The sequence below is a fragment of the Vibrio sp. genome (genome assembly GCF_047973365.1).
GTDB lineage: Bacteria > Pseudomonadota > Gammaproteobacteria > Enterobacterales > Vibrionaceae > Vibrio.
In genome coordinates, this window is the sequence record NZ_JBKEBW010000032.1 from 1 (window position 1) to 57,671 (window position 57,671).

The following is a 57,671-nucleotide window of genomic DNA, read 5'->3' on the forward strand; positions in this document are numbered from 1 at the left end:
CAACGCTTCCAGCTTAGCTTCCGCACTAAGAGAATGGCCATCAATTAAAAATGAATTTGAACCATGCATAGTGAAAACATGAGTCCAATAACGAACATGTTTTGTTGGGACAGAATATTTTTCAGCGAGCTCTCGAGGAGTGGAGCCATCAAGATACTTTTTAGCTACTTTGAACTTTAACTCGCGACTGTATTTGGACATAAATAAAAGACCCCCAATAATTGGTTGTCCAACTATTGGGGGTCACTTCACAGAGCATGGGAACGAGGATTTTCTTAACTGATTGGCATTACTCTATGAGTGCCTTTTTGTTATTGAATCTGGCAAAGATAGTTACAGCAATTTCTTCAGACGATACAACTCTTCTAACGCTTGGCGTGGGGTTAAATCGTCAGGATCAATGGCTGCTAATGCATTTTCCACTTCACTCGGTTCTGGGATCAAACTTAACTGGTTGGCGATATCGACTTTGGAGCTTGATTTTGCCAATGGCTGTCCTGTTTGTTGCAAGCTGTGCTGTTCAAGCTGAGTCAGCTTACTGCGCGCATTTTTGATCACCGTTTTAGGTACGCCAGCCAGCCCTGCAACCGCTAAGCCATAAGATTTACTGGCAGCGCCTTCTTGTACTGCGTGCATAAAGGCGATGCTGTCGCCGTGTTCTACCGCATCTAAGTGAACATTCGCCAAATTTGCTATTACATTTGGTAGCTCAGTCAATTCAAAATAGTGAGTTGCAAACAGGGTTAGGGCACCAATCTGTTTTGCTAACCATTCTGCACTTGCCCAAGCCAGTGACAAACCATCATAAGTACTGGTGCCACGGCCGATCTCGTCCATTAACACCAAACTTTTTTCTGTCGCGTTATGCAGAATATTGGCGGTCTCTGTCATCTCAACCATGAAGGTTGAACGTCCAGAAGCAAGGTCGTCTGAAGCGCCGATACGAGTGAAGATTCTATCGAGCAAACCGATTTGTGCCGATTCCGCCGGAACATAGCAACCAATGTGTGCCAGCAGCGCAATCAGAGCTGTTTGCCGCATATAGGTGGATTTACCCCCCATGTTTGGACCTGTGATGATCAGCATTTTGCGCTGAGCATGCAGTTCAATCGGGTTGGCGATAAACGGGTCATTCATTACTTGTTCTACCACAGGATGACGTCCTGACTGGATATGGATCCCCGGAGCTTCCGTTATACTTGGTCGGCAGTAATCCAAACTTTCCGCTCGTTCGGCAAGGTTCTGCAATACGTCTAATTGAGAGAGTGCAGAAGCAAGGTTCTGCATCTGTTCAAGATGAGGCAGCAATAAATCGAACAGTTGATCCCAAAGCTGTTTTTCCAACGCCAGTGCTTTCGATTTTGAATTCAGCACTTTATCTTCGTGCTCTTTAAGCTCTTGAATGATATAGCGCTCTGCATTTTTCAGCGTTTGGCGACGAACATAATGTGGTGGAACAAGATGACTTTGACCACGGCTGACCTGAATAAAGAAACCGTGTACCGCGTTATAGCCCACTTTTAGTGTGTCGATACCGTGACGGTCACGTTCGTCAGCTTCTAATTTTTCCAGATACTCTGTTGCTCCGTTGGCTAAATCACGCCATTGATCGAGCTCGGCATTGTAACCTTCGGCGATAACACCACCATCGCGAATGACCACGGGCGGATTCTCTTTGATGGCTCGTTCTAATAGCTCACACAGTTCATCCATTGGCTGAGTGTAATCACGCAATTTCGCCAGATATGGGTGCACGAGTTCGGCTAATGTATCGCTCAGCTCTGGAAGTTGCTGCATAGCGTTACGCAGGCGAGCTAGATCTCTTGGACGAGCAGAACGCAGCGCCAGACGGGCCAAAATTCGCTCTATATCGCCGATCTGTTTTAATATGGGGTGAACATCGGCAAACAAGCCCTGCTGTTTGATTTCACCAATCGCATCCAGACGTTGATTGAGCGTGTTGCTGCAACGCATAGGTTGGTGGATCCAACGTTTGAGCATACGACTGCCCATTGGTGTTGCGCAGTGATCAAGCACTTCTGCCAATGTGTTGTCTGTACCGCCGGCAAGGTTTTGTGTCAGTTCTAAATTACGGCGGGTAGCTGCATCAAGGATGACGGACTGATCTTGACGATCAAAGGTTAATGAACGGATATGTGGCAGTGCGGTACGCTGGGTATCTTTAACGTATTGAATCAAACAGCCGGCGGCACATAAGCCCAGTTTTGCATTTTCAACCCCAAAGCCAACTAAATCTCGCGTACCAAATTGTTGGTTGAGCTGTTGCTTAGCCGTATCGAGTTCAAATTCCCAAATAGGACGACGGCGGTTAGCTTTGCGGCTTGCCATCAGTTGAACTGGTGAGAAATCTTCAGGGAAAAGCAGCTCTCTTGGAGCGGTTCTTTGTAACTCTGCCGCCATTGCTTCTTCGGTTTCAGGTTCACTCAGTTGGAAACGACCGGAGGTAATATCTAAAGTTGCGTAACCGAATTTGCCATCGTGGTGATAAATTGCAGCGACAAGGTTATCAAGGCGTTCAGAAAGTAGCGCCTCATCAGTGACCGTACCCGGAGTAACAATGCGGACGACTTTACGTTCAACCGGACCTTTGCTGGTGGCAGGATCACCAATCTGCTCACAGATAGCGACCGATTCGCCCAATTGAACCAATTTTGCCAAGTAACCTTCAACCGCGTGAAATGGCACACCCGCCATAGGAATCGGCTCACCGGCCGATGCACCTCGTTTGGTTAAAGAGATATCCAACAACTGTGAAGCACGCTTGGCATCATCGTAGAAAAGCTCATAGAAATCTCCCATACGATAAAACAGCAATATCTCAGAGTTTTCAGCCTTGAGTTTTAAGTACTGCTGCATCATTGGGGTGTGAGCAGAAGCGGCATTTTTTGTGTTCGTAATTGTTTGGCTCATTCTGTTTATTATCAAAGGATTATGAGATTCAGGATTAGTTATCCCATTAAGTCCCGAGATATTCTGATGAATTTCATCCAAGCAAAATCATATTCCTTAAGGAGCATAATGTTACCTAGTGTGATGGGGACAAAATGGCTGACAGCAAGGATAGCAAATCTTCAACTAATAGAGCAATTGAGACTCTGATGGTAAAGCGAAGAATCTTAACTTCCTGACCAAGTTTTATCGAATTATGTAGCAAGCAGCTTGTTGTAAAAATTCCTCGATCTGGTTCCAATAACCGCCATTTTATGACTGAAAATGTAAGATATATTCTAATGTTTAATATTGCATCAGGATTTCAATTAACTTGTTGAATAATAAAAATAACTATGGTTTGTGTTAATTGAGTTGATCATTGCTATTGTTATGCTTGGTATATTATCGGTTACGTTGCCCTCCTCCCACGATTTTTAAATCTATCATCTGATGCTCATTTGGTTGTTGTTAATTAAATATTGGTACCCCCCAGCCAAGCTGGGGTGACTCGCATAGGTTTGACCGTAACAACGGTGTAACTTCTTTGCTCGACCAAAAGTAAATAGGAAACAACCTATGAAGAGTCTGTCTCATACCTGTTGGGATTGTAAATACCATGTGGTTTTTATGAAGTTGATATATGGAGCACTGCGAAAACAGCTAGGCTCAACATTCAATGAGTTACTAAACAAAGCCAAAATACGAACCGTTTGACTGTTTCAAAATGGAATGATTCATTTGTAGAAGCGTTTCATTTTGAAAAGGTATCAAAGGTGTTCCTTAAATAAGTTACCTTGCTTCACAAATCATATTATCTAATTTTATTTTGAATATTTACCTGTGGATTTGTTCAAAAATACTATCTAAAAAAAACGCTATTTCTAATATTTATGGGGTGGGGCCTATAAAATCACTTCTATCCGAAATAATAATGTTAAGTGGTGGAAATAAATTATGAGTACCCAAACATCCCAACATAAAAAAGGGGCTATCGATAAGGCTGTATTTTGGCCTGCTACGATTCTAACCTTATCTATGGCTGTGTTTTTTTTAATAAATCCAAAGTCTAGTGCACTTGTTATGGGCAAATTGCATGCATTTACAACGGGAGAACTCGGTTGGTTCTTTTTGTTGGCTACCTTTGCCGTTGTAATATTCTGTATTTATTTAGCCATCTCTCGTTACGGATGTGTCGTAATGGGAGATAAAGATCATGGTCCCGAATTTTCTACAATGACTTGGTTAGGGATGATATTTACATCCGGAACTGGTGGTAGTGTCCTATATCTTGGCGCAGTAGAATGGATCTGGATTATGCAAGCGCCACCATTTGGTATTGAAGCTGGTAGTGTAGATGCTGCGCGTTGGGCTTCTGCATATGGCATGTTCCATTGGGGACCATCTGCATGGGCTTGGTACATCGCGTGTGCAATACCTATTGCATACTTCTTCTATGTACGTAAACAATCCACATTGAAAATTAGTGAGTTTGCTCGCCCTGTTTTAGGTAATAAAGCAGATGGTATATCAGGTCATTTAGTTAACTTCCTATATATGTTCGGTATGATAGGTGGTGTTATGACATCTTTAGCCTTAGGGACTCCACTTATTTCTAACGCTATTGTGTACGTGATGGGGTGGGAATCAAGTAATGCATTTTTAGATACCTTTGTTATCTTTCTATGGACCTTTATTCCTCTAATTGCTTTGATTATGGGACTGAAGAAAGGTGTGGCTGTTTTAAGTGACTGGAACATTAGAGCTGACGTAGTGATGCTGATAGCACTACTAGTTTGCGGTCCAACAGCGTACATATTAAACCAGTCAGTTGATGGTTTAGGCTTAATGTTACAAAATTTCGTTTATATGAATTTGGCGACAGACGTAATTGGTAATGGTGGATTCCCTCAAGCATGGACCATTTTTTACTTCTCTTGGTGGGTTGTTTATGCATTACCGTTTGGTCTGTTTATTGCGAAAATTTCTAGAGGTAGAACCATACGTGAAATGGTTATGGGGGGGCTGATTGCAGGCTCTCTTGGTTGTATGGTGTTCTACATGATCCTTCCTGGTATGGGCATTAATATGCAGATGACAGGTCAAGTTGATCTAATGACTATTATGAACGAACAAGGACGAGGAGCAGTTGTTTACGCAATGCTAGAGCAAATGCCGTTAGGAGCACTATTTGTGTTTGTATTCGGCCTTATCACTCTTATTTCTTACGTAACGGGTCACTGCGCTGTTGGCTACTCACTAGCTGCTGCAACTCAAGAGGAAATTTCAGAAGACGAAGATCCAGCCCACTGGAACATTGCATTTTGGTTAATTTTGGCTGGTGTGGTTTCTCTCGCGCTTTACTTCATTAATCCAGAAAGTTTGAAGCCTTTACAAACAGTTTCGATTTTAACCGGTTTCCCTTTATGTTTTGTTGTTGCAATTGTGGTGAGGAGTTTCATTAAGCAAATCAATATTGATTTCCCTGAAGGATTTCCTGCACCGGATTCTAAAGGTCGAATTTATTTAGAAACACCAGTTGATAAAGTTGAAGAAGAACAAGTAATTAACCCCACTACAGAATCAATTCCTTCTCAAAGTTAATCTAGAGCAAACATAGATATAAGGCACCTTCTTTAATCGAGAGAAGGTGCTCTTAGGGAGACAAAAGTGAAAATAATTGAACCTCAAAAAGAAATTCCTGTGATTGCAGAAACAGATGTACTTATCGTTGGTGGTGGTCCGGCGGGTTTAACTGCAGCGATTGCTTCTGGTCGCCTTGGCGCTAATACGATGATTATCGAACGTTACGGTTGTTTAGGTGGAATGCTAACTCAAGCTGGTGTTGAAAGTTTTGCTTGGTATCGTCACGAAGGCACCGTCGATTGTGAAGGTATTGGTCGTGAATACGAAGTTCGTGCTCAAGAAGCAGGCTTCGCTCGTAAAGAACCTCAATCAAAAAGTTTGGCGATTGATACTGAGGGTTTCAAAGTAATCGCAGATCGAATGATAGCAGAAGCAAACGTGACTCCTCTTTATCATACGTGGGTTGTTGACGTTCTTAAAGAAGATTGCACGATTAATGGTGTTATTGTTGAAAGTAAGTCTGGTCGTGGCGCAATTCTGGCAAAACGAATTGTGGATTGTACGGGAGATGCAGACATAGTTGCTTTGGCGGGCGCTCCTTTCAATCAGCGAACTACGGACGAATTAATGGGTGTAACGGTGATGTTTCATTGTGCAGGTGTTGACGTTGAGCGTTTTAACCAATTTGTTGTTGAAGAGCTAAAACCAACTTATGCAGACTGGGGTAAGAATTGGACGATTCAAACTACGGGTAAAGAAGATGATATGTTCAGTCCATATATGGAGGACATCTTCACTAAAGCACAAGAAGAAGGTGTGATTCCCGGAGATGCATCAGCGATTGCTGGTACTTGGTCAACGTTCTCTGACGTTGGTGAAGCTCATCAATTAAATATGGTTTATTCGTTTGGTTACGACTGTACTAACGCATGGGATCTTACTAAGGCAGAGATTGAAGGTCGTCAGCAAGCACTTTGGGCAATTGATGCACTTAAGCATTATGTACCAGGTTTCGAGAGAGCTAAACTACGTAATTTTGGTATGACGTTGGGGACTCGTGAGTCACGTTTAATTGTTGGTGATACACATATTGATGATGAATATGTACTGAACCAAGGACGTTGCGATGACTCTATCGGTATTTTCCCTGAATTCATTGACGGTAGTGGTTACTTAATTCTACCCACAACAGGGCGCTACTTCCAGATTCCATATGGTTGCCTTGTACCTCAACAGATAGAAAATTTACTTGTGGCAGGTCGTTCAATTTCTGGTGGCGTCGTTGCTCATACTTCTATGCGTAACATGATGTGCTGTGCTGTAACAGGTGAAGGAGCTGGCACTGCTGCTGCAGAATCATTGAAGCAAGGTGTCAATGTACGTGATGTTGAACTGGAGTCTCTACAAAATACTTTGGTTAAGCAGGGGGTTCGGATTCACTAACTCCCAACCTTTGATGTGATAAGTCTCAGTGGTTCTGGTTTGTAGGAGCATTTGGGGGCTATTTACACTGAAATTTAAAATAAATTTTATCGCCAGACCGTGTGTCTCTTACAGGAATTCGGACACAATGTACTTGTATGGCAATGGGACAAGCCGTTGGCGTAGCGTGTCTATTCTCGTGATGTAAGTGCACAAGACATTGTGGCTTTAACGATGGAGCACGGTGCGGTGAAACCTTTCAACACCAAAATGGCTGATGTCAGCAAACTAGTACCGCCAGATAAACCGGAAATGGCTTAAATCGGAGTTTGTAAGTAAGATGACCCAAATAACAATTCGAATAAACCATATTGAGTATTCCGCTATTTTAAATCATTCAGATACCGCTCAACGTATTTTATCTTCATTACCCATAAAGGGACGAGCAAGGCGTTGGGGGAATGAGGTATATTTTCCCATCCCCTTGCTGATTGATGAATGCATGGATGCGAAAACAGAAGTGGAAATCGGAGACTTAGCTTATTGGCCTCCAGGGCAAGCGTTTTGTATGTTCTTTGGCAACACACCATCTAGTAACAGCAACAAGCCTGTGGCAGCTTCTCCGGTTAACGTATTTGGTTCTTTATTGGATTTACCTAATCAATTATTTGATATTAAAGATAATGCTCAAGTAGAAATATTTTTAGCTTGAGATCATACTTTGACCTAACAGTTTTTATCCCTCTTTTGCCCGCCATATCCTCGGTGGGCTTTTTTTGATAAATAATGAAAAATTTATTTTTTATATCAGAGATTTCGCAGCTAATTCAGGGCAACCAATGGTATGGATGTCCTCACTCCTTAACCGACATTTGAACTAAAATCTTGTTCATCAAGGGGCGAATTGAAGTTGTGATTAAATTGCTAATTTTACAGAGAAGCACGGTATTGTATTAGATGAGGTTAAGACTTCAGCATTTTACCAGACGAGCCCAAATCAATAAATCGGGACAATCATTCAACAAGAGAGTCATCCATATGTTTGGACTACGGTTCAAAAAAGTAGACATCCTACCAATCAGGGTAAGTTAATTTTCAGATCGTGTAGTGTAGCTCCCTTATTTGGAGAGCTATTGTGGAAGACAGCCGATAGACTAGTTAGCGACCGGAACTGATACGTTAGTATCCAGCTTAATGACGAAAAGGCAAGCCAAAGCCTGCCTTGCTCGTAACTTATTGACTAAGTGTGGAGTTTATTTCTGACCAAGCTGGTGAGCAGTCAGAATTGCGGAAAACACATTGTCTGCTGTTACTGGGAATGGCATGTTGTGAATAGTTTCGCCTTCAGCTGTTGCACCTTGCGCTACTTCATATAGCTTCTCGTGGTTCAGTTCTTTTACGCCCATGTCAAATAGGTTAGTCGGTAGACCAACTGAACGGCAGAAATTGAGAACGGTATTGATTTCTTCTATTTCCGCGTTTTCCAATACAAGCTGAACAAGCGTGCCGAATGCCACTTTTTCACCATGATATAGGTGGTGACACTCTTCTAGTTTAGTTAGACCGTTGTGGATAGCGTGAGCACCAGCAAGGCCGCTACTTTCGAAACCGATACCACTTAAGTAAGTGTTTGCTTCAATGATGTTTTCTACTGCTTTTGTACTAACACCATTCTCTACCGCCACTTTCGCTTTAAGTCCATCTTCAAGCAGGGTTTCGTAACATAGTTTAGCTAAAGCTTGAGCTGAGCGAGTTGGTGCGCCGCCTGCCATCGTTGCCTTACCTGAAGTCATGTTTGCACGAGCTTCAAAGTAAGTAGATAGTGCATCACCCATACCAGCAACAAGTAGACGTACTGGTGCTTTAGCTATCACAGCCGTGTCCATTATCACCATGTCCGGGTTACGATGGAACAGTAAATATTCTGCGAACTCACCTTCCGGTGTGTAGATAACGGCTAATGCAGATGTTGGTGCGTCAGTTGATGCGATTGTTGGCACCACGACTACAGGTATTTTTGTGTAGTAAGCAACAGACTTCGCAGTATCAAGTGTTTTACCACCACCAATACCAATGATGACGTCGTTCTTTTGAGTTGCGCAGATATCAGTTAAACGGTCGATCTCTACGCGAGAACATTCGCCATTAAATATATCCATTGCTATAGGCATGTTTTCTTTTGCGAAACTCTTTTTTACTGTCTCTCCAACTAAACCAGTAACAAACTCATCAGCTATAGCTAGTGGGTTTTCACCGAGTGTTTTTACGTAACTTGCGATAGACCCCAAAACGTTTTCACCTTGAACATATTTGCTTGGGCTAATGATGATTTTATCCATGATATTCAGACCTTTTTAATGTAGTTATGTTTTGTTTCAACGTTGAAGCTATCGTAGGTATACAGAGCAAAAAGAAGAAGAAAATCGCCTATTCGATAAGCAAATGTATGACGGCGGTGACAAAGCCGTCGTTTGTATTTTTCTTTGTCAAGGCAGTTCTTGGTACTGATCACTCTAGTGTATGAGAGAGAAAAATTCGTTTCTTTTTGAAACAAAAGCACTATGCGAAATGTTCCAAGCTGGAACCGATATTTTTTGATTGAGCGTACTTTTTTTCCACTTAAAATGACCTCAACCCTGCAAAACGAAGTTTGAATTATAAGAGAACGAAAATATGAAAAAGTTAATCAATAGTGTTGAAGATGTTGTTCAACAGCAAATGGAAGGTCTGGCATATTCTCGCCCAGAACTAAAAGTAAACTACAGTCCTCGCTACATGTGGCATGAAGAATCGCCAGGACAGGTGGCTCTTGTATCTGGCGGAGGTTGTGGGCACGAACCTCTACACGCAGGCTTCATCGGTAAAGGTATGCTTACTGGTGCTTGCCTAGGTGAAGTATTCACTTCACCAACTCCAGACCAAATGTACGAATGCGGTAACCAAGTAAACACAGGTAAAGGTGTTCTATTTTTTATTAAAAATTATACGGGAGATGTACTGAACTTCGAAACTGCTGTTGAACTTCTACACGCGGATGGAATTAAAGTTGGCTCGGTTCTTATTGATGACGATGTTGCGGTAAAAGATAGTTTATACACAGCCGGTCGTCGTGGCGTTGCAGGTACGGTTCTTGTAGAGAAAATCGTTGGTGCAGCAGCAGACAGAGGTTACACGCTTGAGCAATGTGAAGCATTGGCTCGTCGTGTAAATAACAACTGTCGTTCATTCGGCGTTGCGTTAAGTGCATGTGTGGTCCCTGCTGCAGGTAAACCATCTTTTGTTTTAGGAGACGACGAAGTTGAATTCGGTGTAGGCATACATGGTGAGCCAGGTATCGAACGTGTGAAATACACAACAGCAGATAAGCTGGTAGACAAGATGTTCATTGAACTCAAAGATAACTCGACTTATAGCCGTACTCTGCGTAATTGGAACCGAGAGGAAGGTCAATGGGACGAAGTAGAGTTAGCTATTGAAGCGTTTAGTGGGAATCAGGATTATATTGCTATTGTAAATGGTTTGGGTGGCACTCCTGAGTCTGAGCTTTATGGTGTTTATCGTCGTCTAGCGCAAAACTGTGATCAAGAAGGTTTCCGTGTCGTTCGTAACATGGTTGGTAACTATTGTACTTCTTTGGATATGGAAGGTGTTTCTATCACCTTGCTACAAGCAGATAAAGAGATGATCGAACTGTTTGATGCACCAGTCGATACAACTGCAATCAAATGGTAAGACAAGGACTAATACATGAAAATCGAAAAGAATCAAATTATCAACTGGCTTGAGCTTTGTGCGCAATCTTACGCGGAAAATCAAGATTTCCTAACAGATTTAGATCGTGATATTGGTGATGCAGACCATGGATTGAACATGAATCGTGGTTTCAAAAAAGTAGCAGAGATATTACCAAGCGTAGAGAAGCAAAATATCGCGACTATATTGAAAAACACCGGTATGACGTTGCTTTCTAGTGTTGGTGGTGCAAGTGGTCCGCTTTACGGTACTCTATTTATTCGTACGGCGGCCTCTGTTGGGACGCGTGAGCAACTGTCATTCGAAGAGTTGGTCGATGCACTGAGAAGTGGCGTAGATGGCGTTATTTCTCGCGGTAAAGCAGAGCTAGGCGACAAAACCATGTGTGACGTTTGGTTGCCAGTGTTGAACAACATTAAGTCACAGCTTGAAAGTGGTATTAGCCCAGATCATCTGTTGGATGAAATGGTTGTCATTGCAGAGAAGAGCGCTGTTTCGACAATTGAAATGCAAGCAAAGAAAGGTCGTGCAAGTTACTTAGGTGAGCGCAGTGTCGGTCACCAAGACCCGGGGGCGACATCTTCTCTTTTGATGATCAGAGCGTTGCGTCAAGCGGTTACAGGAAACTAAATATGGTCGGGATTGTCGTTGTATCTCACAGCCGATGTCTCGCAGAAGGGGTGGCTGAATTAGCCACCCAAATGACGCAGGGCAAGGTTAATTTAGCGATCGCTGCTGGTGTGGACGATCCAGAAAATCCAATCGGTACAGATGCTATAGCTGTTATGGGGGCGATAGAGCAAGTTTGTGACGAACAGGGTGTTGTGGTGCTTATGGACTTAGGCAGTGCACTGCTGAGTACCGAGATGGCACTTGAATTATTAGATGACGACACACGCAAAAAAGTTGTACTCGTTGCCGCTCCTATTGTAGAAGGTTCGATGGCTGCGTCTGTCGCGGCGGCGGCTGGTTTATCTATAGAAACGGTTGTGGCAGAAGCTTGCTGCGCACTAGATGTAAAACGCGAACACTTGGGTGAAGATATCGAGCAAGCTTTTCAAGTGGAAGTGATAGCTGAAGCTACAGGTGACGAACTGCAATTCCAATGGACAGTGAAGAACCCGCACGGTATTCATGCTCGTCCAGCGGCTGCGATAGTTAGTAAGTTAGCTGGGTTTGTCAGTGACATGTGGCTGCAAAAAGGTGAGCAACGTGTTAGTGCAAAAAGTTTAAATAACATAGCTAAATTGGGTGTTCGTTTTGAAGACAACATTACCTTCTTCGCTCGTGGTAATGATGCCCAAGCAGCTATCGATTCATTTACTGTGCTTGCAGAACAACATTTTGGTGAAGCCGATATTGTTAATGGCTCTGTTGTCTCGGAGTCAACAGATGATGAAGTTATCGTTGTTAGTCGAGAGATTGAGGGCGCAATTGTAGGTTTGAGTGTTAATGATGGTATCGTAACGGCACCAGCTGTCTTGTTTGCACATGAAATGCCAGTGGTACCAGATCGGCCATTTGAATCGTCTGCGGCAGAGATTAATCGTTTTCAAGTTGCTGTTGATACGGTGACGCAGCATTTAACGGTACAAGCAAAACAACCTCATGGTGATATTTTCCAAGCCCACCTTATGATGTTAACTGATCCTGAATTGTTGCAAGATACCGTAGCACAAATAGAGTCGGGCTTTATAGCTGAAGAAGCTTGGATGAATACTGTTAACGCTTTAGCAGAAGATTACCGCAATGCAGAAAGTGAATACATGCGTGAGCGCGAAGCGGATGTCTACGATATTGCTCGACAGCTCATGATTAGTTTGATAGGGAAGAAACAATCTTCGATTCAAATTAATGGGCCTAGCATTCTCCTAGCTCGTGACTTAATGCCTTCAGATGTTGCTGGACTCGATAAGTCTAAAGTGATGGCCATCTGTTTAAGTGAAGGCGGTAAAACGTCGCACAGTGCAATTTTAGCTAGAGCCATGGGCATTCCTGCTATTGTTAAAGCGCAAGGGTGTTTAGAACAAGTGAAAGTTGGTCAAACCATCACTGTAGATGGCTCTAGTGGGGTGTTGTGGATAGAACCACCAGAAGATGTACGAGCTGAACTAGCTCAAAGACGTACCGAATGGCTAGATGCTCAACAATCGGCACTAAATAGCGCTCAAGAGGAAGCCATCACAGCCGATGGTACTTCTATTCAAGTGGTTGCGAATATTGGTGGACTAAAAGATGTTGAATCGGCACTTCGAAATGGTGCGGAAGGTGTCGGTTTGTTTCGTACTGAGTTTTTGTTTCAAACCAGTGATGAACTACCAACTGAAGATGAGCAGTATGCGGTTTATCGTGATATAGCAGCGGCCTTTGGTGATAAGCCGTTGACAATTCGCAGTTTGGATGTTGGAGGTGACAAGCCTCTCGCAGCGTATCCGATGCCTGAAGAAGAAAACCCATTCTTGGGCTTACGCGGGGTACGTTTGTGTTTAGCGCATGAAGAGTTATTTATCAATCAAATTCGAGCGGTATTACGAGCTCATCAAGAACAAAACAATATCCAGTTGATGATTCCTATGATAGCAATGGTGGAAGAGATTCGTCGTGTTAAAGCTTTGCTCGAGCGTGAAGCAAAGAACTTAGGTATTGATAATCTGACTTTGCCAGTAGGTATTATGATTGAAGTGCCTGCAGCAGTATTTAATGCTGATACGTTAGCACAGGAAGTGGACTTTTTCTCAATTGGTACCAACGATCTAACGCAATATGTAATGGCTGCCGATCGTGGTAATACTGCAGTCGCAGAGTTAGTGGACTACTTTGAGCCAGCTATCATTAAAGCGATTGAGTTAACTTGTGCTGCGGGTAATAAAGCGGGTATCTCTGTGAGTATGTGTGGAGAAATGGCGGGCGATACCAAAGCCACAGAATTGCTACTTAAACTCGGTTTGAGAAAGTTCAGTGCTAGCGCAAGCCTGTTACCAGCTTTGAAAGAGCAAGTACGTAAGATTAATCTTGCCGTTAATGTTTAAAACCTGATTTAATAAGTATTAAACCCTCGAGTTGCGAAGCTTTGAGGGTTTGTTTAGTTATTTGTCAGAGATAGTGAAATAGTATATTTATGTTAGTTCAATCTGGTCTGCCAAACCGAACTTATTGATTTTACGCCAAAGGGTTGTGCGACTGATTTTAAGAGCTTTCGCCATTTCTTTCATTTTGCCATCGTAAATGTTCCATGCTTGGATAATAGTTTTCTTCTCTACTTCTTCCAAAGATAATAGCGACTGGTTCTCTGGGTCGTTGACTGCAATTAAGTTGAGTTTAATTTCCTCAGGGATATCGTCGAGTTTGATTAAGTTTGAACTTCGGTTGAGAAGGATACGTTCCATACGGTTTCGTAATTCTGAGTTGTTTCCTTGCCAATTGAAGTTTATTAAAGCGTCCATTACAACCTTTTCAATAGATATGGCGACATTGTGCCGCATCTCATAGTTGTTGATGATTTCTTGGATCATATATTCAATGTCTTCTTTGCGTTTGCGAAGAGGCGAGATATGAAGCTCATTTGAAGAAATTTCATAATATAACTGACGGCTAAAAGAACTTTGTGCAACATACTCACTTATATCAGAGGAGGTGCTGGTAATCAGTTGGAATTTTACAGGAATGAAACGTGGGCTGTCGCTTCGACTCACTAATCCTGTTTTTAATAACTTTAAGATCACAGCTTGTAAATCAGGGCAAAGATATTCAATTTTCTCCAAATAGAGTGTCCCGTTGTGTGCCAATTCAAACTTGGAAGGCATGCCTTGATCTTCATCGTAACCCAGAGTTTCACGAATCATTTGTTCGCTATTCACTGAACGGCAGTTTAGAGTGATAAATGGTCCTTCTTTGTATTCACTTTCGTTATGGATAGCCATTGCAAGGTCGGTTTTGCCAACACCTTCTTCGCCCGTTATCAGAATGGGCGTCTTAGACTTAGTTGCACGTTTGGCCACCGTGATGATGTGTTTCATCTTGCGCGATACCGCTGGCAATGTGTCAAATGTGTAACGAGCACTACCACCAATTTGTTGTTGAGCAAGTTCGCGGATTTTATCAATGGGGTGTATAAAAAGAAGATTGGATCCGTCACTAAGAGGTCTCAAGGTTATAATTGCCTCAATAAATTCTCCGTTGACTTCAATTGTTGTTTGTTTACGACGAATAATGTTGTGCGCTTTAATATTGGACAAAATATTTGGGGGGAAGCGCATTATCGAAAATACATTTTTCTCTATTAGTTTTAGGCTGCTGACGTTGAGTAAGCGTTCAGCTTGGTGGTTGACCATGGTGATACTGTTTTCAGCGTTCCATGCCAAAATACCGTCATCCATACACTCTAAGGTTGCGTTATGTGCACAACTTAAACGGTTCATGGTTTCTTGTTCACATTGGATATGGATGTGCAAGCTTATTTCTTTGGCACATGAAGTAATAATTACCAGATTTTCTTTCCTGTATTCTTCTGCTCGTTTGATTAAACACACAGTGCCACGTAAACGGCCAAAAGTGTCGAAAATTGGTGCAGCACAAGATGCGTAGTTGTGCAGATGACGATTAAAGTGTTCTGCAGCAAATACTTCGCAAGGCATGTGTGTCTCGATACACAAACTTACTGCGTTGGTGCCGATTTTACCTTCGGAGAAAAAACATCCCATTTTGATGCCTAGTTTATTCATTTCTCTCAACATGTCATCATGGCCCACGCTGTTGAGCACACATCCGTTGTCATCGGTGACGAATAGCATTATTTGCTCATTTCTTATTAAGTCATAAGTATCTTCGATAACAGTTGTCGCGCAGTTTATGATACGTTCATTGCGTTTCATTAGAGACGATAAAGTATAGCCTGAGGCTATGTGTGGTTTAGACCAGTTGTACGGGCTACATTGTTTCGTGCAACGCTCCCAAGATTCAAGCACTGGGGAGAGTGAAAACTCAGGTGAAACCCAGTGATGTTTTTGAAAAAACTCCCACTTTTTTTTATTGTCTTCTATCGACGGCATATTTACTCCAGACGAAAGGGTAGTTTCAGCTATTGGATATAGAAACGTCATTTGAGGAAGGTGAACTACGGCGTTCTTCTTATGAGTTTTATCAATAACTTTGGGCGTAATGATATACTGTGTATAAACGTTAGAGTGTGATATCATTCACGACCATTTTTCACTGATTTAATATGAAACACTCCTATGACTTAGGTCAGCTTCTTACCAGATAATAGCTGTGGAAAAACGATCTATATCTCACTCAATCTGTCTAAATTGTAAAAATTATTAACGGTTGAGCTTTTTAAATTGCCGAATGATTTTGTCTGATAAATATGTATTTCCGGAATGATTTATCCAACTAAAATAGTCGTCGACAAACAGAGGAAATTTCCAACTCATTTTCTTGTTTACCGTGATGTCACTATAAGTTATCTCTTCGAAATATACTTGGCGATTTTTTTACCACTCATAGGCGCGTCTTTTTGACACCGCATAGACTTCTTATCTTTAAAACTACCACTTGGTTGTTTAAATCAGGTCTCTTTCAAAAAAAACTGACTTTTAATTAGTTACGTTTCATTTAGGAACGAATTTGTTTGTTCTAGGTGTTTCATTTTGAAGCATTTTTGATTCTTTGCTGGATGCTATTTTTTGCCAAATAATCTTCTTCATCAACACATTATTCTGTTCGTCACCGATACGGTGCGATGTTTTGGAGAAGTATTATGGCTAAGATGAGAGCGATCGAAGCGGCTGTTTTGATCATGAAAAAAGAAGGAGTTGATGTTGCATTTGGTGTTCCTGGTGCCGCGATCAACCCTTTATACGCCGCCCTGAAAAAGCTAGGAGGTATAGATCACGTATTGGCACGTCACGTAGAAGGCGCATCACATATGGCAGAGGGTTATACCCGTGCTAAAGATGGCAACATCGGAGTATGTATTGGTACATCTGGTCCTGCGGGTACAGACATGATTACTGGTCTTTACTCGGCATCGGCAGATTCAACACCAATTCTCACTATTACTGGGCAGGTACCAACTGCAAAGCTGCATAAAGAAGACTTCCAAGGTGTGGATATTGAAGCGATTGCGAAGCCAGTAACTAAGATGTCAGTGACCGTTCGTGAAGCTGGTCAAGTTCCAGGTACTTTCCAAAAAGCGTTTTATGAAATGCGTTCAGGCCGTCCAGGTCCTGTACACATTGATTTACCAATGGATGTGCAAATGGCCGAAATCGAATTTGATATCGATATGTATGAGCCTTTAGAGCCACATAAACCAAAAGCTAATCGAGCTCAAGCAGAGCGAGCGCTGCAAATGCTAAATGCTGCCGAGAAACCTCTTTTAGTTGCTGGTGGAGGCATAATCAACGCAGGAGCGTCAGTACATCTACAAAAGTTTGCAGAGATCACAGGTGTTCCAGTTATCCAAACATTACGTGGTTGGGGGGCAATTTCTGATGATCATGAACTAATGATCGGTCGTATGGGTTGCCAAGCTGGTCACCGATACGGTAACGCCTCGTATTTAGAATCTGATTTTGTATTTGGTATCGGTAACCGCTGGGCAAATCGTCATACAGGTGCAATAGAAACTTACACCAAAGGTCGGAAGTTCATCCATGTAGATATTGAACCAACACAAATTGGTCGTATTTTTGCCCCTGATCTTGGCATTGTGTCTGATGCGCATGAAGCGCTGAAAATATTTGTTGAAGTTGCTCAAGAGATGCAAATTCGTGGTGAACTAAAAGATCGCTCTGCATGGCTAGGTGAGTGTCAGGAACGTAAACGCACTATGTTACGTCGTACAAATTTTGACGATAACCCTATTAAACCTCAACGTATTTACCAAGAAATGAACGAGGTGTTTGGCCCAGAAACGCGTTATGTCGCGACCATCGGTAATGCTCAAATTGCAGCGAATCAATTTTTGCACGTCCATCATCCACGTCACTGGATTAACTCATGCCAAGCAGGCCCCTTAGGCTGGACAATGCCCGCAGCACTGGGTGTGGCGAAGGCAGACCCAACAACACCAGTAGTCGGTGTGTCTGGTGATTACGATTTCCAATTCTTGATGGAGGAATTGGCGGTAGGCGCTCAATTTAAACTGCCTTATATCCACGTTCTAATTAATAACGCGTACCTAGGCTTAATTCGCCAATCCCAACGTGCTTTCGAGATAGACCATTGTGTGCAATTGGATTTTGAAAACATCAATGCACCAGAGGTGAACGGTTATGGTGTTGACCATGTGTCCGTGGTGGAGGGACTTGGCTGTAAAGCTATTCGTGTGTTCAACCCAGAAGATATTCAACCTGCACTACGTAAAGCTCAAGCGTGGATAAAAGAATTCCAAGTTCCAGTTGTCGTTGAAGTCATCACTGAGCGTGTAACCAATATCGCAATGGGGCCTGACATCGACAAAGTGGTCGAATTCGAAGAAACCATCGATTTGGATTAATAGCTAACTTACTCTCCTCCGGATTAACGCGCGGAGGAGAGTATTAACAAAATATTCTTGGAGTGATTTATGCCTAAACTAGCTGCCAACCTTTCTATGTTGTTCACGGAGTACGATTTTATGGATCGCTTTGAAGCGGCATCCAAAGCGGGTTTCCGTGGTGTGGAATATCTTTTCCCATACGATTACGAAGCTCAAGAAATTGCTGCCGAGTTGTACCAGTTTGGTTTAACTCAAGTGTTGTTTAACCTACCGGCAGGGAATTGGGGAAAAGGCGAACGAGGCATTGCTTGTCATCCTGATCGCGTAGAAGAGTTCCGCAAAGGAGTGGATAAAGCTATTCGTTATGCGAAAGCTCTGAACTGTCAACAAGTGAACTGTCTTGTAGGGATTAAACCGGCACATGTTTCTGAAGAAGAAGCGTTCAAAATTGTGGTTGAAAACTTGAAGTTTGCATCAGAAAAGCTCAAAGCGGAAGGTATTCGCTTGGTTATGGAAGCTATTAACACGCAAGACATGCCGGGATTTTTTGTTAACAATACAGAAAAAGCACTACGCATTGTGGCGGAAGTTGGCGAAGACAATCTAGGTTACCAATACGACATTTACCACATGCAAATAATGGAAGGTAATTTGGCTCGAACTCTGAAAGATCATCAAGCAACTATTGCGCATATTCAGCTTGCTGATAACCCTGGTCGTCATGAGCCTGGAAACGGTGAAATCAATTACCCATTCTTACTTAAACATATTGATGACATTGGCTACCAGGGCTGGGTTGGTTGTGAATATGTACCAACAACAACAACAGAAGCCAGTTTAGGCTGGCTAAAAGAATATAACCTAATTAAATAGTACAAAGAATTAAGAATTAAGAATTAAGAATAAAGAATTAAGAATTGGATACAGCAAATGGCAAAAATCGGTTTTATCGGAACGGGTATCATGGGTAAACCAATGGCAAAGAACCTGCAAAACGCAGGTCATACCTTGTATTTCTCTGAGCACTTTGAAGCGGCTCCAGCAGATTTGCTTGGTGATAACGGCTTTGCGGTACCAACACCTGCAGCAGTGGCTGAAGCGTGCGAGTTTATCATAGTGATGGTGCCTGATACACCACAAGTTAACGATGTATTATTTAGTGAAATTGGTGTTGCTCTTGGATTAACAAGAAATAAAATTGTGATTGACATGAGTTCAATTTCGCCTATCGCGACTAAAGAGTTCGCTAACAAAGTGGAAGAGCTAGGTGCATTTTATCTAGACGCACCAGTATCTGGCGGTGAAGTTGGAGCTATTAATGGTACGTTATCTATCATGGTTGGCGGTCATGATGAGATTTTTGAGCGTGCTAAGCCTTTGTTTGACATTATGGGACAAAATATCACTTTGGTTGGTGGCAATGGTGACGGACAAACGTGCAAAGTGGCAAACCAAATTATTGTCGCTTTGAACATAGAAGCGGTTTCTGAAGCGCTTGTATTTGCTTCTAAAGCAGGAGCAAATCCAGCGAAAATTCGTCAAGCTCTGATGGGTGGTTTCGCTTCTTCTAAGATTCTTGAAGTTCACGGCGAACGTATGATTAACGGTATTTTTGATCCTGGTTTCCGTATATCTCTGCATCAAAAAGATTTAAATCTGGCACTTGAAGGTGCTCGTGCACTTAACATCAACTTACCAAACACGGCAACAGCACAAGAGCTTTTCAATACTTGTGCCTCACTGGAAGGTTCAAACTGGGATCACTCTGCGATGATCAAAGCATTGGAGCACATGGCAAATCATTCGATTCGTGACAATAGCTAATAGTCCGGGTGGTATGCGAGCTACAACTAATTAAGGCTAGGCGCTACCTAGCCTTTATAGGATGAATATGATGAAAATAGTTATTGCTCCCGATTCATTTAAAGAGTGCCTTTCTGCTCACGAAGTAGCAGAAACCATTGCTGCAGGGATAAAATCTGTGTTGCCTCATACTGAGTGTGTATGTGTACCTGTAGCTGATGGTGGAGAAGGCACAATGACAACATTGGTAGAGGCAACAAATGGGGTCATTCTATCAAAACAAGTTCGTGATCCTTTAGGTAACATTATTAATGCCAACTATGGAATTTTAGGCGATGGAAGAACTGCAGTAATAGAAATGGCTACTGCATCGGGTATTGAACTGATTCGTCCAGAAGAAAGAAATCCAATGCAGACAACCACATTCGGAACTGGTGAACTTGTACTGGCTGCGTTGGACCATGGTGTGGACAAGATTATTGTCGCTATTGGGGGAAGTGCGACCAATGATGGTGGTGTGGGTATGCTTCAGGCGTTAGGTGTTCAATTACTTGATTCCTCTGGTGAACAAGTTGGCTTTGGCGGAGGGGCACTGAATGATATTGTAAGTATTGATATCAGTACCATGGATCCAAGGTTAACTAAAACTAAATTTGTTGCTGCTTGTGATGTTGATAATCCACTAACTGGTGAAAAGGGAGCATCTGTAATATTCGGGCCACAAAAAGGTGCGACACAAGAGATGGTATTGTTGCTTGACCGCAATATGCAGCATTACGCGAGTTGTATTCGAAATTTCTTACACGTTGACGTGGAGAATGCTAGGGGGGCTGGGGCTGCTGGAGGGGTTGGAGCGGCCTTAATGGCATTCTTACATGCAGATCTGAGACCTGGTATTGATATTGTGTTAGAAACGGTTGAGTTGGAAAAGCATCTATCAAAAGCTTCCTTAGTTATTACTGGTGAAGGAAAAATTGATGGTCAGACGTTACATGGAAAAACTCCTGTAGGTGTCTCTAAGCTTGCTCAAGAAAAGAATATCAAAACTATAGCGATGGCAGGTGTTGTCGGGGATGATATTGATCAGTTGAAGCAAGCCGGGATTGTTGCATGTTTTTCAATTGCACAAGGGCCATGCGAACTGCGAGAGGCTATTGCAAAAGGTAAAGACATGATTTTTACTACATCAAAGCAAGTTGCAGGACTACTCTCATTATTTGTTCAAAAGTAAAATGGTAATAGAATATTTTCTCAGAATTGTCATTATGGTTAATTTTTAAGTTACTTTAAATTAACAATTACTTATCACTAAATTTAAAGTTGTATATTATATTTATTCATGGGGTATTTTTAGTTTGTAAATTAAATTTACTTTAAAAGTTAAGTTAATGTTTGGCTTTTTTTAGATCGTGTTGTAGGTGGAATATATGAAATATGATGATTTAGAAGATGAATTGGAATATGCAAGATACAACTATTGGTCTATGACTTTTGTTTGCTCAGTTTTGTTAGCGTTCGCTATTGATGAATTTCTATTGTTTAAGTTTGATTCTATCATGCTTTTATATATGTGTACTCTTTTTTTTATTGGGTACTTTACATTAAGGCTGTCTGATTGGGTTGAGAGAGTTAAAATAAACATAAGTAATAGACACAAGAGATGAAAATAGTATTTAAATAAAATTTGTAGCTAGCATCTGGTTTATAATGCTTATTTAAAGGTAATAAACTTAATGTTTGGTGTTTATTTTGTAAAATTTAAGTAATTAAGTTTTAAAATATTACTATGTTAATTAAAGGTGAGTGTATGGATATTAAATCTGTCAAAATATACGCCAGTGGTAATGGATACTTGATTTATGAAGAGGTTGGTGAGTTTTTACTCGGGGGTTTAAAAGTTATTATTAATTCTGAAAGTAGTTTGAACTTGAAAATTAATATTAATCAACTGGAACATGAGCTTCAGGTTATCAGTGGGTTGATTTATAATGTAAAGTTGGACTTTTCATATAAAGAGCGATTAGCTAGTATTTTGGTTAGCGCAATGATGGGATGTATAGAACAAGCTAGATTAAGTATCAAAAGTCTAGAGGAAGATATTTTAGCAAAATACAGCCCTGAAGCATGAGTGTGTTTTAACCGAGATTCCGCAGCTAATGTGCTCCTATCGAGGCGATTTGTTTCGTGAACGCATGTTCTCATTGATAGAAACAGCAAAGCTTCAGCAGATCTCAGCTTATAAATGGCTGCGTGAAATTGTCGAGCATCATATGCTCAAAATGGATTATCAGGTGCCAGCGTTCTTAGCATAAACCATTGTCAATAGCTCGTGGGTGAATAGTTACCAAAAGGTTATGTCACGTTAGTCCTACCCAAACGTATTCAATCTATAATCATTAAATCAAGTATCCTCTGGTGGACGCTTACAATTTGCGTGTCCAAATTGAGTTTGAGCCCATTCATGTGTGGGGGCACAATAATCTGATGATTCAATGTGAATGAAAGATCGAATCACCTTACACCTTATAAGTTCAAAAAGTCCCTGAATTTTTTAATCAGGGACTTGTGACTAAGGGGTAGTTACTGTAAGAGGAAAAGTTAAACGAAGGGGTTAAGAAAACAATCCTGAAGATAAATAACGATCGCCGCGATCACAGATGATCGCAACCACCACAGACCCCGGGTTTTTCTTAGCGATTTCAATGGCAGCGAATACTGCGCCACCAGAGCTGACGCCTGCACAGATGCCTTCTTCACGCGCCAGTGCTCTGGCTGTGTTTTCAGCATCTTGTTGAGTAATATCTATCACTTGGTCAACGTCAGCGGCGTTAAAAATGCCCGGTAAATACTCTTGCGGCCAGCGGCGAATACCCGGAATGGCACTGCCTTCTGCAGGTTGCAGACCAACAATATTAATTTCAGGATTCTGGCTTTTGAGGTAGCGAGATACGCCCATAATGGTTCCCGTTGTTCCCATGCTCGAAACAAAGTGAGTGATCTTGCCTTGGCTTTGTTGCCAGATTTCCGGGCCCGTCGAGTGAAAATGAGCATCAGGGTTATCTGGGTTATTGAATTGATCGAGCACTTTACCTTTGCCTTCATTTTGCATTTGCAGTGCAAGATCTCGAGCGCCTTCCATCCCTTGTTCTTTACTCACCAGAATCAGCTCTGCGCCGTAGGCACGCATCGAATCTTTGCGTTCCTGAGTCGAATTATCCGGCATGATAAGAATCATTTTGTAGCCTTTAATCGCCGCCGCCATGGCAAGTGCAATACCTGTATTACCGCTAGTCGCTTCAATAATGGTATCGCCGGGTTGAATGATGCCACGCGCCTGCGCTTGGATAATCATATTCAGAGCGGGACGGTCTTTAACCGAACCAGCAGGGTTGTTTCCTTCCAGTTTGACTAATACGGTGCTTTGGCTACCCGCGGTTAGACGTTGCAGTTTTACCAGCGGCGTTTGGCCTACATAAGCTTCAATGGTTGGAAAGTCAGACACGGTGTTCGCCTTTTTCATAAGTATTTTTAGTAGTGCTATTGTCTAATTCTTCTACATCACTCTACAAGTCTCTATTTGTTCTCAGCATACAATTTATTGTTTGATAATATTCCAAAAGGTTCTATTTATAACCTTTGTTATAATCGTTTTATGCACATACTCTAGTGACAAAGGAAGCCACATTGGCAAGATGATTTTGGAGTATGAACATAATGAAAAAGATGAAGTCAGCACTCGCAACTCTGTTAATTGCGGGATCATTTAACGCAGTCGCCGCAGATCAAACAATCTTGAACTCTTCTTACGATATCGCTCGTGAGTTGTTTGCGGCATATAACCCACTGTTCGCCGAACATTGGCAAGAAAAAACCGGCAAAACGGTAGAGATCAAACAGTCTCATAGTGGTTCATCAGCTCAAGCGCGTGCTATTTTGCAAGGTTTATCGGCGGACGTTGTCACGTTTAACCAGGTGACAGATGTACAAGTACTGCATGACAAGGGCAAACTTATCCCGCAAAACTGGCAAGAGTTGCTACCAAACGCAAGTTCTCCTTATTACTCAACCACCGCTTTCTTGGTGCGTAAAGGTAACCCGAAGAACGTGCAAGATTGGGGTGATCTTGCTCGTGAAGATGTCTCTTCTGTTTTCCCTAACCCGAAAACATCAGGTAACGCGCGTTACACATACTTAGCAGCGCTAGGCTATGCTCAGAAGACGTTTGGTAAAGATAATCAAGCGAAACAGGATGAATTCTTAAAGCAATTTCTGGCAAACGTCGCGGTATTTGATACCGGCGGTCGTGGTGCGACAACTTCATTCGTTGAACGTCAATTGGGCGATGTTCTCATCACGTTCGAATCAGAAGTGAACAATATCCGTAAACAGTACGGTGAAGATAACTACCAAGTGGTTGTGCCAAAAACATCGATTCTTGCAGAATTTCCTGTAGCGGTGGTAGAGCGTAATGTCAAACGTAACGGCACGACGGATGTCGCCACTGAGTATGTTTCATATCTATATAGCGAAGAAGCGCAACGCATGCTGGCTGGCTTTAACTACCGTGTACACAATGAAAGCGTAAAAGCAGAATTTGCTGATCGTTTCCCTGCGGTTGAGCTACTGACGGTAGAACAAATTACTGGTGGTTGGGATGAGGCTATGAAAACTCAATTTGCCAATGGCGCTAAGTTAGATCAACTACAACGTCGTTAATCGATCATTGCCGCCCCTCATTAGAATATGAATGAAAATGGGGCGGCTATCTTTTTTCACTGGTTATATTGAGAGTTTATGAGCGGATCTGTTGTGACATCTCGTACCAAGCCTCATGGTTCACCTAAGAAAACCCGTGTTTTACCAGGATTTGCGATTAGCTTAGGTATCTCATTGTTGTTTGTAAGTTTGATTTTGTTGCTACCCGCAACAGGTCTGGTGATGCAAACCAAGGGCCTGTCTTTTAGTGAATACTGGCAAGTGATTGCTGATCCTCGTGTGGTAGCAAGTTATAAGGTAACGGTGATTTCTGCATTGGTTGCATCACTGTTTAACGGTGCTTTCGGACTTTTATTAGCCTGGGTGTTGGTTCGCTACACCTTTCCGGGTAAACGAATTCTTGATGCTTTAGTTGACCTACCTTTCGCACTACCCACTGCGGTTGCGGGTATTACTCTTGCGACGTTGTACTCAAGCAACGGATGGATTGGGCGTGTGCTTGAAAGCATCGGTGTGAAAGTAGCCTATACCCCTTTGGGTATTATCGTTGCCATGGCGTTTACCAGCATTCCTTTTGTCGTGCGTACCGTTCAACCGGTACTCGAAGAAATTTCCCGTGAGGAAGAAGAGGCGGGCATGACGCTTGGTGCGTCTGATAGCGCAGTCTTTTGGCGTGTCATTATGCCTTCGTTATGGCCCGCGTTGATGGTAGGGGTAGCGCTGTCATTTACTCGCAGCTTAGGCGAGTTTGGTGCGGTGATCTTCATTGCTGGCAACATGCCATACGTCAGTGAAATTACGTCTTTGATGATCTTCGTTCGTCTGCAAGAGTTTGATTTCCCGGCCGCAAGCGCGATTGCTTCGATTGTGTTACTCACTTCATTATCACTTTTGTTAGTGATTAACCTTTGGCAAGGCGCATATTTACGCCGCATTCACGGTCGATAGGGAGTTTATTCGTTATGTCTAGTCAAGGATCAACCTCTAGTCAAAGATCAACAAGTCAAAGACCTTTACGAGTGGGTGAGCAGCTTTGGGTAAAGTGGAGCTTAATCTCTCTGGCGTTATTTTTGGTGGCTGTGCTGCTGCTGATCCCGCTGCTAAGCATTTTCCAACAAGCTTTCGCCAACGGTTTAGATACTTACATCACCAACCTTAGTGAGCCAGATACCTTACATGCAATCGGCCTGACTTTGTTGGTGGCGTTACTGACGGTGCCGATTAACTTAGTGTTTGGTGTGATGCTCGCATGGTCAGTGACTCGCTTTGAGTTTACAGGGCGTAAATTTCTGACCACTTTAATTGATATCCCATTTGCGGTATCGCCGGTTGTTGCAGGTCTGCTTTACCTTTTGCTATACGGCAGCAGCGGTTGGTTAGGAGAATGGTTGTATGAACATGACTTACAAATCATGTTCGCGTGGCCAGGTATTGTGTTGGTGACAGTGTTTGTGACCTGCCCATTTGTTGCCAGAGAGCTCATCCCTTTGATGCAACAACAAGGGCGTAGTGACGAAGAGGCGGCGGTGATTCTCGGTGCCTCTTGGTGGCAACTGTTCCGCCGGGTTACTTTGCCAAACATTAAGTGGGCATTGATTTACGGTGTGATCTTAACCAATGCTCGTGCGGTTGGTGAATTCGGTGCCGTGGCAGTGGTTTCAGGAAATATCCGTGGTGAAACCAACACTTTACCGCTGCATGTCCAACTTCTTTATGAGGATTATCAATCCGAAGCGGCATTCGCAAGCGCATCCCTTTTGGCATTTATCGCTTTATTAACTTTGATTTTGAAAGCCTTTGTTGAATGGCGACAGGAACGAAATCATGTCATTGAACAAGAGCAGCAAGGAACGTTATGAGTATTCGTTTAGACAATATATCGAAGCATTTCGGCAATTTTCAGGCACTTTCGCCCCTCTCCTTGCATATTGAAGATGGTGAAATGATTGGCTTACTTGGACCTTCAGGCTCAGGTAAAACTACCTTGTTACGTATTATCGCCGGTTTGGAAAGTGCTAATTCGGGTTCTATCCATTTCCGCGACCGTGATGTGACCAATGTGCACGTTCGTGACCGTCGTGTCGGTTTTGTTTTCCAAAACTACGCACTTTTCCGTCACATGACGGTGGCAGATAACGTGGCGTTTGGTTTGCAGGTGATGGAACGTTCACAACGTCCTTCTCAAACTGAAATCAATAAGCGCGTACAGCAGTTATTAGAAATTGTTCAGTTAGGGCACCTAGCGAACCGCTACCCAGAGCAGCTTTCTGGCGGGCAAAAGCAGCGTATTGCGCTAGCTCGAGCTTTGGCCACCAAACCGGAAGTCCTGTTGCTGGATGAGCCTTTCGGCGCATTGGACGCTAAAGTTCGTAAAGATTTGCGTCGTTGGTTACGCAGTTTGCACGATGAGTTGAGCTTTACCAGCGTATTCGTCACCCATGATCAGGATGAAGCGTTAGAGTTATCTGATCGCGTGGTGGTGATGAGTAATGGGCGTATTGAGCAGGTCGATTCTCCGGTTGAGCTGTATGCACATCCAAATAGTCGTTTTGTGTTTGATTTCTTTGGCAACGTCAACCAATTCAAAGCGAACTGGCAACAACAACAGTGGCAGAATGGCGACGGGTTTGTGCTGCCGCCATTTAATGAAATGACACAGAAAAATGGTCTGCTTTACGTGCGTAGCCATGAACTGAGTCTCTCGACGAAAGAGAATAGCCAAGCATCACTGCCTTGTGAGGTTGTTTCGATCAATCCGGTGGGGGCAGAGGTCCGTGTGGAACTGTCACCAATGGGTTGGCAAAGCGATGAACTTTGGGAAGCGAAACTTTCTCACCGTGCGTTGAATGAGCGGCCTTTGAAACGAGGCGACCAAGTATTTGCATTGCCTCAAGTGGGTTACTTCTTCGCAGAAAATTCTCATCAGGCGCCTGAAATTATACGCTGGCCGTTCTTGGCGCCGGGCAACCTGATGTTTGAAATTTAGTTTTCTCTTTTTTACGCCTAAATAAAACCTAAAGACAGGAGTGCCAAATGGCACTCTTGTTGTTTCTGTGGTTGGCAATCCGTTGGCTATCAGTTAGCTTTGTCGGATTAATAGTAGGTTATCGGATTAATAGTCGGTTAGGTGTGAGTTATGAATTCAATAGAACAATTAAGCCAACAACTGGGCGAGTTATTGCTTGAACACAAACAGATTTTAGTGACCGCAGAATCCTGTACTGGTGGCGGTGTCGCCAGTGCAATCACTGAAATTGCCGGCAGTTCTGCATGGTTTGATCGGGCTTTTGTTACCTATAGCAATGAAGCAAAACAAGAAATGATTGGCGTTGAAGGGCAAACTCTCGCGGAATTTGGTGCGGTATCTGAACCCGTTGTTATTCAAATGGTGCAAGGAGCTCTGAAAAATTCCAATGCGACTATCGGTGTCTCGATCAGCGGCATTGCTGGCCCTACGGGTGGAAGTGAAGAAAAACCAGTAGGGACAGTGTGCTTTGCTTGGGCAGATAAATCGGGCTGGCTGAAAGTAGAAACTCAGCACTTTGCTGGCGATCGCAGTGCCGTGCGAACCCAAGCCGTGATCCATGCCTTAGAAACAATTAAAGAGTATTTGTCTTAAGTCTCTGACTTTTCGACAAGCAACAACTTTTTTCTACCCAGGGGTGGACACTGTACAAATCAACAGTATAATGAACATCATTCTGACAAAGTAAGTCAAACTCATTTGTAAGCATTCACGTATCACGCGAGTGACAGTCTGGAGAAAGTAATGGACGAGAACAAACAGAAGGCGTTAGCCGCAGCCCTAGGTCAAATTGAAAAGCAATTCGGTAAAGGTTCAATTATGCGCCTTGGTGATAACCGTACTATGGATGTTGAAACCATCTCTACCGGTTCACTTTCCTTAGATATTGCTCTAGGTGCTGGTGGTTTACCAATGGGGCGTATCGTAGAAATCTACGGCCCAGAATCGTCAGGTAAAACAACGCTAACGCTTGAAGTTATTGCTGCTGCACAAAAAGCAGGAAAAACCTGTGCCTTTATTGATGCAGAACACGCTCTAGACCCAATTTATGCTAAGAAACTGGGTGTTAACATTGATGAATTATTGGTTTCTCAGCCTGACACTGGTGAGCAAGCACTTGAAATCTGTGATGCGCTAGCACGCTCTGGCGCAGTAGACGTTATGGTTGTCGACTCGGTTGCTGCTCTAACGCCTAAAGCTGAAATTGAAGGCGAAATGGGCGATAGCCACATGGGTCTGCAAGCACGTATGCTTTCTCAGGCAATGCGTAAGCTAACGGGCAACCTGAAGCAGTCCAACTGTATGTGTATCTTCATCAACCAAATCCGTATGAAGATTGGTGTGATGTTTGGCAACCCAGAAACCACCACCGGTGGTAACGCACTTAAATTCTACGCTTCTGTACGTTTGGACATTCGTCGTACTGGTTCGATTAAAGAAGGCGACGAAGTTGTCGGTAACGAAACGCGCATCAAAGTAGTTAAGAACAAGATTGCAGCACCATTTAAACAAGCCGATACGCAAATTCTTTACGGTCAAGGTTTTAACCGTGAAGGTGAGTTGATTGACCTAGGTGTTAAACACAAACTGGTTGAGAAAGCGGGGGCTTGGTACAGCTACAATGGTGACAAAATTGGTCAGGGCAAAGCGAACGCATGTAAGTTCATGCGTGAAAACCCAGAAGCGGCAGCAACTATCGATACCAAACTGCGTGAAATGTTGTTGAACTCTTCGCTGGAAGCTACTTCATCTTCTGACGATGTTGAACCGTCTGTTGAAGAACAAGAAGAGTTTTAATCACTGCTGGTGTCAATCACCACAGTGATGGAACCACAGTGATAGTGAATTCTGAGCCCTGCTGATTAGCGGGGCTTTTTGTTAGTGTGCCAAGCGCTAACTGTACCGATACGCTTGTAGGCTTTGAACTTAGACCCGATGATATGAACTCAACCCCAAATAAAATGAGCTGCAAAGAGCGCGCACTGTATTTGCTGACACGACGTGATCACGGGGAGTTCGAACTGTGGCAGAAACTCGTATTGAAAGGCTTTGCAGAAGATGAAGTACAACAAGCCGTTAGCTACTGTAAAGAACATGGTTACCTGGATGATCAACGCTTTGCTCGCAGCCAAGTGAGACAACACATTGCTAAAGGCCATGGCGAAAGACGAATTCGTCAGGAGTTGCAACAAAAACGTATTGATAATGAAGCGGTTAATAGTGCGTTAGAGTCAGAAGAGGCCGATTGGTTTGAATTGGCGCGGCTAACCGCTGAAAAGAAATTCAAACAAATCGCCGGTCAACAAGATACAAAAGAGTACGCTAAACAGGTGAGATTCCTTCAGTACCGTGGCTTTAGCTTTGAGCAAATTCAATATGCTCTCAATGTTGATGATAATGCTTAGGCATGCATGCTTTCCTTTCTTCAGAACTTGTCGTCGCTTGGTTCAAATCAATCCTTTACTTAACTTAATGACATTCCGTTAAATTTTAATTCTTGCTCGTCTTTTCTTTAAGAAAACTAGGCGAACTGTTATCCATGCTTTACAATAGCGCAAAATTCTAACTTGAGTATTTCAGGAAGAGCTGCATGTACATGAGCACGGATGAGGTTCGCCGCGCGTTCCTCTCATTCTTTGAAAGTAAAGGTCACCAAATCGTCGATAGTTCGTCTTTGGTGCCTGCTAATGATCCAACCTTGCTGTTCACTAACGCAGGGATGAACCAGTTTAAAGATTGTTTCCTAGGTTTAGAGAAACGAGCATACACTCGCGCGACAACAGCTCAACGCTGTGTTCGCGCCGGTGGTAAACACAATGACTTAGAAAATGTGGGTTTCACCGCGCGTCACCACACATTCTTTGAAATGTTGGGTAACTTCAGCTTTGGTGATTATTTCAAAGAAGATGCCATCAAATTCGCGTGGGAATTTCTGACTGAAGTACTTCAGCTACCCAAAGACCGTCTGCTAGTCACGGTTTACCAGACCGATGATGAAGCATTCGACATCTGGAACAAGCAAGTCGGTATTCCTGCAGATCGCATTATTCGCATTGGCGACAAGCCAGGCGGTAAAGCGTATGAATCAGATAACTTCTGGCAGATGGGCGATACCGGTCCATGTGGTCCATGTACTGAAATTTTCTATGATCACGGCGATCACATCTGGGGCGGTCCTCCGGGTTCACCTGAAGAAGATGGTGACCGTTTCATTGAGATTTGGAACAATGTATTTATGCAGTTTAACCGTCATGCTGATGGCACGATGGAACCATTACCTAAACCGTCTGTAGACACAGGTATGGGTATTGAGCGTATCTCTGCAATTATGCAAAACGTACACTCAAACTACGAGATCGATGTCTTCCAAACGCTCATTAAAGCCGCTGCTGAAGTGACGGGTCACCAAGATCTTTCAAATCAGTCGCTACGCGTTGTTGCTGACCATATCCGTTCATGTGCATTCTTAATCGTCGATGGCGTTATGCCTTCTAACGAAGGCCGTGGTTATGTGCTGCGCCGTATTATTCGTCGCGCAGTTCGTCACGGTAACAAATTGGGTGCACAAGGTTCATTCTTCTACAAACTGGTTTCTGTGCTTGCAGATGTTATGGGCACAGCCGGTGATGAACTTAAGAAGCAACAAGCGGTAGTGGAAAAAGTACTGCGCATTGAAGAAGAAAACTTCAGTCGCACACTTGACCGTGGTATGGCAATTCTCAATGAAGCGCTTGATAGCTTAGAAGGCAAAGAGCTTGACGGCGAAACCGTATTCAAACTGTACGATACTTACGGTTTCCCTGCAGACTTAACCAACGACGTTGCTCGTGAACGTAACTTCACTATCGACGAAGCTGGTTTTGAAACTGCGATGGAAGAGCAGCGTCAACGTGCTCGCGAAGCGGGTCAGTTTGGTACTGATTACAATACATTGATCAAAGTCGATGGCAGCACTGAGTTTTGTGGCTACGGCGCAACAGAAGGTCAAGGCACTATCACCGCAATGTTCGTTGAAGGCAATGAAGTTGATGCGTTGTCTGCAGGCGACAAAGCGATTGTCGTATTAGACGAAACCCCTTTCTATGCTGAGTCTGGCGGTCAATGTGGCGATTCCGGTGTACTAAAACTTGAATCAGGTTTGTTCAAAGTCGAAGACACGCAGAAACTGGGTAACGCATTTGCCCATCATGGTGTGCTTGTTGAAGGTGTATTCGCTAAAGGCGATAAAGTCACCGCATTAGTGGATGCTAAACGCCGTCTGGCAACGTCTCTTAACCACTCTGCGACGCATTTACTGCACGCTGCATTACGTCAGATCTTAGGTGAACACGTAGCTCAGAAAGGCTCTTTAGTGAAACCTGAGGGCTTGCGCTTTGACTTCTCTCACTTAGAAGCGGTCACCGATCAAGAGTTGAAAGAAGTTGAACGTTTGGTTAACGAGCAAGTACGTCGTAACCACGTGATTGAAACTAACATCATGGACATCGATTCAGCGAAGAAAAAAGGTGCAATGGCACTGTTCGGTGAAAAATACGATGTTCAGGTGCGAGTGCTTTCAATGGGCGAGTTCTCAACCGAACTGTGTGGTGGTATCCACGCCTCAAATACCGGTGATATTGGTCTGTTCAAGATCATTTCAGAAGGTGGTATTGCTGCGGGTATCCGTCGTATTGAAGCGGTGACTGGTGAGTCAGCACTTGACGTGATTGATGCTCAAGCTCGTAAATATGAAGAGAAGCTTGTTGAAGCGGCTAATAAAGCAAAAGCGTTAGAAAAAGAAATTCAGAAGCTGAAAGATAAAATGGCAGCAACTGAAAGTGCCAACATTATGGGTAAAGCTCAAGTGATCAATGGCACTAAAGTTCTTATTGCGGGTCTTGAAGGCGCAGACAGCAAGAATCTCAGAACCATGGTTGACGATATTAAGAATCAACTAGGTAGTGGTGTTGTTCTATTGGCCAATGTGGCAGATGACAAAGTCAGCCTTATTGCTGGCGTGACTAACGATCTGACTGGCAAAGTGAAAGCTGGCGACTTAGTGAAAATGGTTGCCGAACAAGTTGGCGGTAAAGGCGGTGGTCGTCCAGACATGGCGCAAGCAGGTGGTAGCGATATTTCTGCTTTGCCTGCGGCGATGCGAACTGTGCAGCCTTGGCTGGAAGAACGCTTATAAATTAATTATCTATCCCCTTCCTACTTGAAGCTGCAGCGGTGTTGGCTACGTTCGTTCACCCCAATCACATAGTTTATCTATGCTCATGGGGATTCACTCACTTGCCGCCTACCTGCAACTTCAAGTAGTTTGGGTATACACCAGTTGCAACATGAAACTGGTGTCGTTTAATTCCATTAACCAAGTGGTGTAGTTGGGTGGAGTTTTCCGCGCAGTTATCTGCTTGGTTTTGTTTTTGTTATTACTAAACGAATTTATCGGTTGGATAGATGAGTTGGTACGTATGAGACTTCGGTCTTGGGAAGGTGAATACTGGTGAACAAGCCCCTTATCGTGCAAAAGTTCGGCGGAACTTCAATGGGTTCAATTGAAACAATCCATACTGTAGCTGAACACATCATAAAGGCGAAAAATGATGGTAATCAAGTTGTTGTAGTGGTATCTGCAATGTCGGGTGAAACCAATCGATTAGTGGCATTAGCCCAACAAATTGATAGCGTACCAACGGCAAGAGAACTTGATGTTTTGCTCTCTGCTGGTGAGCAAGTGTCGATGGCACTGTTAGCAATGACTTTAAATAAATTAGGTTTTGCTGCACGTTCACTAACCGGAGCTCAAGCGAACATTGTGACGGACAATCTGCACAATGACGCGACGATTAAGAACATTGATACTCGAACGATTAACGAGCTACTGGCACAAGATCAAATTGTGATAGTAGCTGGCTTCCAGGGTGTTAATGAGAATGGGGATATCACCACGTTAGGACGCGGTGGCTCAGACACAAGTGCTGTGACACTTGCCGGAGCTCTCAAGGCTGACGAATGCCAAATCTTCACTGATGTAGATGGTGTGTACACTTGTGATCCAAGAGTGGTACCCAATGCTCAGAAATTAGATATTGTTGATTTTCCATCGATGGAAGAGATGGCGCGTAAAGGTGCAAAAGTTTTACATTTACCTTGCGTTCAATACGCTTGGGATAATGCCGTTCCACTTCGTGTTCTGTCTACTTTCGATGTCAATGAAGGTAGCCTGATCAAAGGCGAACTGGGAACTAAACCTGTTTGTTGTATCGCTATTCAAAGAGATATGGCTTTGATTCGAACTGAGCGTGAAGCACTTGCAAGCCTACAGAAACATTGCCAAATGTTAGGTATTGAAGTATGGAGTGTGATCGAGGATACAGAATGGGCAGGAGTAGTTATAAAACTTGATGCTTGTGCTAAGTTGAAGCTGGTGTTCAGCGATAAAATCCGTAATAGTGAACATGTGAGTTTATTAACCACAGTAGGTTTACAAGCCCCGAGCTTAGTTGACCGTTCTTTTGCATTACTGGCTGAACACGATATAAAGATTCATTACATTTCAACGACTTCGCAATCATCAATGCTTATGTTAAGTCCAGAAAGTGTTAATTCAGCAGCTAATATTTTGCATGAAGCTTTTATAACTTCTGACGAACTATTAGATTTTCAACCTAGGCAAGTATCTTTAGGTTAATAAACCGCCATGAGAGTTTACGACAAGATAACTTCTGGTGGATAATAGTATAATTGCAAGATAATTCAGAGATTACTCAAGGAGCAAAGAATGCTAATTTTGACTCGTCGTGTTGGCGAAACTCTAATGATCGGTGATGAAGTCACTGTGACTGTTTTAGGCGTAAAAGGTAACCAAGTACGTATTGGTGTAAATGCGCCGAAAGAAGTATCTGTTCACCGTGAAGAAATTTACATGCGCATTCAAGCTGAAAAGGGCAATGGTAACGTTGCATCTGGCAACTACTAATTCTCAAAAGAGCTGGCTATTCGCCAGCCTTTTTTGTTTTTAAGAGATGCTTTTTTTAATTAAAGTGTAATTTCATAGCGCTTTGATTAAATTGACAACGATTGACTTGGTTTTTGCTATTTTTGCCAAGAAAATGTTTGACATATTTTTGGTAAATCGTAATATGTGCCTCCGCAAGACGGTGAGGTGGCCGAGAGGCCGAAGGCGCTCCCCTGCTAAGGGAGTATACGGTTTGTAGCCGTATCGAGGGTTCGAATCCCTCCCTCACCGCCATTCTTGCCTTGTTTGGGTTAGCAGCCAAACAAAGAACAAAGTGCGTCCTTAGCTCAGCTGGATAGAGTACCTGGCTACGAACCAGGCGGTCGGAGGTTCGAATCCTCCAGGACGCGCCATTATTTATCGTCTAAGATGTTGTTGTTAACAGCAAAAATCTTAGATGTTGGGGGTATGCCCTTATATCAGTCTTAGTTTTTAAGACGAGAATATTAAACACTGCGCGCTCATAGCTCAGCTGGATAGAGTACCTGGCTACGAACCAGGCGGTCGGAGGTTCGAATCCTCCTGAGCGCGCCATTATTGAAGTTGATGATTAATCTCATTGATTCTGCGCGTCCTTAGCTCAGCTGGATAGAGTACCTGGCTACGAACCAGGAGGTCGGAGGTTCGAATCCTCCAGGACGCGCCACTACTGAAAGCCTCGCATATATTGCGGGGCTTTTTCTTGCTTTAAGCTTTCTCAACCACAAATACCCCTTCTTAGTGATTTATACCATCTGGAAAACTTTCTGATCAGTGAATGGGTGTCGATAAGCAAACCCTCCGAGCCATGGATGGCTCGGCGGAGCCCCATGGACGGGCATTCTTATAAAAAAATAAGGGCGTGTTTGTGTTCGACGCTCATTCGCTGTTCCATCGATATTCAATCTGATCGTATTTTCACTTAGGATGGTATGATTTATGAGCGCTAAGTCACTGTTCTGCTTCAAAGCTCGGTAACTTTATCGCTTAGATCTCAAATTTCATTTCAAAACTTCTTTAATCTATTTGTAAATCACAAAATCCTTTGTCAACACCTTCATACCATTCATTGCCAAACAGATTCACATTGGGATCCGGAGTGGTATTACTGGTTTACAGTCGATTTGCGCTGTTTTGTTAGCTATGCCATAAATCTGGCACTCAGTGTGGGTGCTTCTAGAAGAGTGGTCTCAACTAAATTGACAATTTTTGAACAGTCGAGATAATTTCCGCTCACTTGTCTTAGCCAGTGATCTCGGTTTTGGACAATTGTTGTCAGGATGACAAAGAAAGGAAGCAACATGACAAATATTGGAAGCCTGCTAGTAGACGCGGCTACCCTGATGATTACAGGGATGGGCTTCGTTTTTCTATTTCTAACCTTATTGGTTTATCTCGTTCGGTTAATGTCTAAATGGGTACCACAAGAAGTACCCCAACCGATCAGTACACCTAACAAAAATAAAAAAGTACCAGTGAAATCTGCGGCTTTTAACCCACATGCGGTTAGTCCACAGGTTGTAGCAGCTATTTCTGCAGCGGTACATCAACACCGCACCTTAGCTGCTGCCAAAAGTAGTAAATAATTAAAAGGAGTTAATAAGCATGTCTAAACCACTTGCCATAACCGATGTGGTCCTTCGTGATGCCCATCAGTCGTTATTTGCTACGCGTATGCGTATCGAAGATATGTTGCCGATAGCCTCAGAGCTGGACAAAGTTGGTTACTGGTCTCTGGAAACTTGGGGCGGAGCAACATTTGATGCCTGTATTCGCTTTTTAGGGGAAGACCCATGGGAGCGTTTGCGTGAGCTGAAAAAAGCGATGCCTAACACGCCGATGCAAATGCTTTTGCGTGGTCAAAACTTACTCGGTTATCGTCATTATGCGGATGACGTGGTAGAGAAATTCGTTGAACGAGCGCATACCAATGGTATGGATGTTTTTCGTATCTTTGATGCGATGAATGACGTACGCAACTTTGAGAAAGCGGTAAAAGCAACGATTGATGTTGGTGCTCACGCTCAAGGTACACTCTCATACACAACCAGTCCTGTTCACAATGCGAATACCTGGGTTGATCTCGCGAAGCGGTTAGAAGATCTGGGTTGCCATTCTTTGTGTATCAAAGACATGTCTGGCCTACTAAAGCCATATGAAGCTGAAGAGCTGATCACTCGCATTAAAGAATCTTGTAATGTTCCGCTCGCACTTCACTGTCACGCAACCACGGGTTTATCGACAGCGACTGCGGTGAAAGCGGTAGAAGCAGGGATCGATATTCTTGATACTGCCATCTCTTCAATGAGCCAGACTTATGGCCATACGCCAACCGAAACGGTTGTCGCTATGCTGCAAGGTACTGAACGCGATACCAATCTCAAGTTGGAACAAATCGAGCCTATTGCAGCTTACTTCCGTGAGGTACGTAAGAAATATGCGAAGTGGGAAGGTCAACTAAAAGGTGTCGATTCTCGCATTCTGATTGCACAGGTGCCGGGTGGAATGCTGACCAATATGGAAGGTCAATTAAAAGAACAAGGTGCGGCTGACCGCATTGATGAAGTTCTGGAAGAGATCTCTCGCGTGCGTAAAGATCTGGGATATATTCCATTAGTTACGCCGACTTCGCAAATTGTCGGTACCCAAGCGGTTATCAACGTATTAACCGGTGAGCGTTATAAGAGCATCACCAAAGAGACGGCTGGCTTACTAAAAGGCGAATACGGTGCAGCCCCGGCTGAAGTGAATGCTGAACTGCAAGCGCGCGTACTTAATGGGGCTGAAGTGATCACTTGCCGTCCTGCCGATCTGTTAGACAACGAGATGGATCACCTAACAACGGATCTGCTTGAAAAAGCAAAAACAGATGGAATATCACTGGCTGAAGATACGGTTGATGATGTTCTTACCTATGCACTATTCCCTCAGGTTGGTCTCAAGTTCCTGAAAAATCGTCATAATCCCGATGCGTTTGAGCCAGCACCAGGCAAAGAGCCTGTGGCTCCGGTTGTCGCGGCTCCTGCAGCTAAAGCGACAGTTGGCAGTATCGAAACTTACAGCGTGAAAGTTGATGGTCATGTTTATGAAGTGGAAGTTGGACCGCAAGGTCAACTGACTTCAATCACACCAACAAATGCCCAACCGGTGGCAGCACCTGTAGCGGCATCAAGTGATGCCGAAGATGTCTCAGCTCCTCTTGCTGGTACCATTTTCAAAGTGAATGTGGCGGCTGGTGAAGAAGTGGCGGAAGGTGATGTGCTGATTATTCTTGAAGCGATGAAGATGGAAACCGAAGTGAGGGCGGCTCGTGCTGGCTTGGTTCAGGATCTTCATGTTAAAGAAGGTGATGCTGTCGCGGTGGGTTCACCACTGCTGAGCTTAGCGTAAGGGAGTACCATGGACGGATTAATGACCTTATGGCTAGAAACCGGTATAGCTAACTTCGAACTCGGTCAGATCATTATGATTATGGTTGGTTGTTTGCTGCTTTTTCTCGCTATTCGTAAAGGTTTTGAACCCTTGTTACTCCTGCCAATTGGCTTTGGTGCTATTCTGGCGAATATTCCTAATGCAGGTTTCACGGAGCCTGGCGGTTTGCTTTACTACGTTTATCACGTAGGGATTGAATCGGGTATCTTCCCGCTGTTGATCTTTATGGGAGTAGGAGCAATGACGGATTTTGGGGCTTTGATAGCAAACCCTAAAACTCTGTGGTTGGGTGCCGCTGCGCAGTTGGGTATTTTTGCGACCTTGTTTGGCGCGATTTTACTTAACTATGTGCCGGGAATGGAATTCACTATGGCTGATGCTTCATCGATCGCAATTATCGGTGGTGCTGATGGCCCAACTGCGATCTTCTTGGCGAGCAGACTATCACCTGATTTGCTTGGTGCGATTGCCGTTGCAGCCTATAGCTACATGGCGTTGGTTCCAATCATTCAGCCACCAATCATGAAAGCGTTAACCACCCCGGAAGAGCGCCAGATTAAAATGGCTCAGCTTCGTCATGTCGGGAAAACCGAAAAAATCATTTTCCCACTGGTTGTCCTGCTGATGACTATTTTGTTCCTACCGTCAGCGACGCCACTTGTTGGTATGTTCTGTTTAGGAAACTTAATGCGTGAAGCGGGAGTGGTTGAGCGTTTGTCTAAGACTGCACAAAACGAGTTGATCAACATCGTGACTATTTTCTTGGGTCTTGGTGTTGGCTCGAAACTTCAGTCGGATAAATTCTTAAATTTAGAGACGCTGGGTATTTTGGCATTAGGTGCCGTGGCATTCAGTATCGGTACTGCTGGCGGCGTTATTATGGCTAAGGTTCTCAACAAGTTTTCAAAAGAAGATATCAATCCACTGATTGGTGCGGCGGGTGTCTCTGCGGTTCCTATGGCTGCGCGAGTGGTCAATAAAGTGGGATTGCAAGCTAACCCGCAGAACTTTCTATTAATGCATGCGATGGGACCTAACGTAGCTGGCGTGCTTGGCTCGGCGGTTGCTGCCGGTGTGTTACTTGCGCTGGTGGGGTAGGACAGGGTTCATGCTTAATGCTTTAATGGTATGAAACTGTAGTGTTTGCAAATATTGGTATATATTCAAAGGGATGCTGTTAGCATCCCTTTTATTTTGCGCTATAGGGACAGTTGAAATGGAAAATAAGCAAATTGCTATCACTCAGTTTGGTGGGGCGGAAGTTCTTTCAATTTTATCGTCACCGATACCAGAGCCTAAGGCGGGTGAAGTATTAGTGCGTGTTGCTTACTCAGGGATTAATCCTATCGATGTCAAAACACGGGCAGGGTTAGGATGGGCTGCAGCGCAAAATAAAGATAACTTGCCTTGGGTTCCGGGTTACGATATCGCAGGACAAGTGGTGAAAACTGGGCAAGGTGTTTCTCATTTGCAACAAGGAGATAGAGTTGCCGGTTTTATTGGCTTCCCTACTCGAGGCGGTGGCTATAGCCAATATGTTTGTGTTGCTGAAAGGGAACTCAGTGTAGTTCCAGATGCGGTGACGCTCGAGGCTGCTGCTGTTCTTCCGCTTGCCGGTCAAACCGCCGCTCAGGCTTTGAATAAAGCGCAAGTGAAAGAAGGCGATGTGGTACTTATTTTAGCGGGGGCGGGTGGTGTTGGTCATTTAGCGATACAGATAGCATTGGCAGCAAAAGCAGAGGTTTACACCACTTGTAGTGAAAGTAATTTGGATTATTTGGCGACACTTGGCGCCCATGCGATTAACTATCAGTTTGCACCGGTATCACAGCGTATTGAAAAAGTGGATGTGTTAATCGATCTCGTTGGTGGTGATGCGGCATTGGATGCTTTGAAGTGTTTGAACGATAATGCCCGTGTGATTACTGTGCCCACCCTCAGTGCTGAACTGATCTGCGAGAAAGCGAAAATGCTCGGTTTTCAAGCCACGGGTATGTTGGTCGACCCAAATCCTGAGCAATTAGACACTATGTTATACATGGTCAGTGTCGGTTTACTCAAAACGGAAATTCAGCAAATTTACCCCATGGATGAAGTTCAACAAGCTCATCAACAGATAGAAACTGGGCATACTCGAGGCAAAATTCTGCTTGATATGAAATGATCGAGTTTTTTAACTCCCTTTTTCTTCAATTAGCACAGTATTTTTCAGACTCAGCACTGTGGATTCTTTTTTTTGGCGGCTTTTTGAGTGCTACCTTGCTTCCCGGAGGTTCAGAAGCCGCTTTGCTTGCAACTTTGGCGCTGAACCAATATCCCGTATTTTCTGTCATTACCATCGCAACGTTTGGCAATACCCTCGGTGGTCTGGTTAACTATTGGTTAGGACTGTGGTTACCAAATCGAACTCAACAACAAAAGCATGGTCATAAAGCTTTAGTTTGGTTAACCAAGTATGGCTACTGGTCTTTGCTGTTTAGCTGGCTACCTATTATCGGTGATCCTCTTTGTCTGGCTGCAGGTTGGTTAAGAATGAAATTTTTACCTTCATTTGTCATGATTTTGATTGGCAAAGCGTTCCGCTATTCCATTCTAGCCATTGTTTTTTATTTCTAAGCTTTTCTAAGGAGATGTTATGCGGAAAATCTGGGCTGGTGCCTTTTCGTTGATCGCCATTTATGGCTGTAGTACTCAAACCAAACCAGAGACTGAACTCTCCGCACTTCCTCAAGGTGTTCACTTAGTCGAACAAGTTGATGCCGCTGCTGATAAAGTGATGATCCCCTATTCTAAATACCGTTTAGACAATGGGTTAACGGTTATTCTCTCCCCCGACCACTCTGATCCTCTTGTGCATGTGGATGTGACTTATCACGTCGGTTCAGCGCGTGAAGAGGTGGGTAAATCCGGTTTTGCGCACTTTTTTGAACATATGATGTTTCAAGGTTCAAAACACGTCGCAGACCAAGAGCATTTTAAGCTGATCACAGAAGCCGGTGGCTCACTGAATGGTTCCACCAATCGGGATCGCACAAATTACTATGAGACTGTACCTGCCAATCAGTTGGAAAAAGTGCTGTGGTTAGAGTCCGATCGCATGGGCTTTCTGCTTGATGCTGTTTCGCAGCGTAAGTTCGAAATCCAGCGCGATACAGTGAAGAATGAACGTGCACAGAATTATGATAATCGTCCATATGGCCTAATGTGGGAAAAAATCGCGCAAGCGATATACCCAGAAGGGCATCCATACTCTTGGCAGACCATTGGTTATGTGGAAGACCTCGACAAAGTTGATGTCAACGATTTGAAAGCGTTTTTCCTTCGTTGGTATGGGCCTAATAATGCCGTTTTGACCATTGGTGGTGACATTGATGTGGATGAAACTTTAGCATGGGTCAGCAAATACTTTGGCTCGATACCGACGGGGCCAGAAGTTAGCCATGCTAACAAGCAACCAGCACTGTTGCCTGAAAGCCGTTTTGTGACCATGGAAGATCGCATCCAGCAGCCTATGGTCGTTATCGGTTGGCCAACATCCTACCGTGGTGCGGATGATCAAATGTCTTTGGATGTTTTGGCTAGCGTGCTTGGCAGTGGCACCAATAGCTATCTCTACCAAAATTTGGTCAAAACGCAGAAAGCCGTTAGTGCAGGTTCGTTCCATGATTGTTCTGAGTTAGCGTGTAATTTCTATGTTTTCGCTATGGCTCCAACCGGAAGCGAAAGTCAGTTAGCCCCTCTTTATCAAGAACTGATGCGAACCCTGGATGAGTTTAAAACTAAAGGGGCTGAAGCGACGCGATTAGAACAAATTACCGGTATGGCAGAAGCGAACTCTGTCTTTGCCTTGCAAAGTGTGTCTGGAAAAGTATCACAGTTGGCGTCTAATGAAACCTTCTATGGCGAGCCGGACCGTATTCAAGTGCAACTCGAGCAGTTGAGCCGAGTATCACCGAAGTCGCTATCTGATGTATTTAAAAAATATATTGATGGTCGCAACAAGGTGACTCTTAGCATTGTTCCTCAAGGCAAAACCGATTATGCAGTACAAAAGGCGACGTTTGTTACGCCTGAGCGTACGTTGCCCGAGCATGAAAAAATTAGCGAGCAACAATTAGCGTATCGCTCAGTGGTCGATAACTTTGACCGTGCAGTGATGCCAAAAATTGCTGAGCCAGTTCAGGCACATATGCCAACATTGTATGAGATCTATTTCAACAACGGTGCTGAGTTGCTTGGCACGACAACCTCTGAAACACCGACAGTGGTGATTCAGTTTAAACTTCCTGCGGGTGAAAGGCATGTCGCGAGAGGGCAAGAAGGGTTAGCGAATTTAACCGCAGCTATGATGGAGCAAGATTCGGCTTTAAGAAATGTCGAAGATATTCAGGCACAACTGGACAAACTGGGTTCGACCATCAGCGTCAACGCTAATGCCTATTCAACCAGTGTTGTGGTTTCGAGTTTGGATAAAAATCTACCAGAAACGCTTGCAGTGATTGAAGAAGTACTGTTCAGACCGGGCTTTAAGCAACATGATTTCGACCGCATCAAACAGCAAATGATTCAGGGCATGGTTTACCAGCATCAGCAACCAGAGTGGCTGGCATCACAAGCAACCCGTCAGGTATTGTTTGGCTCATCTATTTTTGCTCGCTCCAGTGATGGCACTAAAGATTCGATTGCTAGTTTGACATTAGATGATGTAAAACATTTTTATCGTGAGCATTACACGCCAAATGGCGCGCAAATCGTGGTGGTCGGTGATATCTCTAAACAAGAGATTCGTAAGCAACTGAGTTTTTTTGCCAATTGGCAAGGCGAGGCTTCCCCTCTGATAGACCCGCAAATAGTACCGCCCTTGACTGAGAGAAAAATTTACCTGATTGATAAACCGCAAGCTCCTCAGTCAGTGGTGCGTTTGGTTCGACGTGGCTTGCCTTTCGATGCCACTGGCGAGCTCTATTTAAGTCAGTTAGCCAACTTCAATTTGGCGGGCAACTTTAATAGTCGAATTAATCAGAATCTGCGTGAAGACAAAGGTTTCACTTATGGTGCCAGCAGTTATTTTACCAGTAATCGAGAAATTGGTGCCGTGCTGTTTAATGCTCAAGTGAGAGCCGATGCGACGTTAGATTCTATTGTTGAGTTACAAAATGAAATGGCTAAGTTCAGTGAGCAAGGGCTTACCGACCAAGAAATGGATTTTTTACGTCTAGCTGTTGGTCAACAAGAGGCGTTGGAATATGAAACTCCAGGGCAGAAAGCTTCCTTGTTGAGCAGTATATTGACGTACAGTTTGGATAAAGACTATTTACAGGTACGTAATCAGCTAGTGAAAACCGTTGATAAAGCGACGCTAGATCGTTTGGCAGCCAAGTGGTTTAACCCAAGCGACTACCAAATTATCGTGGTCGGTGATGCGAAAACTCTTAAACCGCAACTAGAAAAATTAACTATTCCCGTAGAAGAGCTTGAAATCATCCGCTAGAGTACACATTAATGAGGAGGCGACGTTCGCGTGCCTCCTGTCTGTCCTGATGGATTTTGCCTCTATAAGGTAGAACCGCAAAGGGAAATAGGCCGACTCACTATACATATATAAGCTAAACCTATATACGAATCACATATAAGCGAATCTCATTTTGACTAATTTTGCCAAGCGACTTGAACGAGTTGCAAATAAATCTACAGTATTTCAGCAGTTTGGCCGTGGTGTTGAACGTGAAACGTTACGCTATACATCAGATGGTGAGCTGGCTCTGACGCCGCATCCTCATTCATTAGGCAGTGCGTTGACCAACCGTTGGATCACCACAGATTTTTCAGAATCGCTGCTGGAATTTATTACCCCAGTTTCCAATGATGTAGCAACTTTGATGGCGCAATTAAAAGATATCCATCATTTTGCTCAAGCTAACATCAATGATGAAAAACTTTGGCCACTTTCTATGCCTTGCTATGTAGGTAGTGAGGACGATATTAATCTTGCACAGTATGGCACCTCGAATACAGGCAGAATGAAAACCTTGTATCGCGCTGGTCTTAAAAAGCGCTATGGCAGCTTGATGCAGATTATTTCCGGCGTCCACTTTAACTTCTCATTCCCTGACTCTTTCTGGGACGCTTTGTATGGCGAACAAGATGAAACGGCGCGTCAGGAGACAAAATCAGAGGCGTATTTTGCGTTGATCCGTAACTATTACCGTTTTGGTTGGTTGATCCCGTACTTCTTTGGTGCCTCTCCAGCGCTCTGCTCGTCTTTTATTCGTGGTCGTGAAACCAAACTGCCATTTGAGAAAATTGGTGGCACTTTGTACCTTCCACATGCAACCTCTTTGCGTTTGAGCGATTTAGGCTATACCAATAGCGCTCAAAGTGGTTTGAAGATTGGTTTCAATGGCTTGAATCAGTACTTAGAAGGATTGAACAGAGCCATCCGCACACCTTCAGAGGAGTTCGCCGAAATTGGCGTTAAAGTTGCGGGTGAATATCGTCAACTTAATAGCAACGTGTTGCAGATCGAAAACGAACTGTATGCGCCAATCCGTCCCAAACGAGTAACGAAAAGTGGTGAGAAACCCTCAGAAGCGCTGGCGCGAGGTGGTGTTGAATACATTGAAGTTCGTTCTTTAGATGTCAACCCATTTAGTCCTGCTGGTGTAACGGAACAGCAAGTTCGTTTCCTGGATCTGTTCTTAACTTGGGCAGCACTGTCTGATTCTGATCCTATGGATAACTGTGAGCTGGAGTGTTGGCGTGATAACTGGAACAAAGTGATTGTTCAAGGTCGTCAGGTTGGATTAGAACTACAAATTGGCTGTCACGGAGAGAAATTGTCATTGCAAGCTTGGGCAAAACGCGTGTTTGCCGATTTGCGTCAAATTGCTGAAGTGATGGATGCGCAGATGGAGGGGGACGCTTATCAGCAAGTATGTAATGAGCTGGAAACGTGGATCGACAACCCTGAAAAAACACTGTCGGCACAGTTGCTGGAAAAAGTGAAAGCGGCTGGTGGTTTAGGTAAAGCGGGGTGTGCACTCGGTCTGGAGTATCGTCAACAAAACCTAGAGCATCAATACCAAGTTTATTCCGAAACGATGATGGAAGAAGAGGTTATTCGTTCCGCTCAAGAACAGCTCAGTATTGAACAGCAAGATACCTTAAGTTTTGATGAGTATCTTGAACAGTATTTTGCTTATCTGAAATAAGCCGCTTCACGATTGATGGTTAGACAGCTATCATTCATTAGCAAACAACAATAGATCAACACGATTTATCTGTGTCGGAATAGCGTTAGATTCCAACACCATTGGAGAAAAAGAACAATGCCACTATTAGACAGCTTTACTGTTGACCACACTCGCATGCATGCACCTGCCGTTCGTGTAGCGAAGAACATGCAAACGCCGAAAGGCGATACGATTACGGTTTTTGATTTACGTTTCACTGCGCCAAACAAAGACATTTTGTCTGAAAAGGGCATTCACACGCTTGAGCACTTATATGCAGGTTTTATGCGCGCACACCTTAACGGTGCCAATGTTGAAATCATCGATATTTCGCCTATGGGCTGTCGCACAGGCTTCTATATGAGCTTGATTGGCGCGCCAAGTGAGCAGCAAGTTGCAGATGCATGGCTTGCAGCGATGCAAGACGTATTGAAAGTGGAATCGCAAAACAAGATCCCTGAGCTAAATGAATACCAATGTGGTACAGCAGCAATGCACTCACTTGAAGAAGCAAAGCAAATTGCTCAGGCTGTGATTGCGGCAGGTATCAGTGTCAACCGCAATGATGAGCTGGCTCTGCCAGAAGAGATGCTGAAAGAGTTGAAAATCGACTAATTGCTAGTGGATTTGGAAAGTAAAAAGGCTTGGGTTGACCAAGCCTTGAGTTTGTTGACAAAGTTGGTATTCGATTTATACCTGATATTCCTAACCCTACCGTCATTCCTGCGAAGGCAGGAATCTAGTTCTAGCGTGCGTTGAGACTAGATTCCAGATATTTCGTTCCGAAATTCTGGAATGACGATATTGGGTTTGTCATCAGTCTGAAGGCTTGGGTTAACCAAGCCTTTTTGTATTTATTGTGTCTGGAATTGTGAATTAAACTTTCTTTGGCTTTTTCGGGTGAACTCGAACCAGCTTAATACGGTTCTCTTCCAACTCGACAATTTCCATTGGGTGGTTGGCGACTTTAACACTGATTTGGCTGGCAGGGATCTCTTCAAGATGCTCCAAAATCAGACCGTTTAATGTTCTCGGCCCGTCTGTTGGCAACTTCCACTTCAAGCTCTTGTTAATGTCACGAATGTTTGCGCTACCTTCAATCAGGAAGCTACCATCGCCTTGCGGTGTGATCTCTTCGGATAAACTTGGTGCGATGGAGGTGGTAAATTCACCGACAATCTCTTCCAGAATATCTTCCAAAGTAATCAAACCGATAATATCGCCATACTCATCGACAACCAGACCAATACGCTCTTTATTGCGTTGGAATTTGAGTAGCTGAACGTTAAGCGGCGTGCTTTCAGGGATGTAGTAGATTTCATCCGCAGCACGCAAGATGATCTCTTTGTTGAGTTCGCTTTTTTCTAACACAAAGCGAGAGGCCTCACGCAAACGCAGGATACCAACCGCTTCATCAATTTGATCACGGTAAAGCACTACTCGGCCATGAGGAGAGTGGGTTAACTGGCGAACAATCGATTTCCAGTCGTCATTAATGTTGATACCTGTGATTTCGTTACGCGGAATCATAATGTCATTCACCGTAACGTGCTCAAGGTCAAGAATCGACAACAGCATATCTTGGTGACGACGAGGAATAAGACCGCCAGCTTCATTGACCACTGTGCGTAATTCTTCTGAACTCAGGTGGTCTTCACTACTGCTTAAGTTTTTTACCCCCAACAGACGAATAAACCCGTTGGTAATAAAGTTAACGAACACCACTAACGGCGCAAAGACTTTCATCAGCACGCTGAGCAGAACGCTACTGGTGTAAGCCACTTTTTCCGGGAAGAGGGCTGCCAATGTTTTTGGTGTTACTTCCGCAAACACTAGTACCACTAAGGTTAATAAACCAGTAGCAATCGCCACACCGTAATCACCATACAGACGCATACCGATAATCGTTGCAATGGCAGATGCCAGAATGTTGACTAGGTTATTACCGATTAGAATGAGGCCAATAAGGCGATCTGGACGATTAAGTAATTTCTCAACTCGTTTAGCACCCTTATGCCCAGTGTTGGCGAGGTGCTTTAAACGATAACGGTTGAGAGACATCATGCCTGTCTCAGAACCGGAAAAATAGGCAGAAATAACAATAAGACACGCAAGCAGCGCAAACAAAATACCTGTAGAGATATCGTCCAAAACGATTTTTTTCCTTATAACAATGAATAAATGTGGCTTAGTTTAAAATAATTTCTCTGACAAAACGGCTACCGAAATACGCCAGAGTTAGTAGAGTAGCACCCGCTATCGCAAACCAAGTGACTTTTCTTCCGCGCCAACCTTTCTGATAATGGCCCCAAAGCAAAATCGAATAAACCACCCAAGCAACAAATGAAAAAATGGCTTTATGCGCTTTACCTTGAGCAAACATATCCTGAACAAAAAACCAACCAGTGATAAGAGTACCAGTTAACAATAAGTTGCCAATCAGAATTATTTTAAACAATTGACGCTCAACCATCAGCAATGGTGGCAAATTCGGATTAATGGTTAAAGCTTTTTTCTTTTTCAATTTGTAATCAAGCCAAGCAAGTTGCAATGCGTACAGAGCACCAATCGACAATGTTGAATAAGAAAATAGTGCTAGAGAGATATGAAGTAGCAACTTGGGGTCATTTTCTAAATGAGTAATAAAGGTACTTGGCAAGAGTGCAGCAGCAGACAAATTGATGACTGAAAAGCTATAAACCACAGGAAGTAAGAACCATAAGCGAGTTTTGAACATCGCGATGCTCATTACTAAAGAGATAATAAAGCTAATCAGAGAGGCGACATTGAGCATACTTAAATTCTGCCCAGTGACATTAATTATCAAGTCTCCGAGCAGCCAGGCATGAAAAACAAGCGCAAAGAAAGCAGAAATAAAAACGGATTTTGCTCTTATTCCCGTTTGGTTGACTAGGCTAGGCACTATGGTTGCTATGGCTAATATGTACAGTAACGTGGCAACGATAGCGATTAAGTTATCCATACTTCTCACATAAATGGTTGCTGAATTAACGAATTATACATTGCCTAACTCTAATGAGCCATGGTGGATATTGATTGATTTTTCACAGTTGAGATATCGCTAAGTTAACCCAATTAACAATACAAAGCTCAATGCTATTAGTGATAGAGATATCAGCGTGTTCTGTTATGGGGAATAGGGTATGCCTAGGGACTTGGCTAAGGTATACTCACCACAATTAATCGCCGTACCGCGAAGAGAATTAAAATGTTTGAGAATTTAACGGATCGACTATCCAAGACGCTGAAAAATATCAGCGGTAAAGGACGTCTTACTGAAGACAATATTAAAGAGACCCTGCGTGAAGTGCGCATGGCGCTATTGGAAGCTGACGTTGCGCTTCCTGTAGTTCGTGATTTCGTCAACCGTGTGAAAGAGAGCGCGGTCGGTGTCGAAGTTTCTAAGTCACTGACTCCTGGCCAAGAATTTATCAAGATCGTACGGAGCGAACTTGAAAAAGTCATGGGTGAATCCAACGAAGCGCTTAACTTAGCTGCGCAGCCACCGGCTGTTATCCTTATGGCGGGTTTACAAGGTGCCGGTAAGACAACCAGCGTTGGTAAACTTTCTAAGCTATTAAAAGAGCGTGATAAGAAAAAAGTGCTGGTGGTTTCTGCCGACGTTTATCGCCCCGCGGCGATCAAACAGCTAGAAACGTTAGCGACGGACCTTGGTGTTGATTTCTTCCCATCTTCTGCTGACCAAAAGCCACTTGATATTGCGAATGCGGCTATTGATCATGCGAAGAAAAAATTCTATGACGTATTAATTGTCGATACTGCTGGTCGTTTGGCTATCGATGAGCAAATGATGTCGGAAATCCAAGACCTACATAAAGCTATCGATCCAGTGGAAACACTGTTTGTGGTCGATGCGATGACAGGTCAAGATGCGGCAAACACAGCGAAAGCGTTTGGTGATGCACTACCTCTGACCGGTGTGATCCTGACTAAAGTTGATGGTGATGCTCGTGGTGGTGCTGCTCTGTCTGTACGTCATATCACTGGAAAACCCATTAAGTTCTTGGGTGTAGGGGAAAAAACCGACGCTCTAGAGCCTTTCCATCCTGATCGTGTTGCTTCGCGTATTCTTGGTATGGGTGACGTACTGTCACTGATTGAAGATTTACAACGCAACGTTGACCAGGATAAAGCGGAAAAACTGGCTAAGAAGTTCAAAGAGAAAAAAGGTTTCGACCTGGAAGATTTCCGTGAACAATTGGGGCAAATGAAAAACATGGGCGGCATGATGGGAATGTTAGATAAGCTTCCTGGCATGTCTCAGCTTCCGGCTGGCGTTAAAGATAAAGTTGACGATGGCATGTTCAAGCAGATGGAGGCCATTATCAGCTCGATGACGATGAAAGAGCGTCGTAACCCCGATTTGATTAAAGGCTCGCGTAAAAAACGTATTGCGTCAGGCTCTGGTGTTCAGGTGCAAGACGTTAACCGCCTATTAAAGCAGTTCACTCAGATGCAAAAGATGATGAAAAAAATGCAGAAAGGCGGCATGAAAGGCATGATGCGCAACATGCAAGGCATGATGGGCGGAATGGGAGGTATGGGCGGAGGCGGTGGCTTCTTCGGTCGCTAGAGTTATTGCTTTCCATTGTACTCATACCAAGTTCAATCCATTCTTAATTATTTAGTAGATGGGAAATCTTGAACTCAGGTATGAATTCCCACGCAGGAGCGTGGGAACTAGAAATGTTTCAAACTGTTATCAAGGTCACAGTAATTAATCCCTGCTTTTGGTGGTGAAAAATTAGCTAAAAACCTTGCAATGCCTCGGAATAAGAGTAAAATTCCGGGGCTTTATTTTGGCACGAGACCCCAAGCTGTTTTATCTAAGACGGTTACTGGGGTTAATTTTATTTTTGAGAAAGCAAAGAGGACGACATGGTAACCATTCGTTTGGCACGTCACGGCGCTAAGAAGCGTCCATTCTATCAAATCGTTGTTGCCGATAGCCGCAACTCAGCTACTGGCCGCTTCATCGAGAAAGTAGGTTTCTTTAACCCTACTGCTACTGGTCAAGAAGAAGGCCTACGTCTAGATCTAGATCGCGTGAACCACTGGGTTTCACAAGGCGCATCTGTATCTGATCGCGTAGCTAAACTAGTAAAAGACGCTCAAAAAGCGGCTTAATTCTTACATTTAGTGAGTAACTAGTTTATGTCGATGAAAGGTAATGAAACGATGAGCAAACAAAGCGAGAAAATTGTTGTAGGCAAGTTTGGTGCTACTTACGGCATTCGTGGTTGGCTTAAAGTTTTTTCCTATACAGACAATCCAGAAAGTATTTTTGATTATGCCCCTTGGTTTGTTAACCAAAAGGGTGTGTCAGTTGAATACAAAGTTGAAGGTTGGAAGCGCCACAACAAAGGGCTTGTAGTTAAACTTGCCGGTCTCGATGTTCGTGAAGATGCGCACTTACTGACTAATTTTGAAATTTCAATTGATCCCGCGGTACTACCAGAATTGCCAGAAGATGAATTCTACTGGCGCGAATTGTTCGGCATGCACGTGGTAACCACCCAAGGCTACGACCTAGGTAAAGTTACTGACATGCTCGAGACAGGCTCGAACGATGTTCTCGTAGTTAAAGCAAATCTGAAAGATGCTTTCGGGCAAAAGGAACGATTAATTCCGTTCCTTGAAGAGCAAGTGATCAAAAATATTGATCGCACAGCTCAACGGATCGAAGTTGACTGGGATCCAGCGTTTTAACTCTAAACTATAAGGCAAAGAACACATGTGGGTTGGCGTAATAAGCCTATTTCCTGAAATGTTCCGCAGCATTACAGATTTTGGAGTCACAGGCCAAGCGGTTAAAAAAGGGTTGTTGTCTGTTGAGACTTGGAATCCACGTGATTTCACTCATGACAAACGTCGTACTGTCGATGATAAACCCTACGGTGGTGGCCCTGGTATGTTGATGATGGTACAGCCTTTGCGCGATGCTATTCATGCTGCCAAACAAGCCGCACCGGGAAAGACGAAAGTCATTTACCTTTCTCCTCAAGGTCGAAAACTCGACCAGAAGGGAGTTGAAGAGTTAGCTACAAATGAAAACCTTGTTCTTATTTGTGGTCGTTACGAAGGGGTAGATGAACGCATTATTGAATCTGAAGTTGACCAAGAATGGTCAATTGGTGATTTCGTAATGACGGGTGGGGAAATCCCAGCCATGACCTTGATTGATTCGGTGTCTCGGTTTATTCCGGGTGTACTTGGAGATTTCGCGTCAGCAGAAGAAGATTCTTTTGCCAATGGCTTGTTAGATTGCCCACATTATACGCGTCCTGAAGTGTTAGATGGAAAAGAAGTACCTGCGGTACTGAAATCCGGAAATCACGAGGACATTCGTCGCTGGCGACTAAAATCGTCGCTGGGCCGAACTTGGTTAAGACGTCCGGAGCTCCTGGAAAACCTAGCTCTGACTGACGAACAGGAACAATTGCTGGCTGAGTTCATTAAAGAAACTCGGAATAACCAGTAACCTATTAAATTTAGTATCAGTTTATTCTAGGAATTTAAAAAATGAGTAACATCATCAAAGCTCTTGAGCAAGAGCAAATGAAACAAGACCTACCTAAATTTGCACCAGGTGACACTGTTGTAGTTCAAGTTAAGGTAAAAGAAGGTGATCGTGAGCGTCTACAGGCATTCGAAGGTGTTGTAATCGCTATCCGTAACCGTGGTCTACACTCAGCATTCACTGTACGTAAGATTTCTAACGGTGAAGGTGTTGAACGTACGTTCCAAACTCACTCTCCTGCTATCGGCGGAATTGAAGTTAAACGTCGCGGTGCAGTACGTCGTGCCAAGTTGTACTACCTGCGTGAGCGTTCTGGTAAGTCTGCTCGTATTAAAGAGAAACTTGCTAAGAAGTAATACTTCATATCGCATTCTCATAAAAAAACGGAGCCAATTGGCTCCGTTTTTTTATGTCTTAAATTCTAAAAGATAAAACAGAAGTGATACCGTTCTAGAAAAATTTCTGATCAGTGAATGGGCATCGATAAGCAAACCCTCTGAGTCAAGGATGGATCAGCGGAGCCCCATGGAAGGTCGCTCTTATAAAAAATAAGGGCGTGTTTGTGTTAGATGCCCATTCGCTGTTCCACCAATGCCCAATTTGATCATATTTTTACCTAGAATGGTATGAATCACATCGAGACTTCGCTATTCACGAGTGTCTTCGGAGATGGTGACAGGTACAGTGATCTCTTCACCTTTACGCAGCAAAGTAAAATTCGCTACGGTTCCCGGTCTTAAGTTGGTGACAATATCCATGACACTTTGACGACCATTGATTTTATGATCATCGATCTTCAAGATAATATCGCGAGCTTCAACCCCCGCTTTTTCAGCAGGACCATTCGGGTCGACAGCTAAAATCACGATACCGCCGATATGTTCATTCCCTAACAAACGGGAAGTGACAGAGTTGATATCTTGACCATCTACGCCAATGTAGCCACGAATCACACGACCATCGGCAATAATCTTTTCCATAATCGTATTGGCGAGAGCATAGGGAATGGCAAATGAAATTCCGTATGTTTCCAAATCGGTAGCCTGTTGGAAAGAGGCGGTATTGATACCAACGAGCTCACCTTGTGTATTGACCAGAGCACCACCTGAGTTACCTTCATTGATTGCAGCGTCAGTCTGAATGAACGCTTGACGACCGTCAGCACTGATCGAAGAGCGACCGGTCGCAGAGATAATGCCGAACGTGGTCGTTTGTCCAAGGTTGTACGGGTTACCAATCGCTAATACTACATCCCCGACTTTTGCCTGGTATTGGGGGTTGAGAGGAATGACAGGAAGGTTATTGCCCTCAACGCGTAACACCGCAATATCCGTTCTTCGGTCTTTACCGACAAGTTGAGCCGCCGCTACGCGCCCATCCTGCAAGGCGACAATAATTTGATCGGCTTGTGCCACCACATGGTAGTTAGTGATGATATAGCCTTTTTCACTCACGATGACACCAGAGCCAAGACCTTGAGTAGACAGCTTGCTGCGATCGTTCTCGGCGTATTTCCGGCTATAGATATTCACCACCGCAGGGGCCGCCTTAGCTACCGCGCTGTTAAAGGATATTTGTAAAGAGGCCATATCATCGGGTGTGTCGTTTTGTTTCGGGATGATGTTTTCACGTAAAGATGGCATCGCAGCAACAATGATGACTGCGGTAACCAAACCAATAACAACAGAACGAAGCAAAACTTTTAGCATAAATTCCCCAGAATTAGCGCAGCCAATTGAGTGAGTTTTAAATAGTTGTATCCCAAGAAATTTGGGTGAGTTTTCTTAGCACGAAGAATAGCATTACCGAGGCAAATAACAAAAGGACCACATGCAATTGTGGTCCTGTTTGTTAACTGATTAGCCAATCAGTTTTGGTTATCATTAGACTGCTTAATCTAGCGAACAACTAAGCCGTTAGCGAACAACTAAGTAGATAGTACGATCACCGCGTTGAATATTAAGTGCAAGGATACTTGGATTTTTATCCATGATCGCTCTTAAATCGGCGATGTTTTTCACCCGCTGTCTGTTAACGCCAATAATGATATCGTCAGTTTGCAGCTGGTAGCTTTCCGCTGGTGAATCTTTGGCGACACTAGTGACTTTGACACCTTCAATTGAGTCGGACGATGTCGTATTACTTAACTCAGCACCTTGTAATCCGTGATGCAGTTTGTCTGCTTTGGTTTTGCTAGTGGTCGCTTCACCCAGTGTGACGTCGTAGGTTTTCTCTTTACCTTCACGAATCACCCCCAGTTTCACCGTTTTACCTGCACCTAAAGTCGCGACTTTCGCGCGCAGTTCAGAAAAGGTTTCTATTTTCTTACCGTTCACTGAAACAACAATATCACCCGCTTTTAAGCCGGCTTTATCGGCAGCACTATCTGGCACAACTTGGCTCACGAAGGCGCCTTTAGTTGAGGAGTAACCCATAGCTTCAGCCAGTTCAGAAGTGACTTCGCCACCTTGCACGCCGAGCATGCCACGTTTTACCTCGCCAAATTCAAGAATTTGGCTGGTCAGGTTCTTCATCATGTTAGAAGGAATGGAGAAACCAATACCTACGTTGCCACCGTTTGGACCAAGAATCGCAGTGTTAATACCAATCAATTCACCATCGAGGTTTACCAGTGCGCCGCCTGAGTTACCACTGTTGATCGCCGCATCGGTTTGAATGAAGTTTTCGAAATTTTCAATATTTAAACCACTGCGACCCAGAGCTGAAACAATCCCCGAAGTAACGGTTTGACCAAGGCCGAATGGGTTACCGATCGCGACCGCAAAATCACCGACGCGAAGTTGATCCGAATCGGCAATATTAATTTGCGTTAGGTTTTCAGATTTTTCTAATTTCAACAGTGCAATATCAGACATCTCATCGCCGCCAACGAGTTCAGCATTGATCTCTCGTCCGTCATGAAGCTTAACGCGGATCTTCTCTGCATTATTGATGACGTGGTAGTTAGTGACGACATAGCCTTTACCCGCGTCAATGATGACGCCAGAGCCAAGAGCTCGGAACGGACGCTCTTGCATCTGCTCTACGGGGAAGTCTGGACCAAAGAAGAATCGGAATTGTTCTGGGACTCTTTGTCGAGAGACTTGAGTACCTTCTACTGCAATGCTTACCACTGCGGGTGTTACTTTTTCGAGCATGGGTGCCAAGCTTGGCATTTGCTCTCCATTCACCGATAAAGGCAGTGCTGCAGTCGCCTGCATTGGTGCAATGATAGAACTTAAGCTTAAGGATAGAACCGTTAAAGCAAGCAAAGGTTTTTTCATCATGAAACTCCTCATAGATTATTATCTGGTCATGGTTAATATTCGTGCTAAATATCAAACTTCAACAGACTCAGTGAGAGTTATGACTCAAAAACCTTGGCAAAGTTCATTAGGGATTAATAGTTCGTTAGAGAACAATAGCTCATTAGAGCAATCGTTATCAACATGAGTATCAATTAACTCGCTTTGACATCAATAACTTCAGAAGAGTGCAGAATCGCTTTTTCTTCAGTTTTTAGTAGCCCTGTCGCACCTAACGCGTAATCTTTCGGTTGCTCTTCAAGTGCTTCATCTGAACTGCTCTCTTCTTTTGCTTGAGCAATTTGCTTCACAAACGGGTTATCTTGTTCAGGCACATTGGGCAGCAACTCGCTAGAGGTCTTCGACATATGCTGGTAAAGCTTAGTGTAATCTTTACCTAGTGTGTCAAGCATCTCGGCAGCTTGGGCAAAATGATCTGCGAGTTCTTGACGTTGTTGTTCAAGTGCATACTTTGTGCTGTCTAAATCTTTTTGTAAGGATTTTTGAGCCTTATATTGAGGTGTGGTTAAACGAGAAATCACGACGCCAACTACAAGACCAACTAATAATCCAACAATGGCATAAATCCAAGGCATAACAGCTCCTTATTGTTGTTATTTAACATGTTTTTCACCAATTGGTTACACATGGGCTTATCTCATGGTACTATGACTGCCCGAATGGATAAAGCAAAAAGCATGTGCTCTACTTCCCCCTTTTATTAAGCAGATAGTCATGACTCCGAAGCAGCGATACCAACAAGATTTAAAACGGCCGGATTTTCAACAAGATGAAGCACAAGCTATGGCTGTAAATGCTCTGGATGATCTTTATCATCAGCTAATTGATTACCTCAATACAGCAGTGGTCAAACCATCTCGTTGGCAAAAATTATTAGGCAAAAAAGAAGTGAAACCTCAGTTGCCTAAGGGATTGTACTTCTGGGGAGGAGTCGGGCGTGGCAAAACGTATTTGATGGATACTTTCTTTGATGCGTTGCCTACCGAAAAAAAAATGCGAGTGCATTTCCATCGTTTTATGTACCGAGTACATGATGAATTAAAGTTGCTGAGTGATGTCAGCGATCCGCTTGAAATCATTGCGGATAAATTCAGTAAAGAAGCGCTCATTATCTGTTTTGACGAATTTTTTGTCTCGGATATTACTGACGCTATGATTTTGGGGACGTTATTCCAGGCTCTGTTCCATCGTGGGGTGGTGTTGGTGGCTACCTCAAATATTCCGCCACATGATCTGTATCGAAATGGATTGCAGCGTGCTCGTTTTTTACCAGCCATTGCGCTGATTGAAACGCATTGTCATATTCTGAATGTCGATAGTGGTGTGGATTATCGCTTGAGAACGCTGCAACAAGCGGAGATTTACCACTACCCGTTGGATGACAAAGCTTGTGAAAATCTCAATAAGTATTACGGGCAATTGGCGGGTAGTGAAAAGCCAAAGCAGCATCAGATAGCAGTCAATCACCGAATGATTGATGTGATCGAAGCAAACGATGGTCTGCTCTATGCGTCATTTGCACAACTTTGCCAGACGGCTCGTAGCCAAAATGATTACATCGAGTTGTCTAAACTCTATCACACTGTGTTACTGGCTGAAGTTAAGCAGATGGATCGCTCTATAGATGATGCTGCACGACGTTTTATCGCGTTAGTTGATGAATTTTATGAGCGCAATGTAAAACTGATTATTTCCGCTGCAGTTCCTCTCGAGTCGCTGTATACTCAAGGTCAGTTGGAGTTTGAATTCAAACGTTGCCAGTCTCGTTTGATCGAGATGCAGAGCCATGATTATCTGGCTCAGGAACACTTAGCGTAAGCCTTTCACTATTGATAAGGAAAAATGACTTTTTTGTATAAAAAGAGGTGATTTTTCCTTCACTCTTCTTTATAATCCTGCGACCCACCGTTACTGCAGGTCTTTTTAGGCCGGGAGTACCACCCACTCGAAGGGGTGTTGTCTGGGCTCTTAGACAGTGGGAGCAATATGCTCCTTTAAGTGTAAATTTTAATTAACGGGTTATTATTAGCATGAAAACATTCGTTGCTAAACCAGAAACTGTAAAACGCGACTGGTATGTTGTAGACGCAGAAGGTAAAACTCTTGGCCGTCTAGCAAGTGAAATTGCATCTCGCCTACGTGGCAAACACAAAGCTGAATACACTCCACACGTCGACACTGGTGATTACATCATCGTTGTTAACGCGGAGAAAGTTGCTGTAACTGGTAACAAAGCTAAAGACAAAATGTACCACCGTCACACTGAATTCCCAGGTGGCCTAAAATCTTTCAGCTTCGAGAAGCTGATCGAGCGTAAGCCTGAGATGGTACTTGAGCTAGCGGTTAAAGGTATGCTTCCAAAAGGTCCTCTAGGCCGTGCTATGTACCGTAAGCTTAAAG

Annotated in this window: 45 protein-coding genes, 4 tRNA genes and 2 pseudogenes (1 of these 51 running past the window's edge); 41 read left to right on the top strand and 10 right to left on the bottom strand. The window is 43.6% G+C overall.

All coding sequences use genetic code 11. The features are described 5' to 3' along the window. Together ACK5MF_RS05370 and mutS are read right to left on the bottom strand one after the other, a co-directional pair. Positions 1 to 201 (bottom strand): annotated as a pseudogene (locus ACK5MF_RS05370) (helix-turn-helix domain-containing protein); the annotation flags it as partial. A 132-nt stretch (positions 202 to 333) separates the two neighbouring features. After that, entirely contained in the window at positions 334 to 2,931 is a 2,598-nt protein-coding gene (gene mutS / locus ACK5MF_RS05375; protein WP_416920089.1) for a DNA mismatch repair protein MutS, read from the bottom strand. Between the two features lie 597 nt (positions 2,932 to 3,528). On the opposite strand from mutS, the pseudogene ACK5MF_RS05380 reads away from it, so the two are divergent. From ACK5MF_RS05380 to ACK5MF_RS05395, 4 genes and pseudogenes are all read left to right on the top strand, one after another. After that, positions 3,529 to 3,636: pseudogene (locus ACK5MF_RS05380) on the top strand (IS200/IS605 family transposase); the annotation flags it as partial. 270 nt (positions 3,637 to 3,906) lie between these two features. Further along, entirely contained in the window at positions 3,907 to 5,553 is a 1,647-nt protein-coding gene (locus ACK5MF_RS05385; protein ID WP_416920091.1) for a BCCT family transporter, read from the top strand. Between the two features lie 66 nt (positions 5,554 to 5,619). Beyond that, positions 5,620 to 6,978, top strand: coding sequence for an FAD-dependent oxidoreductase (locus tag ACK5MF_RS05390; RefSeq protein WP_416920093.1), 1,359 nt, complete (start codon positions 5,620 to 5,622; stop codon positions 6,976 to 6,978). Positions 6,979 to 7,297: 319 nt separating this feature from the next. Further along, positions 7,298 to 7,669, top strand: a complete 372-nt coding sequence (locus ACK5MF_RS05395; RefSeq protein WP_416920095.1) for a cyclophilin-like fold protein — start codon at positions 7,298 to 7,300, stop codon at positions 7,667 to 7,669. A gap of 541 nt (positions 7,670 to 8,210) precedes the next feature. On the opposite strand, the gene ACK5MF_RS05400 is transcribed toward ACK5MF_RS05395, so the two are convergent. Continuing rightward, complete coding sequence (locus ACK5MF_RS05400; RefSeq protein WP_416920097.1) at positions 8,211 to 9,296, bottom strand: glycerol dehydrogenase; 1,086 nt, start codon at positions 9,294 to 9,296, stop codon at positions 8,211 to 8,213. A 334-nt stretch (positions 9,297 to 9,630) separates the two neighbouring features. Here ACK5MF_RS05400 and dhaK point away from each other — a divergent pair, with 334 nt between their 5' ends. Genes dhaK through ptsP form a run of 3 tightly spaced genes read left to right on the top strand, consistent with a single transcriptional unit; the run spans position 9,631 to position 13,739 of the window. Beyond that, complete coding sequence (dhaK, locus tag ACK5MF_RS05405) at positions 9,631 to 10,689, top strand: dihydroxyacetone kinase subunit DhaK (RefSeq protein WP_416920098.1); 1,059 nt, start codon at positions 9,631 to 9,633, stop codon at positions 10,687 to 10,689. Between the two features lie 15 nt (positions 10,690 to 10,704). Next, positions 10,705 to 11,340, top strand: coding sequence for a dihydroxyacetone kinase subunit DhaL (gene dhaL / locus ACK5MF_RS05410; protein WP_416920100.1), 636 nt, complete (start codon positions 10,705 to 10,707; stop codon positions 11,338 to 11,340). A 2-nt stretch (positions 11,341 to 11,342) separates the two neighbouring features. Then, positions 11,343 to 13,739, top strand: coding sequence for a phosphoenolpyruvate--protein phosphotransferase (gene ptsP / locus ACK5MF_RS05415; protein WP_416920102.1), 2,397 nt, complete (start codon positions 11,343 to 11,345; stop codon positions 13,737 to 13,739). A gap of 87 nt (positions 13,740 to 13,826) precedes the next feature. Here the strand turns inward: ptsP and dhaR are convergent, their stop codons facing one another. Then, entirely contained in the window at positions 13,827 to 15,758 is a 1,932-nt protein-coding gene (dhaR, locus tag ACK5MF_RS05420) for a dihydroxyacetone kinase operon transcriptional regulator DhaR (protein WP_416920198.1), read from the bottom strand. A gap of 710 nt (positions 15,759 to 16,468) precedes the next feature. On the opposite strand from dhaR, the gene gcl reads away from it, so the two are divergent. The 5 genes from gcl to ACK5MF_RS05445 all read left to right on the top strand — a co-directional run bounded on the left by gcl (position 16,469) and on the right by ACK5MF_RS05445 (position 22,124). Beyond that, positions 16,469 to 18,211, top strand: a complete 1,743-nt coding sequence (gene gcl / locus ACK5MF_RS05425; RefSeq protein WP_416920105.1) for a glyoxylate carboligase — start codon at positions 16,469 to 16,471, stop codon at positions 18,209 to 18,211. 69 nt (positions 18,212 to 18,280) lie between these two features. Continuing rightward, entirely contained in the window at positions 18,281 to 19,066 is a 786-nt protein-coding gene (gene hyi / locus ACK5MF_RS05430; protein ID WP_416920107.1) for a hydroxypyruvate isomerase, read from the top strand. A 57-nt stretch (positions 19,067 to 19,123) separates the two neighbouring features. Further along, on the top strand, positions 19,124 to 20,017 hold the full coding sequence (glxR, locus tag ACK5MF_RS05435; RefSeq protein WP_416920109.1) for a 2-hydroxy-3-oxopropionate reductase: 894 nt from the start codon (positions 19,124 to 19,126) through the stop codon (positions 20,015 to 20,017). Between the two features lie 70 nt (positions 20,018 to 20,087). Further along, a complete protein-coding gene (locus tag ACK5MF_RS05440) occupies positions 20,088 to 21,227 on the top strand; it encodes a glycerate kinase (RefSeq protein WP_416920199.1) in 1,140 nt (379 codons plus the stop codon). Positions 21,228 to 21,803: 576 nt separating this feature from the next. After that, the gene (locus tag ACK5MF_RS05445; RefSeq protein WP_416920111.1) at positions 21,804 to 22,124 is read left to right on the top strand and encodes a hypothetical protein; all 321 of its coding nucleotides are present in this window, start codon (positions 21,804 to 21,806) and stop codon (positions 22,122 to 22,124) included. Positions 22,125 to 22,607: 483 nt separating this feature from the next. Here the strand turns inward: ACK5MF_RS05445 and cysM are convergent, their stop codons facing one another. Further along, positions 22,608 to 23,498 (bottom strand): cysteine synthase CysM, encoded by an 891-nt coding sequence (cysM, locus tag ACK5MF_RS05450; protein ID WP_416920113.1) that lies wholly within the window; start codon positions 23,496 to 23,498, stop codon positions 22,608 to 22,610. A 212-nt stretch (positions 23,499 to 23,710) separates the two neighbouring features. On the opposite strand from cysM, the gene cysP reads away from it, so the two are divergent. The 22 genes from cysP to luxS all read left to right on the top strand — a co-directional run bounded on the left by cysP (position 23,711) and on the right by luxS (position 45,998). Beyond that, positions 23,711 to 24,712: a thiosulfate ABC transporter substrate-binding protein CysP gene (gene cysP / locus ACK5MF_RS05455; RefSeq protein ID WP_416920115.1), complete on the top strand. Its 1,002-nt coding sequence runs from the start codon at positions 23,711 to 23,713 to the stop codon at positions 24,710 to 24,712. Between the two features lie 78 nt (positions 24,713 to 24,790). After that, the gene (gene cysT, locus ACK5MF_RS05460; protein WP_416920117.1) at positions 24,791 to 25,660 is read left to right on the top strand and encodes a sulfate/thiosulfate ABC transporter permease CysT; all 870 of its coding nucleotides are present in this window, start codon (positions 24,791 to 24,793) and stop codon (positions 25,658 to 25,660) included. 14 nt (positions 25,661 to 25,674) lie between these two features. Next, entirely contained in the window at positions 25,675 to 26,571 is an 897-nt protein-coding gene (gene cysW / locus ACK5MF_RS05465; RefSeq protein ID WP_416920119.1) for a sulfate ABC transporter permease subunit CysW, read from the top strand. After that, the gene (locus ACK5MF_RS05470; RefSeq protein WP_416920121.1) at positions 26,568 to 27,698 is read left to right on the top strand and encodes a sulfate/molybdate ABC transporter ATP-binding protein; all 1,131 of its coding nucleotides are present in this window, start codon (positions 26,568 to 26,570) and stop codon (positions 27,696 to 27,698) included. The genes cysW and ACK5MF_RS05470 overlap by 4 nt, the downstream gene beginning before the upstream one ends. A 150-nt stretch (positions 27,699 to 27,848) precedes the next feature. Further along, complete coding sequence (gene pncC, locus ACK5MF_RS05475) at positions 27,849 to 28,331, top strand: nicotinamide-nucleotide amidase (RefSeq protein WP_416920123.1); 483 nt, start codon at positions 27,849 to 27,851, stop codon at positions 28,329 to 28,331. A 150-nt stretch (positions 28,332 to 28,481) separates the two neighbouring features. After that, positions 28,482 to 29,534, top strand: coding sequence for a recombinase RecA (recA, locus tag ACK5MF_RS05480; protein ID WP_416920125.1), 1,053 nt, complete (start codon positions 28,482 to 28,484; stop codon positions 29,532 to 29,534). A gap of 143 nt (positions 29,535 to 29,677) precedes the next feature. Continuing rightward, a complete protein-coding gene (recX, locus tag ACK5MF_RS05485; protein ID WP_416920127.1) occupies positions 29,678 to 30,142 on the top strand; it encodes a recombination regulator RecX in 465 nt (154 codons plus the stop codon). A gap of 185 nt (positions 30,143 to 30,327) precedes the next feature. Beyond that, positions 30,328 to 32,910 (top strand): alanine--tRNA ligase, encoded by a 2,583-nt coding sequence (alaS, locus tag ACK5MF_RS05490; protein WP_416920129.1) that lies wholly within the window; start codon positions 30,328 to 30,330, stop codon positions 32,908 to 32,910. Positions 32,911 to 33,225: 315 nt separating this feature from the next. Continuing rightward, positions 33,226 to 34,413 (top strand): aspartate kinase, encoded by a 1,188-nt coding sequence (locus tag ACK5MF_RS05495; RefSeq protein WP_416920131.1) that lies wholly within the window; start codon positions 33,226 to 33,228, stop codon positions 34,411 to 34,413. A gap of 90 nt (positions 34,414 to 34,503) precedes the next feature. Continuing rightward, positions 34,504 to 34,701 (top strand): carbon storage regulator CsrA, encoded by a 198-nt coding sequence (csrA, locus tag ACK5MF_RS05500; protein WP_004415691.1) that lies wholly within the window; start codon positions 34,504 to 34,506, stop codon positions 34,699 to 34,701. Between the two features lie 180 nt (positions 34,702 to 34,881). Continuing rightward, positions 34,882 to 34,974: transfer RNA gene (locus tag ACK5MF_RS05505), tRNA-Ser, on the top strand. 42 nt (positions 34,975 to 35,016) lie between these two features. After that, a tRNA-Arg gene (locus ACK5MF_RS05510) sits at positions 35,017 to 35,093 on the top strand. Between the two features lie 104 nt (positions 35,094 to 35,197). Next, positions 35,198 to 35,274: transfer RNA gene (locus tag ACK5MF_RS05515), tRNA-Arg, on the top strand. Positions 35,275 to 35,309: 35 nt separating this feature from the next. Beyond that, a tRNA-Arg gene (locus ACK5MF_RS05520) sits at positions 35,310 to 35,386 on the top strand. 634 nt (positions 35,387 to 36,020) lie between these two features. Beyond that, positions 36,021 to 36,305 carry an oxaloacetate decarboxylase subunit gamma gene (locus ACK5MF_RS05525; protein WP_416920156.1) on the top strand — a complete coding sequence of 95 codons (285 nt, stop codon included), beginning with the start codon at positions 36,021 to 36,023 and terminating at the stop codon, positions 36,303 to 36,305. A 19-nt stretch (positions 36,306 to 36,324) separates the two neighbouring features. Continuing rightward, a complete protein-coding gene (gene oadA, locus ACK5MF_RS05530; RefSeq protein ID WP_416920158.1) occupies positions 36,325 to 38,109 on the top strand; it encodes a sodium-extruding oxaloacetate decarboxylase subunit alpha in 1,785 nt (594 codons plus the stop codon). A gap of 9 nt (positions 38,110 to 38,118) precedes the next feature. Then, entirely contained in the window at positions 38,119 to 39,249 is a 1,131-nt protein-coding gene (locus tag ACK5MF_RS05535) for a sodium ion-translocating decarboxylase subunit beta (protein WP_416920159.1), read from the top strand. Positions 39,250 to 39,367: 118 nt separating this feature from the next. Beyond that, positions 39,368 to 40,315, top strand: a complete 948-nt coding sequence (locus ACK5MF_RS05540) for an NADP-dependent oxidoreductase (protein ID WP_416920161.1) — start codon at positions 39,368 to 39,370, stop codon at positions 40,313 to 40,315. Further along, the gene (locus tag ACK5MF_RS05545; protein WP_416920163.1) at positions 40,312 to 40,767 is read left to right on the top strand and encodes a YqaA family protein; all 456 of its coding nucleotides are present in this window, start codon (positions 40,312 to 40,314) and stop codon (positions 40,765 to 40,767) included. The genes ACK5MF_RS05540 and ACK5MF_RS05545 overlap by 4 nt, the downstream gene beginning before the upstream one ends. Before the next feature lie 19 nt (positions 40,768 to 40,786). Then, positions 40,787 to 43,642 (top strand): M16 family metallopeptidase, encoded by a 2,856-nt coding sequence (locus ACK5MF_RS05550; protein WP_416920165.1) that lies wholly within the window; start codon positions 40,787 to 40,789, stop codon positions 43,640 to 43,642. 154 nt (positions 43,643 to 43,796) lie between these two features. Then, positions 43,797 to 45,362, top strand: a complete 1,566-nt coding sequence (gene gshA / locus ACK5MF_RS05555; RefSeq protein WP_416920167.1) for a glutamate--cysteine ligase — start codon at positions 43,797 to 43,799, stop codon at positions 45,360 to 45,362. Between the two features lie 117 nt (positions 45,363 to 45,479). Continuing rightward, positions 45,480 to 45,998, top strand: coding sequence for an S-ribosylhomocysteine lyase (gene luxS / locus ACK5MF_RS05560; RefSeq protein ID WP_416920169.1), 519 nt, complete (start codon positions 45,480 to 45,482; stop codon positions 45,996 to 45,998). A gap of 261 nt (positions 45,999 to 46,259) precedes the next feature. Here luxS and ACK5MF_RS05565 read toward each other — a convergent pair whose 3' ends face one another. Continuing rightward, positions 46,260 to 47,534, bottom strand: a complete 1,275-nt coding sequence (locus ACK5MF_RS05565; RefSeq protein WP_416920170.1) for an HlyC/CorC family transporter — start codon at positions 47,532 to 47,534, stop codon at positions 46,260 to 46,262. A gap of 37 nt (positions 47,535 to 47,571) precedes the next feature. After that, complete coding sequence (locus tag ACK5MF_RS05570; protein ID WP_416920172.1) at positions 47,572 to 48,366, bottom strand: cytochrome C assembly family protein; 795 nt, start codon at positions 48,364 to 48,366, stop codon at positions 47,572 to 47,574. A 246-nt stretch (positions 48,367 to 48,612) separates the two neighbouring features. Between ACK5MF_RS05570 and ffh the strand changes: the two genes are divergently transcribed. The 5 genes from ffh to rplS all read left to right on the top strand — a co-directional run bounded on the left by ffh (position 48,613) and on the right by rplS (position 52,301). Beyond that, positions 48,613 to 49,998 (top strand): signal recognition particle protein, encoded by a 1,386-nt coding sequence (gene ffh, locus ACK5MF_RS05575; RefSeq protein ID WP_416920174.1) that lies wholly within the window; start codon positions 48,613 to 48,615, stop codon positions 49,996 to 49,998. 305 nt (positions 49,999 to 50,303) lie between these two features. Next, positions 50,304 to 50,552 carry a 30S ribosomal protein S16 gene (gene rpsP, locus ACK5MF_RS05580; protein WP_165312245.1) on the top strand — a complete coding sequence of 83 codons (249 nt, stop codon included), beginning with the start codon at positions 50,304 to 50,306 and terminating at the stop codon, positions 50,550 to 50,552. 27 nt (positions 50,553 to 50,579) lie between these two features. Continuing rightward, positions 50,580 to 51,134, top strand: a complete 555-nt coding sequence (gene rimM / locus ACK5MF_RS05585; protein WP_416920177.1) for a ribosome maturation factor RimM — start codon at positions 50,580 to 50,582, stop codon at positions 51,132 to 51,134. 25 nt (positions 51,135 to 51,159) lie between these two features. After that, a complete protein-coding gene (gene trmD, locus ACK5MF_RS05590) occupies positions 51,160 to 51,906 on the top strand; it encodes a tRNA (guanosine(37)-N1)-methyltransferase TrmD (RefSeq protein WP_416920179.1) in 747 nt (248 codons plus the stop codon). A gap of 41 nt (positions 51,907 to 51,947) precedes the next feature. Beyond that, entirely contained in the window at positions 51,948 to 52,301 is a 354-nt protein-coding gene (rplS, locus tag ACK5MF_RS05595; RefSeq protein WP_102940491.1) for a 50S ribosomal protein L19, read from the top strand. Positions 52,302 to 52,592: 291 nt separating this feature from the next. Here the strand turns inward: rplS and degS are convergent, their stop codons facing one another. The 3 genes from degS to zapG all read right to left on the bottom strand — a co-directional run bounded on the left by degS (position 52,593) and on the right by zapG (position 55,846). Continuing rightward, positions 52,593 to 53,654, bottom strand: a complete 1,062-nt coding sequence (gene degS, locus ACK5MF_RS05600) for an outer membrane-stress sensor serine endopeptidase DegS (RefSeq protein WP_416920181.1) — start codon at positions 53,652 to 53,654, stop codon at positions 52,593 to 52,595. Between the two features lie 207 nt (positions 53,655 to 53,861). Continuing rightward, positions 53,862 to 55,229: a Do family serine endopeptidase gene (locus ACK5MF_RS05605; RefSeq protein WP_416920201.1), complete on the bottom strand. Its 1,368-nt coding sequence runs from the start codon at positions 55,227 to 55,229 to the stop codon at positions 53,862 to 53,864. A 176-nt stretch (positions 55,230 to 55,405) separates the two neighbouring features. Beyond that, positions 55,406 to 55,846, bottom strand: a complete 441-nt coding sequence (gene zapG / locus ACK5MF_RS05610) for a Z-ring associated protein ZapG (protein WP_416920183.1) — start codon at positions 55,844 to 55,846, stop codon at positions 55,406 to 55,408. A 139-nt stretch (positions 55,847 to 55,985) separates the two neighbouring features. Between zapG and zapE the strand changes: the two genes are divergently transcribed. After that, entirely contained in the window at positions 55,986 to 57,089 is a 1,104-nt protein-coding gene (zapE, locus tag ACK5MF_RS05615) for a cell division protein ZapE (protein WP_416920185.1), read from the top strand. A 212-nt stretch (positions 57,090 to 57,301) separates the two neighbouring features. Next, on the top strand, positions 57,302 to 57,671 hold the 5' portion of the coding sequence (gene rplM, locus ACK5MF_RS05620; RefSeq protein ID WP_416920187.1) for a 50S ribosomal protein L13. Its footprint extends 59 nt past the window's final position; 370 of the gene's 429 nt are visible here — the first part of the coding sequence; it begins with the start codon at positions 57,302 to 57,304; its stop codon lies beyond the right edge, outside the window.

Coding starts and splice junctions, on each gene's coding strand:
- mutS (WP_416920089.1), bottom strand. CDS start 2,931: ATGAGCCAAACAATTACGAACACAAAAAATGCCGCTTCTGCTCACACC.
- ACK5MF_RS05385 (WP_416920091.1), top strand. CDS start 3,907: ATGAGTACCCAAACATCCCAACATAAAAAAGGGGCTATCGATAAGGCT.
- ACK5MF_RS05395 (WP_416920095.1), top strand. CDS start 7,298: ATGACCCAAATAACAATTCGAATAAACCATATTGAGTATTCCGCTATT.
- ACK5MF_RS05400 (WP_416920097.1), bottom strand. CDS start 9,296: ATGGATAAAATCATCATTAGCCCAAGCAAATATGTTCAAGGTGAAAAC.
- dhaK (WP_416920098.1), top strand. CDS start 9,631: ATGAAAAAGTTAATCAATAGTGTTGAAGATGTTGTTCAACAGCAAATG.
- dhaL (WP_416920100.1), top strand. CDS start 10,705: ATGAAAATCGAAAAGAATCAAATTATCAACTGGCTTGAGCTTTGTGCG.
- ptsP (WP_416920102.1), top strand. CDS start 11,343: ATGGTCGGGATTGTCGTTGTATCTCACAGCCGATGTCTCGCAGAAGGG.
- dhaR (WP_416920198.1), bottom strand. CDS start 15,758: ATGCCGTCGATAGAAGACAATAAAAAAAAGTGGGAGTTTTTTCAAAAA.
- gcl (WP_416920105.1), top strand. CDS start 16,469: ATGGCTAAGATGAGAGCGATCGAAGCGGCTGTTTTGATCATGAAAAAA.
- hyi (WP_416920107.1), top strand. CDS start 18,281: ATGCCTAAACTAGCTGCCAACCTTTCTATGTTGTTCACGGAGTACGAT.
- glxR (WP_416920109.1), top strand. CDS start 19,124: ATGGCAAAAATCGGTTTTATCGGAACGGGTATCATGGGTAAACCAATG.
- ACK5MF_RS05440 (WP_416920199.1), top strand. CDS start 20,088: ATGAAAATAGTTATTGCTCCCGATTCATTTAAAGAGTGCCTTTCTGCT.
- ACK5MF_RS05445 (WP_416920111.1), top strand. CDS start 21,804: ATGGATATTAAATCTGTCAAAATATACGCCAGTGGTAATGGATACTTG.
- cysP (WP_416920115.1), top strand. CDS start 23,711: ATGAAAAAGATGAAGTCAGCACTCGCAACTCTGTTAATTGCGGGATCA.
- cysT (WP_416920117.1), top strand. CDS start 24,791: ATGAGCGGATCTGTTGTGACATCTCGTACCAAGCCTCATGGTTCACCT.
- cysW (WP_416920119.1), top strand. CDS start 25,675: ATGTCTAGTCAAGGATCAACCTCTAGTCAAAGATCAACAAGTCAAAGA.
- ACK5MF_RS05470 (WP_416920121.1), top strand. CDS start 26,568: ATGAGTATTCGTTTAGACAATATATCGAAGCATTTCGGCAATTTTCAG.
- pncC (WP_416920123.1), top strand. CDS start 27,849: ATGAATTCAATAGAACAATTAAGCCAACAACTGGGCGAGTTATTGCTT.
- recA (WP_416920125.1), top strand. CDS start 28,482: ATGGACGAGAACAAACAGAAGGCGTTAGCCGCAGCCCTAGGTCAAATT.
- recX (WP_416920127.1), top strand. CDS start 29,678: ATGAACTCAACCCCAAATAAAATGAGCTGCAAAGAGCGCGCACTGTAT.
- alaS (WP_416920129.1), top strand. CDS start 30,328: ATGTACATGAGCACGGATGAGGTTCGCCGCGCGTTCCTCTCATTCTTT.
- csrA (WP_004415691.1), top strand. CDS start 34,504: ATGCTAATTTTGACTCGTCGTGTTGGCGAAACTCTAATGATCGGTGAT.
- ACK5MF_RS05525 (WP_416920156.1), top strand. CDS start 36,021: ATGACAAATATTGGAAGCCTGCTAGTAGACGCGGCTACCCTGATGATT.
- oadA (WP_416920158.1), top strand. CDS start 36,325: ATGTCTAAACCACTTGCCATAACCGATGTGGTCCTTCGTGATGCCCAT.
- ACK5MF_RS05535 (WP_416920159.1), top strand. CDS start 38,119: ATGGACGGATTAATGACCTTATGGCTAGAAACCGGTATAGCTAACTTC.
- ACK5MF_RS05540 (WP_416920161.1), top strand. CDS start 39,368: ATGGAAAATAAGCAAATTGCTATCACTCAGTTTGGTGGGGCGGAAGTT.
- ACK5MF_RS05545 (WP_416920163.1), top strand. CDS start 40,312: ATGATCGAGTTTTTTAACTCCCTTTTTCTTCAATTAGCACAGTATTTT.
- ACK5MF_RS05550 (WP_416920165.1), top strand. CDS start 40,787: ATGCGGAAAATCTGGGCTGGTGCCTTTTCGTTGATCGCCATTTATGGC.
- luxS (WP_416920169.1), top strand. CDS start 45,480: ATGCCACTATTAGACAGCTTTACTGTTGACCACACTCGCATGCATGCA.
- ACK5MF_RS05570 (WP_416920172.1), bottom strand. CDS start 48,366: ATGGATAACTTAATCGCTATCGTTGCCACGTTACTGTACATATTAGCC.
- ffh (WP_416920174.1), top strand. CDS start 48,613: ATGTTTGAGAATTTAACGGATCGACTATCCAAGACGCTGAAAAATATC.
- rpsP (WP_165312245.1), top strand. CDS start 50,304: ATGGTAACCATTCGTTTGGCACGTCACGGCGCTAAGAAGCGTCCATTC.
- rimM (WP_416920177.1), top strand. CDS start 50,580: ATGTCGATGAAAGGTAATGAAACGATGAGCAAACAAAGCGAGAAAATT.
- trmD (WP_416920179.1), top strand. CDS start 51,160: ATGTGGGTTGGCGTAATAAGCCTATTTCCTGAAATGTTCCGCAGCATT.
- rplS (WP_102940491.1), top strand. CDS start 51,948: ATGAGTAACATCATCAAAGCTCTTGAGCAAGAGCAAATGAAACAAGAC.
- degS (WP_416920181.1), bottom strand. CDS start 53,654: ATGCTAAAAGTTTTGCTTCGTTCTGTTGTTATTGGTTTGGTTACCGCA.
- ACK5MF_RS05605 (WP_416920201.1), bottom strand. CDS start 55,229: ATGAAAAAACCTTTGCTTGCTTTAACGGTTCTATCCTTAAGCTTAAGT.
- zapG (WP_416920183.1), bottom strand. CDS start 55,846: ATGCCTTGGATTTATGCCATTGTTGGATTATTAGTTGGTCTTGTAGTT.
- zapE (WP_416920185.1), top strand. CDS start 55,986: ATGACTCCGAAGCAGCGATACCAACAAGATTTAAAACGGCCGGATTTT.